At 64.8% G+C, this 55,195-nt stretch carries 51 protein-coding genes, 2 tRNA genes and 2 pseudogenes; 23 read left to right on the forward strand and 32 right to left on the reverse strand.

Features of this window, described 5'->3' with window-relative positions; translation table 11 throughout:
• A partial coding sequence (locus HDR50_RS11460) for a transposase (protein ID WP_291358408.1) occupies positions 1–150 on the reverse strand: 150 nt, incomplete at its 3' end.
• A 192-nt stretch (positions 151–342) separates the two neighbouring features.
• Positions 343–1,422 (reverse strand): annotated as a pseudogene (locus HDR50_RS11465) (phage terminase large subunit family protein).
• Positions 1,423–1,647: 225 nt separating this feature from the next.
• Here HDR50_RS11465 and HDR50_RS11470 point away from each other — a divergent pair.
• Positions 1,648–1,926: pseudogene (locus tag HDR50_RS11470) on the forward strand (transposase); the annotation flags it as partial.
• A 76-nt stretch (positions 1,927–2,002) separates the two neighbouring features.
• Here the strand turns inward: HDR50_RS11470 and nifS are convergent.
• From nifS to HDR50_RS11500, 6 genes are all read right to left on the reverse strand, one after another.
• Entirely contained in the window at positions 2,003–3,157 is a 1,155-nt protein-coding gene (gene nifS, locus HDR50_RS11475) for a cysteine desulfurase NifS (RefSeq protein ID WP_291358334.1), read from the reverse strand.
• 3 nt (positions 3,158–3,160) lie between these two features.
• Positions 3,161–3,997: a Fe-S cluster assembly protein NifU gene (gene nifU / locus HDR50_RS11480; protein WP_165077479.1), complete on the reverse strand. Its 837-nt coding sequence runs from the start codon at positions 3,995–3,997 to the stop codon at positions 3,161–3,163.
• A complete protein-coding gene (locus HDR50_RS11485; protein ID WP_291358336.1) occupies positions 3,981–4,469 on the reverse strand; it encodes an Rrf2 family transcriptional regulator in 489 nt (162 codons plus the stop codon). The genes nifU and HDR50_RS11485 overlap by 17 nt, the downstream gene beginning before the upstream one ends.
• A gap of 34 nt (positions 4,470–4,503) precedes the next feature.
• On the reverse strand, positions 4,504–5,442 hold the full coding sequence (gene metA / locus HDR50_RS11490) for a homoserine O-succinyltransferase (protein WP_291358337.1): 939 nt from the start codon (positions 5,440–5,442) through the stop codon (positions 4,504–4,506).
• A gap of 124 nt (positions 5,443–5,566) precedes the next feature.
• A complete protein-coding gene (locus HDR50_RS11495; RefSeq protein ID WP_291358338.1) occupies positions 5,567–6,283 on the reverse strand; it encodes a ferredoxin in 717 nt (238 codons plus the stop codon).
• A gap of 7 nt (positions 6,284–6,290) precedes the next feature.
• Positions 6,291–6,965, reverse strand: coding sequence for an HAD family hydrolase (locus HDR50_RS11500; protein WP_291358340.1), 675 nt, complete (start codon positions 6,963–6,965; stop codon positions 6,291–6,293).
• A 179-nt stretch (positions 6,966–7,144) separates the two neighbouring features.
• Here HDR50_RS11500 and HDR50_RS11505 point away from each other — a divergent pair, with 179 nt between their 5' ends.
• The 9 genes from HDR50_RS11505 to HDR50_RS11545 all read left to right on the forward strand — a co-directional run bounded on the left by HDR50_RS11505 (position 7,145) and on the right by HDR50_RS11545 (position 14,943).
• A complete protein-coding gene (locus HDR50_RS11505; protein WP_291358342.1) occupies positions 7,145–8,503 on the forward strand; it encodes a DUF4147 domain-containing protein in 1,359 nt (452 codons plus the stop codon).
• A 57-nt stretch (positions 8,504–8,560) separates the two neighbouring features.
• Entirely contained in the window at positions 8,561–9,073 is a 513-nt protein-coding gene (locus tag HDR50_RS11510) for a hypothetical protein (RefSeq protein ID WP_291358343.1), read from the forward strand.
• Positions 9,070–9,375, forward strand: coding sequence for a GIY-YIG nuclease family protein (locus tag HDR50_RS11515; protein ID WP_291358345.1), 306 nt, complete (start codon positions 9,070–9,072; stop codon positions 9,373–9,375). Before HDR50_RS11510 ends, HDR50_RS11515 begins: the two co-directional genes overlap by 4 nt.
• On the forward strand, positions 9,369–10,022 hold the full coding sequence (locus HDR50_RS11520; RefSeq protein ID WP_291358347.1) for a LysE family translocator: 654 nt from the start codon (positions 9,369–9,371) through the stop codon (positions 10,020–10,022). The genes HDR50_RS11515 and HDR50_RS11520 overlap by 7 nt, the downstream gene beginning before the upstream one ends.
• Positions 10,023–10,079: 57 nt before the next feature.
• Positions 10,080–10,616, forward strand: coding sequence for a DUF177 domain-containing protein (locus tag HDR50_RS11525; RefSeq protein WP_291358348.1), 537 nt, complete (start codon positions 10,080–10,082; stop codon positions 10,614–10,616).
• 38 nt (positions 10,617–10,654) lie between these two features.
• The gene (gene mtnA / locus HDR50_RS11530; RefSeq protein ID WP_291358349.1) at positions 10,655–11,722 is read left to right on the forward strand and encodes an S-methyl-5-thioribose-1-phosphate isomerase; all 1,068 of its coding nucleotides are present in this window, start codon (positions 10,655–10,657) and stop codon (positions 11,720–11,722) included.
• Positions 11,719–13,764, forward strand: a complete 2,046-nt coding sequence (locus HDR50_RS11535) for a TIGR04326 family surface carbohydrate biosynthesis protein (protein ID WP_291358351.1) — start codon at positions 11,719–11,721, stop codon at positions 13,762–13,764. Before mtnA ends, HDR50_RS11535 begins: the two co-directional genes overlap by 4 nt.
• An 84-nt stretch (positions 13,765–13,848) precedes the next feature.
• A complete protein-coding gene (locus HDR50_RS11540; RefSeq protein WP_291358353.1) occupies positions 13,849–14,331 on the forward strand; it encodes a chemotaxis protein CheW in 483 nt (160 codons plus the stop codon).
• A gap of 207 nt (positions 14,332–14,538) precedes the next feature.
• Positions 14,539–14,943 (forward strand): cupin domain-containing protein, encoded by a 405-nt coding sequence (locus tag HDR50_RS11545; RefSeq protein WP_291358354.1) that lies wholly within the window; start codon positions 14,539–14,541, stop codon positions 14,941–14,943.
• Between the two features lie 142 nt (positions 14,944–15,085).
• On the opposite strand, the gene HDR50_RS11550 is transcribed toward HDR50_RS11545, so the two are convergent.
• Complete coding sequence (locus HDR50_RS11550) at positions 15,086–17,149, reverse strand: elongation factor G (protein ID WP_291358355.1); 2,064 nt, start codon at positions 17,147–17,149, stop codon at positions 15,086–15,088.
• Positions 17,150–17,381: 232 nt separating this feature from the next.
• On the opposite strand from HDR50_RS11550, the gene HDR50_RS11555 reads away from it, so the two are divergent.
• Genes HDR50_RS11555 through HDR50_RS11575 form a run of 5 tightly spaced genes read left to right on the forward strand, consistent with a single transcriptional unit; the run spans position 17,382 to position 23,231 of the window.
• Positions 17,382–18,524, forward strand: coding sequence for a nitronate monooxygenase (locus HDR50_RS11555; protein WP_291358357.1), 1,143 nt, complete (start codon positions 17,382–17,384; stop codon positions 18,522–18,524).
• Positions 18,525–18,533: 9 nt separating this feature from the next.
• Positions 18,534–18,896 carry an STAS domain-containing protein gene (locus HDR50_RS11560; RefSeq protein ID WP_291358358.1) on the forward strand — a complete coding sequence of 121 codons (363 nt, stop codon included), beginning with the start codon at positions 18,534–18,536 and terminating at the stop codon, positions 18,894–18,896.
• Between the two features lie 59 nt (positions 18,897–18,955).
• Positions 18,956–20,089: a FapA family protein gene (locus HDR50_RS11565; protein WP_291358360.1), complete on the forward strand. Its 1,134-nt coding sequence runs from the start codon at positions 18,956–18,958 to the stop codon at positions 20,087–20,089.
• Complete coding sequence (locus tag HDR50_RS11570) at positions 20,086–21,849, forward strand: glycosyltransferase (protein ID WP_291358361.1); 1,764 nt, start codon at positions 20,086–20,088, stop codon at positions 21,847–21,849. The genes HDR50_RS11565 and HDR50_RS11570 overlap by 4 nt, the downstream gene beginning before the upstream one ends.
• Positions 21,846–23,231 carry a glycosyltransferase family 9 protein gene (locus tag HDR50_RS11575; RefSeq protein ID WP_291358362.1) on the forward strand — a complete coding sequence of 462 codons (1,386 nt, stop codon included), beginning with the start codon at positions 21,846–21,848 and terminating at the stop codon, positions 23,229–23,231. The genes HDR50_RS11570 and HDR50_RS11575 overlap by 4 nt, the downstream gene beginning before the upstream one ends.
• Positions 23,232–23,248: 17 nt before the next feature.
• On the opposite strand, the gene HDR50_RS11580 is transcribed toward HDR50_RS11575, so the two are convergent.
• The 16 genes from HDR50_RS11580 to HDR50_RS11655 form a co-directional block, all read right to left on the reverse strand.
• Positions 23,249–24,079, reverse strand: coding sequence for a hypothetical protein (locus tag HDR50_RS11580; RefSeq protein WP_291358363.1), 831 nt, complete (start codon positions 24,077–24,079; stop codon positions 23,249–23,251).
• Positions 24,080–24,145: 66 nt separating this feature from the next.
• Positions 24,146–25,441 (reverse strand): transcription termination factor Rho, encoded by a 1,296-nt coding sequence (gene rho / locus HDR50_RS11585; RefSeq protein WP_291358365.1) that lies wholly within the window; start codon positions 25,439–25,441, stop codon positions 24,146–24,148.
• Positions 25,442–25,752: 311 nt separating this feature from the next.
• Positions 25,753–26,277, reverse strand: coding sequence for a CarD family transcriptional regulator (locus HDR50_RS11590; protein WP_291358367.1), 525 nt, complete (start codon positions 26,275–26,277; stop codon positions 25,753–25,755).
• A 246-nt stretch (positions 26,278–26,523) separates the two neighbouring features.
• Entirely contained in the window at positions 26,524–27,132 is a 609-nt protein-coding gene (gene pth, locus HDR50_RS11595; RefSeq protein WP_291358369.1) for an aminoacyl-tRNA hydrolase, read from the reverse strand.
• Positions 27,133–27,173: 41 nt separating this feature from the next.
• Positions 27,174–28,046, reverse strand: coding sequence for an alpha/beta fold hydrolase (locus HDR50_RS11600; RefSeq protein WP_291358371.1), 873 nt, complete (start codon positions 28,044–28,046; stop codon positions 27,174–27,176).
• Positions 28,047–28,169: 123 nt separating this feature from the next.
• Complete coding sequence (locus HDR50_RS11605; protein ID WP_291358373.1) at positions 28,170–28,781, reverse strand: 50S ribosomal protein L25/general stress protein Ctc; 612 nt, start codon at positions 28,779–28,781, stop codon at positions 28,170–28,172.
• 66 nt (positions 28,782–28,847) lie between these two features.
• Positions 28,848–29,795, reverse strand: a complete 948-nt coding sequence (locus HDR50_RS11610; RefSeq protein ID WP_291358375.1) for a ribose-phosphate pyrophosphokinase — start codon at positions 29,793–29,795, stop codon at positions 28,848–28,850.
• 60 nt (positions 29,796–29,855) lie between these two features.
• Positions 29,856–29,930, reverse strand: a tRNA-Gln gene (locus HDR50_RS11615).
• Positions 29,921–30,811: a 4-(cytidine 5'-diphospho)-2-C-methyl-D-erythritol kinase gene (gene ispE, locus HDR50_RS11620; RefSeq protein WP_291358376.1), complete on the reverse strand. Its 891-nt coding sequence runs from the start codon at positions 30,809–30,811 to the stop codon at positions 29,921–29,923. The genes HDR50_RS11615 and ispE overlap by 10 nt, the downstream gene beginning before the upstream one ends.
• Positions 30,808–31,341: an ATP-dependent protease subunit HslV gene (gene hslV / locus HDR50_RS11625; RefSeq protein ID WP_165078000.1), complete on the reverse strand. Its 534-nt coding sequence runs from the start codon at positions 31,339–31,341 to the stop codon at positions 30,808–30,810. The genes ispE and hslV overlap by 4 nt, the downstream gene beginning before the upstream one ends.
• A 2-nt stretch (positions 31,342–31,343) precedes the next feature.
• Positions 31,344–32,765, reverse strand: a complete 1,422-nt coding sequence (locus HDR50_RS11630) for a M48 family metallopeptidase (protein WP_291358378.1) — start codon at positions 32,763–32,765, stop codon at positions 31,344–31,346.
• A gap of 48 nt (positions 32,766–32,813) precedes the next feature.
• The gene (cysS, locus tag HDR50_RS11635; protein ID WP_291358380.1) at positions 32,814–34,265 is read right to left on the reverse strand and encodes a cysteine--tRNA ligase; all 1,452 of its coding nucleotides are present in this window, start codon (positions 34,263–34,265) and stop codon (positions 32,814–32,816) included.
• A 41-nt stretch (positions 34,266–34,306) separates the two neighbouring features.
• The gene (gene rpiB, locus HDR50_RS11640) at positions 34,307–34,741 is read right to left on the reverse strand and encodes a ribose 5-phosphate isomerase B (protein WP_291358382.1); all 435 of its coding nucleotides are present in this window, start codon (positions 34,739–34,741) and stop codon (positions 34,307–34,309) included.
• A gap of 40 nt (positions 34,742–34,781) precedes the next feature.
• Positions 34,782–35,570, reverse strand: a complete 789-nt coding sequence (locus HDR50_RS11645; protein WP_291358383.1) for a hypothetical protein — start codon at positions 35,568–35,570, stop codon at positions 34,782–34,784.
• Complete coding sequence (locus HDR50_RS11650; RefSeq protein ID WP_291358384.1) at positions 35,567–37,396, reverse strand: tetratricopeptide repeat protein; 1,830 nt, start codon at positions 37,394–37,396, stop codon at positions 35,567–35,569. The genes HDR50_RS11645 and HDR50_RS11650 overlap by 4 nt, the downstream gene beginning before the upstream one ends.
• A 243-nt stretch (positions 37,397–37,639) precedes the next feature.
• Entirely contained in the window at positions 37,640–38,827 is a 1,188-nt protein-coding gene (locus HDR50_RS11655) for an RNA polymerase factor sigma-32 (protein WP_291358385.1), read from the reverse strand.
• A gap of 132 nt (positions 38,828–38,959) precedes the next feature.
• Here HDR50_RS11655 and HDR50_RS11660 point away from each other — a divergent pair, with 132 nt between their 5' ends.
• From HDR50_RS11660 to HDR50_RS11675, 4 genes are read left to right on the forward strand one after another with little or no spacing between them, the layout of a single operon-like run.
• The gene (locus HDR50_RS11660) at positions 38,960–41,437 is read left to right on the forward strand and encodes a homocysteine S-methyltransferase family protein (protein ID WP_291358386.1); all 2,478 of its coding nucleotides are present in this window, start codon (positions 38,960–38,962) and stop codon (positions 41,435–41,437) included.
• Between the two features lie 10 nt (positions 41,438–41,447).
• Positions 41,448–41,918: a TlpA disulfide reductase family protein gene (locus HDR50_RS11665; protein ID WP_291358387.1), complete on the forward strand. Its 471-nt coding sequence runs from the start codon at positions 41,448–41,450 to the stop codon at positions 41,916–41,918.
• Positions 41,905–42,486: a hypoxanthine phosphoribosyltransferase gene (gene hpt / locus HDR50_RS11670; protein WP_291358388.1), complete on the forward strand. Its 582-nt coding sequence runs from the start codon at positions 41,905–41,907 to the stop codon at positions 42,484–42,486. The genes HDR50_RS11665 and hpt overlap by 14 nt, the downstream gene beginning before the upstream one ends.
• 39 nt (positions 42,487–42,525) lie before the next feature.
• Positions 42,526–43,248 (forward strand): zinc-ribbon and DUF3426 domain-containing protein, encoded by a 723-nt coding sequence (locus HDR50_RS11675; protein WP_291358390.1) that lies wholly within the window; start codon positions 42,526–42,528, stop codon positions 43,246–43,248.
• Positions 43,249–43,368: 120 nt separating this feature from the next.
• On the opposite strand, the gene HDR50_RS11680 is transcribed toward HDR50_RS11675, so the two are convergent.
• Together HDR50_RS11680 and HDR50_RS11685 are read right to left on the reverse strand one after the other, a co-directional pair.
• On the reverse strand, positions 43,369–44,055 hold the full coding sequence (locus HDR50_RS11680) for a DUF533 domain-containing protein (protein WP_291358392.1): 687 nt from the start codon (positions 44,053–44,055) through the stop codon (positions 43,369–43,371).
• A 144-nt stretch (positions 44,056–44,199) separates the two neighbouring features.
• Complete coding sequence (locus HDR50_RS11685; RefSeq protein WP_291358394.1) at positions 44,200–45,507, reverse strand: chloride channel protein; 1,308 nt, start codon at positions 45,505–45,507, stop codon at positions 44,200–44,202.
• Positions 45,508–45,716: 209 nt separating this feature from the next.
• Here HDR50_RS11685 and HDR50_RS11690 point away from each other — a divergent pair, with 209 nt between their 5' ends.
• Positions 45,717–46,481, forward strand: coding sequence for a DUF4851 domain-containing protein (locus tag HDR50_RS11690; RefSeq protein ID WP_291358396.1), 765 nt, complete (start codon positions 45,717–45,719; stop codon positions 46,479–46,481).
• Positions 46,482–47,340: 859 nt separating this feature from the next.
• On the opposite strand, the gene HDR50_RS11695 is transcribed toward HDR50_RS11690, so the two are convergent.
• The 4 genes from HDR50_RS11695 to rpoN are packed head-to-tail and all read right to left on the reverse strand — an operon-like array spanning position 47,341 to position 50,878.
• On the reverse strand, positions 47,341–47,808 hold the full coding sequence (locus HDR50_RS11695; RefSeq protein ID WP_291358398.1) for a PTS sugar transporter subunit IIA: 468 nt from the start codon (positions 47,806–47,808) through the stop codon (positions 47,341–47,343).
• 32 nt (positions 47,809–47,840) lie between these two features.
• Positions 47,841–48,791, reverse strand: coding sequence for an RNase adapter RapZ (rapZ, locus tag HDR50_RS11700; protein WP_291358400.1), 951 nt, complete (start codon positions 48,789–48,791; stop codon positions 47,841–47,843).
• Between the two features lie 58 nt (positions 48,792–48,849).
• Positions 48,850–49,407 (reverse strand): ribosome-associated translation inhibitor RaiA, encoded by a 558-nt coding sequence (gene raiA, locus HDR50_RS11705; protein ID WP_291358401.1) that lies wholly within the window; start codon positions 49,405–49,407, stop codon positions 48,850–48,852.
• Between the two features lie 46 nt (positions 49,408–49,453).
• A complete protein-coding gene (gene rpoN / locus HDR50_RS11710; RefSeq protein ID WP_291358403.1) occupies positions 49,454–50,878 on the reverse strand; it encodes an RNA polymerase factor sigma-54 in 1,425 nt (474 codons plus the stop codon).
• A gap of 274 nt (positions 50,879–51,152) precedes the next feature.
• Here rpoN and HDR50_RS11715 point away from each other — a divergent pair.
• Positions 51,153–51,239 (forward strand) — tRNA-Leu (locus tag HDR50_RS11715).
• 224 nt (positions 51,240–51,463) lie between these two features.
• Positions 51,464–52,690, forward strand: coding sequence for a site-specific integrase (locus HDR50_RS11720; protein WP_291358405.1), 1,227 nt, complete (start codon positions 51,464–51,466; stop codon positions 52,688–52,690).
• Between the two features lie 281 nt (positions 52,691–52,971).
• Here the strand turns inward: HDR50_RS11720 and HDR50_RS11725 are convergent, their stop codons facing one another.
• Positions 52,972–53,415, reverse strand: coding sequence for a hypothetical protein (locus HDR50_RS11725; RefSeq protein WP_291358406.1), 444 nt, complete (start codon positions 53,413–53,415; stop codon positions 52,972–52,974).
• A gap of 302 nt (positions 53,416–53,717) precedes the next feature.
• Between HDR50_RS11725 and HDR50_RS11730 the strand changes: the two genes are divergently transcribed.
• Positions 53,718–55,195 (forward strand): relaxase/mobilization nuclease domain-containing protein (locus HDR50_RS11730; RefSeq protein WP_291358407.1); only part of this gene is annotated, 1,478 nt, incomplete at its 3' end.

A 55,195-nucleotide genomic window follows, 5' to 3' on the forward strand; every position in this document is an offset into this window, starting at 1 on the left:
ACCTGTTCGCAGGATCCAAAAAACCGCATTGAGAAACTTTCGATTATCACGGGCAGTAACTCCTCGCGTTCCTTCTCGGCCTGGAAGGTGCGGTTCCAAAAGCTCCCAAACCTTGTCAGGTATATCGTGGCGACGATGTGCAGTTTCCATGTCTACCTCCTTTTGGAAAAGGATAGCAGAAAGCTACATAAATTAAAAGAGAAATGACGACACTATCTAGTCTGTCCGGTAACAAGCCCTTATAGGGCTAGAACAAACCACCCGCTATGCGGGTGGTTTTGATTTCCGTCCAGTGTAATCCCATTACAAACGCCGTTTCGATATATCCCGTTTCTTCCCGGTTTATCCCGCCGTTTTCTCCTCAGTTATTACGCCACGGTTCACCAGGTTGTGCGAGAGCTGGTACTCCAGTGCCTTGGAAGCGATCTCGGAAAGGGAGACAAAAGGGGGAATCCACGCCGGGACATGAAAACCCACCCTGATAGGGCGATGTTGCTCAAGGTGATCCTGAAGCGTGAGGCCGCTTGACTCCTCGCGCCAGAGGCCGGAGCGCACGCCCAGATCGCGGTCGGCATCTATCCAGTGAGCGTGGCAGTGCTGGCATTCGTAAAAACCCAGGGAGCGGGAGCGTATCTTCACGGGGTCCGTCTTTTCCGGCCAGCGGATGTGGTCAAAGTCCATGAGCAGCCCGCAGCCGAAATGGGGACACACCACATGGTAACGGAACCGCGCCTCGCTGGTCTTGAACGCGCAGTCGATGGGGCCGTCCACCACGGTTGGGGTGGAGAGCTTCCAAATGATGGCCCGGCTGCCCCAAGTGATCACGCACTTTTCGGCCAGAGCCTCGGCCGCGGCCTCGCGCTAGGTGCCCTGATACTTGTCCAGCTCGTCCAGCATCAGGTAGCGGATGGGCTTGTTGCCCAGGCGCGCGGCAGAGCCGGACCAGGCCATGTAGATGGTGAGGTGGCTCATCTTGATGCGCAGGCTGCCCATGCCATCGGACGTGCCGGTGAGGTATTCGCGCAGGCGCGGGCTCGAGCGCAGCATGGGGATGATGCGATCCCGCGCGTTTTCGCGCGCGGTGGCCTCATCTGGATAGACGTAGAGCACCGGGCCCGGTGGGCGGTCGATGGTGTAGCCGACGCAGTTGTGGACCGCCTCAGTGGCCCCGGATTGCGGGCACTTGATGATGCTCTCCACGCGCATGGACGGGTAAAAGGCCGCGTCCGTGATGCCCACGGAATAGGGCGTGACCAGGTTGCGCCACGGGCCCTTGCGCAAGGACTCATGGACCACGCGATGCCTGAGCACGGCCCGCTGCGAGAAGCGACCGTCATGCTCGCGGCGCAGGCGGTCGCGCTTGAGGTCCTTGTGGAGCCGGGATTGCGAGATTTTCCGTCCCTGCAACTGATATATGCCCATTCATCCATGACGCCTGCCAATACCCGATCCTTGCCCATAGCTGCCTTCGCCGCTCCCGGCATTTGCGTTGCAGGGGCAACGGCGGCAAGATTGGTAGCCGATGGGTCATACTTGACCCGTCGCTTGGCTTCTTCCCTGGCACGCAGCAGCAGAGGCACATCTGTGCCGTTGCTGCGTTCCAGTATAGTGTCCAGATTCTGTTCGATATCCGTCCTGGGATTCCTTATCCACATGTTGCCGGAAATCTCACCCAAAATGAGTGTTTCCAGTTACATGGGGTATCTCAACGGCAAGAGTAGCCTGATGATTTATGAACAATTCGGCGACCTGAAATTTAAATACAGCAATCGAGAATTTTGGTGCCGGGGCTTCTTCTATGTGGATACGAGAGGAAAAAATACAAAGAAAATTCAGGAGTACACCAAGGGACAGATAGCTCACGATAAGCTCGGGGACGAGCTCGGCATCCCGTACCTTGGTAGCCCGTTTACGGGCGGCGAGTAACAAAAACGCAGATGTCAGATCGCACATGAAGCCCCCCGGCTATGCCGGGGGGCAGCACCAGAACTATCACGGCCGTCTAGCCCTTGAAGGGCGAAATGGCCCGCAGGGTCTCGATGACGCCGGGGAACTTGTCGAGTACATAGTCGATCTGTTCCGCCGTGTTGTAGCGGGAGAGGGAGAGGCGGATGGAGCCGTGCGCGTAGTTGAAGGGCACGCCCATGGCCCGCAGCACATGCGAGGGCTCGAGGCTGCCGGACGTGCAGGCAGAGCCGGAGCTCGCCGCGATGCCCAGGCGGTCGAGCATGAGCAGGATGGCCTCGCCCTCCACATTCTTGAACGAGATGTTGCTCGTATTGGGCAGCCGGTGCTCGATGTCGCCGTTGACCCGGCTTTCCGGGATGCGTTCAAGCAGGCCATATTCCAGCTTGTCGCGCAGGCGCGCCACATCCACGCGCTCCGCCTGCATGAATTCCGCGCAGAGCTGCGCGGCCACGCCCAGGCCCACGATATAGGGCACGTTTTCCGTGCCAGCGCGCCGCCCGCGCTCCTGGTGGCCGCCGCGCAGAAGCGGCCGGAAGCGCACGCCTTTGCGAACATAGAGCGCGCCGATGCCCTTGGGCGCGTTGATCTTGTGGCCCGAGAGCGAGAGCATGTCCACCGGCAGGTGATGGAGGTCGATGGGGATCTTGCCCACGGCCTGCACCGCGTCCGTATGGAACAGGATGCCGCGGTCACGGGCGATCTCGGCGAGCTGCTGTATGGGGTAGATGTTGCCGACCTCGTTGTTGGCGAACATAATGGACACGATGGCCGTGTCGTCGCCGAGGGTGGCGGCGTATTCCTCAAGGTCGAGGCGCCCCTTGTTGTCCACGCCGAGCATGGTCACGCGGTAGCCCTGGGTCTCCCAGTAGCGGCAGACGCTGAGCACCGCTGGGTGCTCCACCCTGGTGGTAACGATGTGGCGCCGCTCGGGCCGGCTCTGCAGCGCCGACCAGATGGCCGCATTGTCGCCTTCGGAGCCGGAGGCCGTGAAGATTATCTCGTCCGGGTCGGCCCCCAGCAGGGCGGCAAGCTGCTCGCGCGCGGTATCCACGGCCTCGGCCACCTGGCCGCCGAAGCTGTGCATGCTCGAGGGATTGCCGTAGAGGTCGCCCAGATAGGGCAGCATGGCCTCCAGCACCTGCGGGGCCACGGCCGTGGTGGCATTGTTGTCCAGATAGACGACTTCCATGGATTAGGCCTCCTCCACCACGATGTCGGGTTCCACATGCTCGCGCAGCAGGCGCTGCACCAGATTGGCGATGGTCACGTTGCTCGAGCGGCACTGCGAGCAGCGCCCCTGCAGGGATACGACCACGCGCTTGCCGTCCACATCGATGAGCTCGATGTCGCCGCCGTCGGCGGCGAGCTGGGGCCGGATCTCCTCGTCGATGACCTTGAGCACCTGCTGCATGCGCTGCACATTGGTGAGCTTCGGCCGCGGCTTGAGCTCCTGCACGGGCTTCTGCTTGAGCTCGGCCGCGAGGATCTCGGCGATCTCGTCCAGGCACTCGCCGCAGGCGCCGCCGGCCTTGGTGTAGGCCGTGACTTCCTCGACGGTCTTGAGATTGTTTTCGCGGATGGCGCGGATGATCTGGGCGTCCGTCACGCCGAAGCACTTACAGACGAGCTTGCCCTCCTCATGGGCATGCGGCACGGCGGGCTCGCCCTTCCACTGGCGGATGGCGGCTTCCAGCGCCTCCTGCCCCATGACGGAGCAGTGCATCTTCTGCTTCGGCAGGCCGCCCAGCGCGTTGGCGATATCCTTGTTGGTGAGCTTCAGGGCCTCGTCGACGGTCATGCCCTTGATCATGTCCGTCAGGACAGAGCTCGAGGCGATGGCGCTGGCGCAGCCGAAAGTCTCGAAGCCCGCGTCCTCGATGACGCCCTTGTCGTTGATCTTGAGGTAGAGCTTGAGAGCATCGCCGCAGGCAAGGCTGCCCACTTCGCCGATGGCGTTGGCATCGGCGAGCGGACCCGCGTTGTGCGGGTGCAGGAAGTGGTCATGGACGGCTTCAGTGTAATTCCACATAGGTTCCTCCTGAAAGGGCGCGGCCCTTGGCCGCTTCTTCAGATGCGGCGCCGGCGCCCGGGGTAGTTTTGCACTGTTCGCTCATTTCCTGCAAGGTACAGGAGCGCAAAAATTCGCGCATGTGCCGATCCAGGGCCTGCCAGAAGGCCCTGGTGGAGCACTGGCCCTCGTGAGTGCAGGGCTTGTTGGTGGTGAGACAGCGCACGGGCGCGATCTCGCCTTCGAGATGCAGGAAAACGTCTTCCATATTGATGTCCGCCGCGGGCTTGGCGAGGGCATAGCCGCCGCCTGTGCCGCGCACGGCCTTGAGGATGCCCAGCGGCTTGAGCGCCCGGACGATCTGCTCCAGATACCCGGACGAGATGCGCTCCTCCCGGGCCACCTGGCCGAGCTGGAGCAGGCTGCCCGGCGGCTGGGCGGCGAGGCGCAAAAGGAAGCGCAGGCCGTAGCGTGTTCTGGTGGAAAAGCGCATGAAAGGGGGCGTCTCCTTTGGCGGCTGCCCGGCTTCAGGCCGCGGGGCCGCCCTGCGGGGCCAGCGTGCTCAGGCTGAAGGGCGTTTCCTGATAAACGTAATAGTTGAGCCAGTTGCTGTAAAAGAGGTGCGCGTGCGCCCGCCAGGTCATGTAGGGCATCACGTCCGGGTCGTCACCGGGATAATAGTGGCGCGGGATGGCAGGGGCGTCCCCCTTGGCGAGGTCGCGCCGGTATTCGGCGTCGAGCGTGCCGCGGTCATACTCGAGGTGGCCGGTCATGAAGACCTGGCGCTGGTCGCGGCTCTCCGCCACGGCGAGGCCCGCCTCGCCGGATTCCGCCAGGACGCGCAGTTCGGGGTGCTTGAGCACATCCTCGGTGCGCACTTCCGTGTGGCGGGAGTGCGGGGCGAGAAATTCGTCGTCAAAGCCTCGGAACAGGCGGCATTCGGGCTTGAGCACCTCATGGCAGAAGATGCCCGAGACCTTTTCGGGCAGCACATACTTGGGCACCCCGTAAAAATGGTGCAGCGCCGCCTGCGCGGCCCAGCAGAGATAGAGAGTGGAATACACGCGCTCGCGGGCGAAGCTCATGATCTCCACAAGCTCGTCCCAGTAGTCAACCTCCTCAAAGGGCAGGTGCTCCACCGGCGCGCCGGTGATGATCATGCCGTCGAAACTCCTGTGGCGGATCTCGGCGAAAGTCTTGTAAAAGCGCTCCAGATGCTGCACGGGCGTGTTGCGCGATTCGTGCGCCGCCGTCCGCAAAAGGGTGATGTTGACCTGGATGGGAGAATTGCCCAACAGCCGCAGAAGCTGCGTCTCCGTGGCGATCTTGGTGGGCATGAGGTTGACGATGGCGATCTCCAGCGGACGGATGTCCTGCTGGTTCGCGCGCTCGTCCGTCATGACGAAGATATTTTCGCTCGCAAGCGCCGCGCGGGCGGGAAGGTCTGCGGGGATCTTGATGGGCATCGCATTCTCCCGGAAAGTGCCGGGGCTGCGCCTGCCGGCCTCAGAAAACATAGCACTTTGCTAGGATTTGTCAATGCGGACGCCCCCGTGTCAGGGGCGTCCGGCGAGGAAGCGCGGCGAAAGCTCAGGGCAGCTCGACCGTATACACCTTGAGCGGCACCTTGCTGCCCGTGACCGCGATGGCCTGTTCCGTGAGGCGGTCGAGCCCGCAGCAGGGCACGCTCATGCGCAGCACGGTGATGGCGGAAGGCGCGCCCTCCTTGAGGATGCCCTCGAGCCGCTGGAGGAGGAAGTTGTGGTCCTCGAGCTTGGGGCAGGCGAGCAGGGGGATGTGACCAATGAGCCAATGGGCGTGCAGTTCCGGCAGGGAGAGGGCGGCGCAGTCGGCCGTGAGCAGGACGCGCGCCCCGCGCAGGAAGGACGCCGACGGCGGCACGAGGGCCAGCTTGACCGGCCATGCGGGAAGATGCGCGATGACCGAACCCGCCTCGGGCGAGTGTACCGGGGCGGCCTGTGCGCCCCCCAGCGGCGCCAGGGGCTTGAGGGTGCGCGCCGCGCTCCCGGGGCAGGAGCCGCCCGGGGCACAGCTCTTGCCGGCCCCTTCCCGCTTTTCCTTGGCGGAGAGGGCGGCGGCCTCGTCAAAGGGCGCGGCCTCGCGCGTGGTCAGGGTGAGGGCGCCCTGAGGACAGTTGAGGCAGGCCCCGAGGCCGTCGCAATAGACATCGCTGATGAGGCGCGCCTTGCCGTCCACGATGGCGAGGGCGCCCTCGGCGCAGTCAAGGATGCACTTGCCGCAGCCGTTACACTTTTCTTCGTCGATCTCAATGATGGGCCGAAGCATGATTACCTCACTTTTCCGCAAGGGGAGAACAAAGAAGTTCGGGAAGCTCCGCGGGCTGTGCTGCCAGCAGGCGGGCCCCTGCCCGCACGAGCTCGTCCGGCCCGCGAAAGCCCCATGCCGCGCCCACGGGCAGCATGCCGGTATTTCGCGCCGTGTGCATGTCCACGTCGCTGTCGCCCACATAGGCGCAGCGCGCGGGCTCAAGGCCAAGCCCGGCGAGCATGGCGCGCGCCGCCTGCGGTTCCGGCTTGAGGGGGCAGTCGGCCCGGGCGCCGCGGATGAGCGCAAAGGGGATATCCGGGAAAAAGTGGCGGATGATTTCCACCGTCCAGGCATCGGGCTTGTTGGAGAGCACGGCGAGCGTGAGGCCGCGGTCTGCCAGCGCGGCGAGGGCCTCGCTCATGCCCGCATAGGGCACAGTATGGTCGAAAAGATGCGCCGCATACTGGGCGCGGGCCTCGGCGACGAAGGCATCGAGCTCCTGCGCGGAGATGCCGGCATATACCTCTTGCGGCAGGGCGCGCTCCACGGTGCGCGTGAAGCCGTTACCCACCATGGTGGCGTACGCGGGCAGGGGATGCTCGGGAAAGCCGTGGGCCGCGAGCATCCTGTTGCAGGCGCTCCCGATATCATCAAGGGTGTTCAAGAGCGTTCCGTCAAGGTCAAAAAAGGCGGCGTCCATGCGGGCTCCTATGAATGTGGCGGGGAGGTGGCTCGGGGGAGGATAGTCCATGGCGGCGGAAAATCCAAGTCTCGCCCGGCACCTTGCAAGGCAGGCCGGCGCCCACGGTTGAAGTTCCATGACAAGCGGGGCCGTCTCTGGTATGCGGAAGGGAGCACGACTCAGGCAAAGGAGCGCCCATGGCAGACACACAGAAGAAGCAGCGGGAGCAACTTACGGAAATTTTTGCGGCGGCCCTGGCCGCGGTGGCCCCGGACGCGGCAGTGAGGCGGCATGTGCGCCTCGCCGACGGCGGCAAGAGTCTCGAGGCCGCGGGCCGCAGCTGGGATCTCACCCATGGCCGCGTGCGCGTGGTGGGCGCCGGCAAGGGCGCGGCCCCCATGGCGCAGGCGCTGGAAAAGCTCCTGGGGGCGCACATCGCCGAGGGCTTCGTGGTCGTCAAGTACGGCCACCATCTGCCGCTCGCGCATATCACCATCGACCAGGCGGCCCACCCGGTGCCCGATGCGGCGGGGGTCTCGGCCGCGGCGCATATCCTTGACATCGCGCGCGACTGCACTCTCGGGGATCTGCTCATCTGCTTGCTCACCGGCGGCGCCAGCGCGCTCACCCCGGCGCCGGCCCCGGGCTTGAGCCTTGCTGACCTGCAGGAGACTACCTCCCTGCTGCTCCAGTGTGGCGCGACCATCCAGGAGGTCAATGCCGTGCGCAAGCACCTCTCCCTCCTCGGGGGCGGGCAGCTCGCCGCGGCCGCCAACGGTGCGGATGTGCTCGCCATCATCGTTTCCGATGTGGTGGGCGATGCGCTGGATGTCATCGCTTCGGGCCCCACATCGCCTGACCCGAGCACTTTTGCCGAATGCCTGGAAATACTGGAGCGCTTCCAGATCCTTTCCAGGGTGCCGCAGCGGGCGCGCGAGCGCCTGGAGGCCGGGGCTGCCGGCAGCATCCCCGAAACGCCCAAACCGGGAGACCCGCTGTTCGAGCATGTCTGCAACGTGCTCGCCGCCACCAACCGCCAGGCGCTGGAAGCGGCCGCCGCCAAGGCGGAGGCCCTCGGGCTTGAGGCACGCATCCTGACAGACAGCCTCACCGGCGAGGCGCGCGAGGTCGCCGCCGGGCTCGTGGCGGAGGCCCGGCGCGCGGCGGCAAGCCTCAAGCCCGGCGACCGCGGCGTGTGCCTGCTGGCCGGCGGCGAGACCACGGTGACGCTCACGGGCGCTGGCCTTGGCGGCCGCAATCAGGAAATGGCCCTTGCCGCCGCTCTTGAGCTGGAGGGCAGCCACGGTATCAGCGGCATATTTGCGGGCACGGACGGCACGGACGGCCCCACGGACGCCGCTGGCGGCTTTGCCGACGGCGAAAGTGTGGCCCGCATGGGCGGCCGCGAGGCGGCGCTCGCCTTTTTGCAGAAGAATGACAGCAACGCGGCGCTCCTTGCGGGCGGCGACCTTCTGATCACCGGGCCCACGCGCACCAATGTGATGGATCTCGCCGCGCTGCTCGTGGAGGCGCCCTGCGCCGGAGCTTCGGCATGAGGGCGGCGCCCCACTGCGGCGCGGTAGGCCCTGGCACTACAAGCGCGGAGGAAAGGCATGACGCCATATCCTGACGATGACCGCACAAGCGGCAGTCTGCCACCGGGCAGGCGCCCGGATGAAGGCCGCGTCTTCGACGCCGAGGTGGTCGGCCCCGATGAAGGGGAAGGCACGGGCGCCCGCACGCAGTCAGGCGCGGGCCAGGGGGGCGCCGGCGGCGATGCCTGGGGACAGGGCTCCGCAGCCGGGCCGCGCTTCTACCGCATGGGCGGCACGTTCGGCAATGGCGCGGGTTTTGGCCGCGTCTGGACGGCCACGGGCGCGGACGGGGGTGGCTGCCTCGCGCCTTGCGTCACCTTTGCCCTCTTTTTTGTCTGCGTCTCGCAGTTCGGCCTGCTGGCGGGCATCGGCTTCGTGGTGTTCCATCTTGCCGGGAGCATCGCGGGCAGCATCCGCTCCATGCGCAGGCTTGTGGAGGGGCGTCCGGCCAATCCCTGGGCGTGGCGGCTCGGCAACTGGTTCGTTTCGTTCATGCTCACGGCGTGGCTGGCGGGCGGGTTCAACGGATGAAGGCTTCCGCAACGCTTAAAGGCTCGCTCTGGTATGTCTACCTGCTGGAGTGCCGCGACGGCACGCTCTATTGCGGCATCACCTGTGACCTTGAGCGCCGCGTGGCGCAGCACAACGGGCTCCTGGCGGGCGGAGCGCGCTATACCCGCGGGCGGCGGCCGGTGCGCCTGACCGCGAGCCTCGTCTGCGCGGACAAGCCCACGGCGCTCAGGCTGGAACGGGCCGTCAAGGCACGGCCGCGCGCGAAAAAACGCCTTTTTTTCTGCGTTGAAAGCGCCTCCGTGGAGCGTGCGCCATGCTGAGCCCCGAGGTGGCGGGCGCCTTTTTTGCCGCGGCGCTGGTGCTTTCCATCGCGCCCGGGCCCGATAATATCTTCGTGCTCACGCAGTCGGCGCTCTACGGCGCGGCGGCGGGCATGGTCACGACCTTGGGCCTCGCCACGGGCCTTTGCTTCCACACCACGGCCGTCGCGCTGGGCGTGGCCGTCATCTTCCGCAGTTCCCCCACCGCGTTCTGGGTGCTCAAGATCCTGGGTGCCTGCTACCTGCTCTATCTCGCGTGGCTCGCCTTCCGCTCCGGCGCGGTCCTCGCGCGCGTGCCCGAGGGCGGAGACGATGCGGGCGGCGCCGCTGCGTCCTTTCCCGGCTATGGCGCGCTCTATCGGCGCGGCATCCTCATGAATGTGACCAACCCCAAGGTCTGCCTCTTCTTTCTGGCTTTTTTGCCCCAATTCTGCGAACCTGAGCGCGGCAGCATCCCGCTCCAGGTGGTACTGCTCGGGGCGCTCTTTATCCTGGCGACGCTACTGATCTTTTTTTCCGTGGCGCTGCTCGGTGGGCGGCTCGCGCGGCGTTTCAACGCCTCGCGCCGCGGGCAGATACTCATCAACCGGCTGGCCGGCCTTGTCTTCCTGGGGCTCGCCGTGGCCCTGCTCGTCACCGGCCAGTGAACGACATTACAGAAAACCAGGAGGAGGGCGCGCAAGCGTCCTTACAGTGAGGGAACCATGCGCAAATATCTTGTTTCCATCAATGACCTGCCGCCGGACGGCAAGGAATTCACCCTTGAGGACCAGGAGATATGGCTCGCGCCGCTCAAAGAATTCCATATGGACTGCCGCATCGAAAAGCCGCTTGTGGCGCGGCTTACCGTGATGCCCGCCGAGGACGGCTGCCTGGTGCGCGGCAGCCTCACCGGGGAGGTCGTGGTGCCGTGCAATCGTTGCGCCGAGGACGCCGCGGTCGCCATCGACACCCGCTTCGACGAATTTGAGGACATCCCCCCGGAGGAAAACACCGCAGGCGCCGCCCCTGACGACGCGAGCCATGTGGTCTATGACCGGCATGCGCCCATGCTCGACCTCGCGGCCGTCTGCTGGGAGCAGTTCATGCTTTCGCTGCCCGTGGCGCCGCTCTGCAAAGAGGAATGCAAGGGACTCTGCCCGGTGTGTGGCGCCAACCTCAACGAGGGGGAATGCGGCTGTGAGCGCGAGCACGATGACCCCCGCATGGCCCCCCTGCGCGACCTGGCACGCCGGCAATAACGGCGGCCGCGGAAAACGCGGACTTCGAGGGAAAGCCAGTGAACAGCCATATCCGTTTTGATGCGCGAGAGGGGGCGCTCCACCTGCTCGACCAGCGCAAACTGCCGGAAGTGGAGGCGGATGTCGTCTGCGTGACGCCGGATGACGTTATCGCCGCCCTCAAGACCATGGTGGTGCGCGGCGCGCCGGCCATCGGCGTGACCGCGGCCTTCGGCTGTGCTTTGGCCGCACGGGGTGCCGCTTCCGAAGACGCGGAGGCCGGGCGCCGGCGCCTTGAAGTGGATCTCGACCGCATCGCGGAGGCGCGGCCCACGGCCGTCAACCTGCGTTGGGCGGTGGAACGCATGCGCCGCGCCTGGCGCGAGGCGGAAAGTGGAGGTCCGTTGCCTTTGACGGAAGTGGCCGCGCTCTTCGAGCGCGAGGCGCTGGCCCTCCAGTGGGAGGACGAGGCCCTGTGCCGGCGTCTCGGGCGTCACGGCGCGGCGCTCCTGCATGACGGCGACACGGTATTGACCCACTGCAATGCCGGGGCTCTCGCCACGGCCGGCTACGGCACGGCGCTCGGCGTCATCCGCGCGGCGGTGGAAGGGGGCAAGCATATCAGCGTCATCGCGGACGAAACGCGGCCCTTTCTGCAGGGAGCGCGGCTCACCGCGTGGGAGCTTGCGCGCGACGGCATCCCCGTGACGGTGGCCTGCGACAATGCCTGCGCCCATCTCATGAGCCGGGGGATGGTGCAGGCCGTGGTGGTGGGCGCGGACCGCATCGCGGCCAACGGCGACACGGCCAACAAGATCGGCACCTTGGGCGTCGCCATCCTGGCGGGGCATTTTCAGGTGCCCTTCTATGTGGCGGCGCCGCTTTCGACCATCGACGCCGCCACGCCGGACGGTGCCCATATCCCTATCGAGGAGCGCCCGGCGGAGGAAGTCACCCACATGGGCGCCCGGCGCATCACGCCCCAAGGCGTGCCGGTGTACAATTTTGCCTTTGATGTCACCCCGGCCGCGCTCATCAGCGGCATCATCACCGAGGCTGGCGTGCTCCGCGCGCCTTACGGCGAGGCCATTGCCAAGGCCTTGGGCGCAAGCGGGGAGCGCCAGTGAAGCGCCTTGTGGTCCAGACGGGGCGAAGCTCAGGGCCAGCCGCCCCCGCGCAGGACGCGGACACCCTTGTCGCCCTTTGGGATGACTGGGAAAGCGGGCCCGGCGTCGTCTCCATCCCCGAGCGGCTGCATGGCGAACTGCTCGCCATCCGGGCCGAACACATGGCCTGGGCCTATGACATGGGGCGTCTGCCTGTAAAAATGGGGAATGACCCGGCGCGCGAGCTTCAGGACTGGCTGCGCTGCGGCGAGGAACCCTCCATGTGGTGGTGCTCCCTGCTCTATGAGCGCCATCCCAAGATGACGCCCCAGCTCTACACCATCTACAAGCTGCGCTCCCTGGAGCGGCTTATGGATGCGGAAGGCTGCGTCGCGCTGCACCTTGTGGGCGGGGATGCCGCCTTGCGCGACACCCTGGCCGATCTTTGCGCGGCCACGGGGCGGCAGTTTTCCGCCGCCGGAGGGGCTACGCCGGAACGTGAGCCGCCCTCGCTTGCGCGGCGCTTGTATGGCCTTTTGCCTGCGCCGTTGCGGGCGCTGGCGCGCTATGCCCACTGGTGGTGGAGGGTGCGCCGCCACCTCAACTTTGCCGGTGCGCAGCCAGCGCGGAAGCCCGGGGCAGGGGAGCGGCCAGATGCCACCATCGTGACCTATTTCCCCAATGTGGACTTGCAGGCGGCCGGCAGGGGGCATTTCCGCTCCCGCTACTGGGAGGGACTGCACGATGCGCTCAATGCCTGCGCCCGGCGCGAATATCCCCACGGCGGCCATTTCGTGCGCTGGCTGTTCATCCGCTTCCCTTCGCCGGAGCTCAGTTTCGCCCAGTGCCTCAAGCTGCGCGACCTGTTCCGCAAGACCGGCAAGGACGGCCTCTCGTTTCACTACCTTGAGGAATTCCTCACCACAGGCGACCTTTTGGCCGCCCTCGGGCGCTGGCGCCGCCTTTCCCGGGCAAGCCGGCGCATTGAGCCGCAGGCGGTGGCCGCCTGCCATTTTGCGGGCTCAAAGCTCAATTTCTGGCGCTATGCCAAAGATGACTGGGCCGAATCCTTCCGCGGCTGGCGCGCGCTTGAGCGCTGCCTGCAACAACGGGCCTTCCTGCGCTATGCCGCATGGTGCGGGCCGCAGCGCTGGACGCTGTTCCCGCTGGAGAATTGCCCTTGGGAACGCATGCTGACCACGGCCATGCGCCTTATGGGCGCGGCGCGGGCCCCAGCGCCCGAGGCCGCAGCCGGGCTTGCGCAGCCTGTGGCGCCCGGCCCGGTCATCGGGGCGCAGCATTCCAGCATCCGGCCAACGGATTTCCGCTATTTCGATGATCCGCGCACGTTCAGCACGCCGGATTGCGCCCTGTTCCAGCCCGAGGCCATCGAAGGCAACGGCCGCTCGGCCTGTCGCCAGTGGCTCGAGGCGGGCATGCCCCCCGCGCGCCTCGGCGAGGTGGAAGCGCTCCGCTACCTCTATCTGGCGGAGCACAAGCGGAGCGCCCCCCCGAAGGAAGACGCCCTGCCGCCGCAAGCGGGCGAGCCCGTGGACGGGCGCCCGGGGCGGTATTTGCTCCTGCTCACGAGCTTTTTCAGGGACGAGACCGAGGCTCATCTGCGTCTGTTCGCGCGCTGTTATCAGCAGGGCCTGCTCGACGGCTGGAACATCACCGTCAAGCCGCATCCCTATCTCCCGGTGGAGGACATGCTGCGCGGGCTGCTGGGCGCAGATGCCGAAAAGGTGCGCATCGGCAGCGCGCCGCTGGCGCTGGCGCTCGCCCCGGGCGTCACGGTGTGGACTTCCAATTCCACCACGGCAGCACTCGAAGCCTCGCTCAAGGGGCTTGCCCTCATGGTCATGATGCCGCGGGACGATTTTGACCTCTGCCCGCTCCAGGATGTGCCGGGCCTCGCGCGCACGGCCACGCCCGAGGACGTGCGCCGCCATCTGGCCGCGCCCGCCGCAGCCGAGCTCCCCGGGGAATATCTGGACCTCGATACGGAGCTTCCCCGCTGGCGCAAGCTCCTCGGCCTCGGGGGGCCGCACGCCGCAGAGTGAGCGCCGGGTACTAAGTTTTTTCGGAGAGTGCCGATAAGTGAGGCACAAGGGGGCGGCGCATGCGCCGCGCAAGGAGGATATGCCATGACTCAGGTTGCCACGTCCCCGGGCCATGACCCGCACGACGACGACCTCATCCAGCTCGTCACCTTCCGCATCGGCGAGGAGGAGTTCGGGGTGGATATCCTCGCCGTGCAGGAGATCATCCGCTTGATGCAGATCACCATGGTGCCCCGCGCGCCGGAATTCATCGAGGGCGTCATCAACCTGCGCGGCAAGGTCATTCCCGTCATCAACATGCGCACGCGCTTCAACAAGCCCGCGCACAAGCCCGACAGCAACACCCGTATCGTGGTCATGGAGCTGGAGCAGAAGATCGTGGGCTTTCTCGTGGATGGCGTTTCCGAGGTGCTGCGCATCCCCGAAAGCACGGTGGAGGACCCGCCGCCGGTGGTGGCGGGCATCGGCTCCGAATATATCCGCGGCATCGGCAAGCTGGACAACCGGTTGCTCATCCTGCTGGATCTGGATCACCTGCTCGGCAGCATTGATTTCGTTCCTGCGTAAAGACCCGTGCGGGCGACCGCGGTGCCGTGAGCAGGGACTTTGGGGGAGAAAGGAAGGGGGACGCCCGGAAGCGGGCGTCGGCACGGGCGGCGGACGCGCGGGGGCGTTGTCTGCCGCCCTGCATCTTTAATGTGGTGCTTGAACAATAGGGTCGTCGCTGGCGTGGCCGCCATGGCGCCTGAAACCGGAAACAGCAAGGACAGCCAGATGTCAGAACCAGTCATGGGCCCCTTCAAGCGGGGGGAAGTCAATCCGTACGGGCAATTTTTTCAGGGGCAAAGTTACCTGAACATGCTGACGCAGGACGGCCTCCCCATCGGCAATGTCACCTTTGAGCCCGGTTGCCGCAATAACTGGCACATCCACCACGCGGCTGAGAAGGGCGGCCAGATCCTGCTCTGCACCTGGGGCCGTGGCTGGTATCAGGAATGGGGCAAGCCTGCGCAGGAAATGCGCGCCGGCGATGTGGTGGTCATCCCGGCCAATATCAAGCACTGGCACGGCGCGGCAAAAGACAGCTGGTTCGTACATCTCGCCGTGGAAGTGCCGGGCAGGGACGCCTCCACCGAATGGCTCGAGCCCGTGGACGAGAAGGAATACGCCAACTTGTAGGAACAAGGTTTTTTGGGGGGCCGTGGGCGGGAATGGCCTAGCCGCAGTGCGCAGGTCAGACCCGGGCCTCGGCCACGGCGCATCACAGCAACAAAAAAGGACGCCCGAAGGCGTCCTTTTCGCATCTTTGGCGCGTTTGTGCCTATTCCGCGGCGCGCGCGGCCTCGTGCTCGGCGATGACCTTTTCGGCCACGGGCTGCGGCGCTTCTTCATAATGGTCGAATTCCATGGTGAAGAAGCCCTGGCCGCCGGTCATGGAGCGCAGATCCGGCGCATAGCGCAGCACTTCGCTCATGGGCACATGGGCCTTGATCTCCGTGAGGCCGCCCTGTGAGTCGGAGCCCAGCACCTTGCCGCGCCTCGAGGAGAGGTCGCCGATGACATCGCCCATGCTTTCGTCGGGGATGGACACGGTGAGCAGCACGATGGGCTCGAGCAGCACGGGCTTGAGCGTTTCCATGGCCTTCTTGAATGCCAGGGAGCCCGCCACCTTGAAGGCCATTTCGGACGAGTCGACGGTGTGGTAGCTGCCGTCATAAACCTTGACGCGGAAGTCCACCACCTGGCAGCCGGCCAAAAAGCCCCGGCCCGCGGCCTCCTGGATGCCCTTGTCGATGGCCGGGATATACTGGCGCGGGATGACGCCGCCCACGATGGCGTCTTCAAACACATAGCCCGAGCCGCGCGGCAGACCCTCCATCTCGATCCAGCAGTCGCCGAACTGGCCGCGGCCGCCCGATTGCTTCTTGTGCCGCCCCTGCACCTGGCACTTGCCGCGCACGGTCTCGCGGTAGGGCACCTTGGGCGTTTTCAGCACGATGTCGGTCTTGAAGCGGCGCTTGGCCTTTTCCACGGAGAGCTCGATGTGCAGCTGCCCCATGCCGGAGAGGAGGATGTCGCCTGTCTCCTCGTCACGCCCGAGCTTGAGGGTGATGTCTTCGTCGAGCAGGCGCTGCATGGCCGCATAGACTTTATCCTCCTCGCCCTTTTCCTTGGGGGCGAGGGCATAGGTGATGAGCTGCGGCGGCAGCTCCGGCACGGCCAGCGCGAAGGGCGCCTTTTCATCCGAGAGCGTGTCGCCGGTGCGGGTATTCTTGAGCTTGGCCACGGCCACCAGCGCGCCCGGGCCCACGGGCTCCTTGCAGGGCGTCTGGTTCTTGCCCACGAGATAGAGCAGGTTGCCGAGGCGTTCGGTCTCGTCGCTGCGCATGTTCTTCAGTGTGGCGTCGCCATCGATGGTGCCGGAGAGGATGCGCAAGAGGGAGAGCTGCCCAGCGAAAGGATCGGCCAGGGTCTTGAAGACGAAGCAGGCCACCGGGCCATCGGGGTCGGCCGCGCGCTCAGAACCGTCCACGCCCACGAAGGGCGGACGGTCGAGCGGGGAGGGCATGAGCGCCTCCACCGCGTCAAGGATGCTCTTGCCGCCCTTGTTTTCCAGCGCCGAGCAGGTGAGCACGGGCACGAGCTCGCAGTTGCGCACTCCGGTGCGCAGGCCTGCCTGGAGGTCTTCCAGCGAGAGACTGCCTTCCTCAAGGTATTTTTCCATGAGGACTTCATCGCTCTCGGCGATGTTCTCCACCGTCACGTCACGCAAGAGCGCCATGTCGTCGGCGAGCGACGCCGGCATCTCCATCTCGGTGAGCTTGCCGTCCGGGCCGAAGCGCCACGCCTTGCCGGAGAGCACGTCGGCAACGCCGGCATACACGTCGCCCTCCATGATGGGCAGCTGGAGCGCCACGGGCTTGATGCCGAGCGCGGCCAGGCCGTCGAAGGCCATGTGGAAGTCCGCGCGGTCGCGGTCGAGCTTGTTGATGACGGCGATGGCCGGCAGGTTCTCGGCGCGCACGAGGCTCCAGAATTTCTTGGTCAGCGGGCGCACGCCGTCCACGGCGTCCAGCACGAAGAGCACGCTGTCCACGCCCTTGAGCAGATACTCCATGTCGCCCGTGAAGTTGCCGTCGCCGGGCACGTCAACGAAGAAATGGCGGTCCTTGTTCCAGAGGAAGGTGGCGACGGCGGGCTGGATGGAGCCGCGGCGGCGTACCTCTTCGGGTTCGTAGTCAAGGCTCGTGGTGCCGTCCTCGATGGCCCCCATGCGCGTGATGGCGCCGGCATTGAAAAGGAGCATTTCGGCCAGGGATGTCTTGCCGCAACCGCCGGTGCCGACGAGCGCGTATGTGCGTTGGGTTTCCAAAGGGCTTGGCATGGTCTTCTCCCTTAAAAAATACGGTATGCAGAAAATGGGGGCCGTCTACCTGCTTCCTGATGACCATACAGGCATGCCGTGAAAAAGAAAAGGGGCGCACCCACGAGAAATGCCCGTTCGGGGGCGTAATTGCCTTGCGTCCCGGGCGGCATGGCCCTATATTGGAGCAATCCCTTTGTCGTTTCACGCCGGAATGAGGCCCGGCGGCCAGCAGTTCCGGGAGGATTCAGATATGGCATTCCCTGTTTTGCAGCTAGGCGACCTCGTGGCCAGGATTCCTGTGGTTCAGGGCGGCATGGGCGTTGGCATCTCCCTTTCCGGGCTTGCCTCCGCCGTTGCCAACCAGGGGGGCATCGGCGTCATCGCCGGCGCCATGATCGGCATGCGCGAGCCGGATGTGGCGAGAAACCCCATCGAGGCCAATGTGCGCGCGCTTCGCAACGAGATCCGCAAGGCGCGCGAGCTCTCGAACGGCATCATCGGCGTCAACATCATGGTGGCCCTCACCACCTTCAGCCAGATGGTGCGCGAGGCCATCGAGAGCAAGGTGGACGTTATCTTTTCCGGCGCCGGGCTCCCGCTCGACATGCCCCGCCACCTGCGCGAGCTCTGCGAGGTAAAGAAAAAGGAATTCAAGACCAAGCTCGTGCCCATCGTTTCCTCCGGGCGCGCGGCCACGGTCATCGCCAAGAAGTGGCTCTCCCGTTTCGGCTACCTTCCGGACGCCTTCGTGGTGGAGGGGCCCAAGGCCGGCGGCCATCTCGGCTTCAAGCGGGAGGATCTTGCAGACCCGGGCCACGCGCTCGAGGTGCTCGTGCCGGAAGTGGTGGACGCCGTCAAGCCCCTGGAAGACGCGCACGGCCGTGCGGTGCCGGTCATCGCGGCCGGAGGCGTCTATACCGGCGCGGACATCAGGAAATTTCTCGATCTGGGCGCGGCCGGCGTGCAGATGGGCACGCGCTTCGTGGCGACGCACGAATGCGACGCCGACGACCGCTTCAAGCAAAGCTATCTTGACGCGCGCGAAGAGGATGTGACCATCATCAGCAGCCCTGTCGGCATGCCGGGGCGCGCGCTGAACAACGGCTTTATCGAGGCGGCGCGCGAGGGCCTGAAAAAACCCTTCAAGTGCATCTTCCACTGCGTGAGCACCTGCCAGCAGGAAAAAACGCCCTATTGCATCGCGCAGGCCCTCATCAGCGCCATGCGCGGCAACCTTGACCGAGGCTTCGCCTTTTGTGGCGAAAACGTCTCCCGCGTGGATTCCATCGTTTCCGTGCGCGAGCTCATGGATTCGCTTGAGCGCGAGTACGACGAGGCGGGGGCCGCGCCCAAGGGGACGGCCGGCCCCGAAGCAGCGCCCAAGACCGACTGAGGGGGCCAGATGTACGCGCTGGAAGTACTGAACCACGGCACGACGCTCACGGTGCGCCTCACCGGCGACGTGCTCATGGAGGATGTGGCCGCCTTCAACAAGGTCATGCGGGAGCACAGCAAGACCCCGGGCATCAGCCAGCTCGTGCTCGACCTTGGCGCGGCCGGCCGCATGGAAGTGGCGGGCCTCGGGGTGCTCGTGAGCCTGAATACCTCCATGCAGCGCTACGGGCGGCGCCTGGTGCTCCTGGGGCCTGCCCCGCATGTGACGGCGCTGTTGCAGAAGGCCGAGATCGAGGGCTTTTTCCCCACCTGCGAAAGCGAGGAAGAGCTCAGGAACTTCATTCCCGAAGCCTGCGCCCCGGCGGTGTGATGGCCGCCTTCCCCGGGCGCCACGAAGCATGACTCCACGCCCCTGTATGGACGGTACCTGTGCGTTACTACTTAAAGCATTACTTCAACCCTGATTTTGACCACCTGAGCGCCAAGCCCGGCGGCGGCGTGGGCACGGACGACAGCGCCGATCTCTACAGCCTCGGCTATGTGCAGAACGTCATCGCCGGGCAGATCCTGGCCGAGATCGTCCCGCTCGACGAGCTCGATGAGAAGCCGGACCCGCGCTTCATCCTCTCCGGGCCGGACTTTCCCGCCGGCGCCAATACCCGGGTGGACCCGGCCTATCCCCGTTATCTCCTGGCCGCGTCCAAGGGCTATGTTTTTTACAATGAAGGCCAGATCACGGTCAAAAGCCTGCTCAATGTGCGCAAGGATGTGAGCTTCCACACGGGCAACATCTTCTTTGTGGGCGACATGGCCGTGCACGGTTCGGTGCGCTCCGGCTTTTCGGTGCAGGCCAACAACCTGCGCATCATGGGCATGGTGGAGGGGGGCGTGGTGCGTGCCCGGCGCGACCTCATGGTTGAGGGCGGCGCCCGGGGCGGCTCCGGCCAGCATTGCCTGCTCGATGCCGGCGGCAAGCTCCTCGTGCCCTTCCTCGAAAAGGTGGAGGCGCGCGCCCGCGGCAACATGCTCATCGACAAGTACTGCCTCTACAGTACGGTCTACGCCGGGGCCAACATGGTCGTCCGCGGCCAGCTGTACGGCAGCACGGTGAACGCCTATGGCAGCGTCCACGTGGGCACACAGCTCGGCAACCGCGCAGGCGTGCCCACCAAGGTCTATCTCGGCTATGACCCGCTCAATATCCGCCATCTGGAAAAGATCGACCAGATGATCGCCACGCTGTCCCAGACCATCACCCACCTGAAGGCCGTGGCCGGGCACCTCCCGCCGGACGCCAGCGAGGCCTCGCGCAAGCTCGCGCGCCTCACCGCCCAGCGCGAGGTCATCATGCGCCGCCGCACGGAGCTGTGGTCGCACCTTTCACAGGACGAGAACAATCTGCAAAACTGCCGCCTCATGGTGGCGGGCATCGTCCATCCCGGGGTGGAGATCTCCATCGGCAGGGCCTTCATGATGGTGGAGCGGCCGTATGAAAACGTGCTCTTCCGGCTCTGCTACAATGACATCGTGGTGGAGCCGCTGCCCGCAAAGGCTGCCCAGTGAAGGCGGATGACGGCGCGGAGCGGCGCTATGAAGCCGTAGCGGCGCCCGGGTGCGCGGGAAGGCCCGCCGACATCGTCGCCCATGAAAAGGGACGCAGCGTAGCCATGCTCGGGCCGGGCGGCCCGCGGCGGGAGCTCGCGCCCGTGGAGACCTTCCTCAAAGAACTGGCCGGCAAAGGCGGGGAGAACGTGCTCCCCGTCCTTCTGGGCGCCGGCCTCGGGCATGCGCTCGGGCGCCTGCTTGAGGCCTGGAGCGGCCCGCTCGCCGTGGTGGACAAGGAAGCGGAGCTCGAAGCGCTCACGGGCACCCTGGCGGCGCTCCCCGAGGGCAGCAGGGAGCGCCTTCTCGTGGTGGACGAAGGTGAGCCAGCGGCGGCGCTCGCCGAGCTCACCCGCTGGCAGCTCGCCCATGGCGGCAAGCCGCTTGTGCCGGTGCCGCTGGCCTTTTACCAGCGTCTCGACAAGGCCTATTACGGCACCGTGCGCGACAGCCTCAACGCCAGCGCCCGTTTTGATTTCTGGAGCCGCGCCGTGCAGCCGCGCTTTCGCGGCGCCAAGCCCCGCGTCCTTCTGCTGACGAGCAAGTATTTCCTCATGGGCGAGCTTGAGGGCGCCTGCCGCAAGCTTGGCATCGACTATCACCTCGTGTCGGTGGGTGAGGGCGAGGTGGCGCAGGACGCCTTCGTGCGCCAGCTGCTCGAGGCCGTGCTTTCCTTCAGGCCGGACTGCTGCCTCACGCTCAACCATATGGGCGTGGACGTGGAAGGCGTGCTCATGGATCTGCTGGCGAAGCTCCAGCTCCCGCTCGCCTCGTGGTTCGTGGACAATCCACACCTCATCATCCATCTCTATACGCGCTGTGTGAGCCCGTGGACGACCCTGTTCACGTGGGACGCGGACAATGTGCCGAGCCTCGAGGCCGCGGGCTTCGAGCATGTGCGCTACCTGCCCCTGGGGACGGACCCGGAGCGCTTCGCGCCCACGCGCAAGGCCGTGCCCGAAGCGTGGAAGGCCGATGTGTCCTTCGTGGGCAATTCCATGCTCTACAAGGTGGGAGGGCGCCTCAAGCAGGGCCACTTCCCGCGGGAGTTGCTGCTCCCCTTCCGTGAGGTGTCGCAAGCCTTTGCGCACAGCGAATTTCGCAGCGTGGCGGATTTTCTCTGCCAGCGCTTCCCCAAGGTATATGACGGTTACCTGCTCCTGCCAGGCAATGAGGCGCGGCTTGCCTATGAGACCGCCATCACCTGGCAGGCGACGCGCCTCTATCGCAATGATTGCGTCCGCCGCCTCATGCCCTTCCGGCCGCTCATCGTTGGCGACGGCGGCTGGAAAATAGAGTTCAGGGATGCCGTGCCCCAGCCACGCTACCTGGGCGAACTCAGCTATTATACGCAGCTCCCGGCCTTTTACGGGCATTCGGCCATCAATTTCAACAGCACGAGCAAGCAGATGAAGGGCGCGGTCAACCAGCGCGTCTTCGATGTGCCCGCGGCCGGCGCCTTCGTGCTCACCGACTGGCGCCCGCAGATGGAGCAGCTGTTCACCCCGGAGGAGATGGCCTGCTACCGCGAACCGGACGAAATCCCCGAGCTGGTGCGCCGCTATCTGGATCACCCGGACGAGCGCCAGCGGCTCGTCACGGCTGGGCGCCGCCGGGTGCTCGCCTGCCACACCTGGGCGCACCGCCTGGAGACCCTGCTCGCCGAAATGCGCGCCATATACGGCACTCCTGCGGCTGGGGCTCCCAAGGCGGCGGGATGAGCGCCGACCCGGTCCTCGTCCTCCAGCTCAGGCGCCTGGGGGATCTGATCCTCACCTTCCCCCTGCTGCTGGAGCTCGGGCGCCGCTACCAGGGCCACCCGCTCTGGGTGGCGGCTGACCCGCGCTTTTTTCAGGAGCTCATGCCGCTCGCGCCGCAGGCCGTCTTTTTCCCGCCGGAGCACCTACCGGCCATGGCCGAGCGCCGCTATGCCGCTGCCATCAACCTTGACAGCCGGGCGGACGCCGCGGCCTGCATGGCGAAGCTCACCGCCCCCCTCAAGCTCGGCCCCGTGGCCGAGGGCGGCGCCTTGCGCGTCAAGGGCTTCTGGCAACTGTATCGCACGGCGCTCACGCGCAACAACCGCCACAATGCCTTTCACTGGGCCGACCTGAACCGGCTGGATGTGTTGCCGCCGGGCTCCCCGTGGCCATCACCGGCAGCGCGCCCGGAGCGTGTCAGGGAAGGACGGGTGGGCCTCGTGCTCGGCGCGAGCGAACCCGCCAAGCGCCCGGATGCCCGTTTCTGGGCGCGCCTCGCGGGGCGCCTTGTGCGCTCGGGCCTCGTGCCGGTCTTTCTCGGGGGGCCGGCCGAGCGCGAACTGGGGGAGGAGGTGGGGCGGCTTGCCCGGCTGCCGCAGGCCAACCTTTGCGGTCGCCTTTCCCTGCGCGAGGTGGCGGCGGTCATGAGCGGTCTTGACCTTTGCATCACCCCGGATACCGGCCCCATGCACCTTGCGGACTGGATGGGCGTCTCTGTGCTCAACCTCTCCATGGGGCCCGTGCACGCCCGGGAGACAGGGCCGGTCTCGCCGGGGCAGTGGGTGCTCCGCGCTGCCATGAGCTGCGTGGGCTGCTGGAGCTGCCAGCGGCACCGCCTCGCCTGCAAGGCGGCGTTCAGCGCCGAGGCCGTGGCGCGCGCCGTCCACGCCGTGCTGGACCATCCGAAAGACATCCGGGGCGATGCGGAGTGGCCGGGCTTGCAGTTGCTGCGCACAGGCCGGGACGAACTCGGGCTGCACACCGTCGACCCGGTGGGGCCTGCCCCCTCGGTCGGCCGCTTGCTGGAAGACTTCTGGCAGGGAGCTTTTCTTGCGTTTTCGGCGCCGGGATTCGAGCCTCTGCTTGAGCGCCGCGCCAAAGCGCTCCTCGAGGCGCAGCCGGTGCTCGCCGGGCGGCTGCGGGCAGCCGTTGACCGGCTGCTTACGGGATGGGCCAGGCAGGGGGGCGCGCCGCTGCCTGAGGATTTCTGGCTCACGCAGCCGCCCATGCTGCGCATCTTCGCCGGGCACGCGCAGATGGCGCTCCAAAATGAGGACTATTCCCGGGGCGCCTGGCGATCCGCGCTGGAGCGCGCGGAACAGCTGCACACGGCGCTGGCCTGAGCCGGGCCTGGGCCAACCTAGTCCCGCTTGTCCCTTCTGGCGGAACTCTCCCGCAAATCGGGCGCACGCCGGATCTCAGGATGTGGTTCTGCGGAGTGGATGGGATCACGCAGGGGCCGTTCTGGCGCCTCGTCCCTATCCTCTTCTTTTCCCGCCTGCCATAGCGTTGTGTCACTTCCATCAAGGTTCGATAGAAGTGCCGCTGGCAGTTTTTTGCCCATAAGGGCGGAGAATTCGTCGCTGTCGCAGGCATCGGGGATGGCGGGAGCCTCACCCTGACGGGCGAGGCTCTGCCAGAGCTTGAGCGCGGCGATAGTCGCCCCGGCCTCCCCCGTGGGCGTGGGGAGCGTCATCCCTTGGCGCCAGCCCCGGTCGGAAATGCGCGAGGGCAGAGCGGGGATCTCCCGGCCGGCCGGGCCCTTGGCCAGCGGGTGGATGGAGACGTGCCTGCCGTCAGGGCTGGCCGTCCATTCCAGAGTCTCCAGCGGAAAGGCCCTGAAGGCCCGGCCGCCAAGCCGGCGCCGGCACAGGATGGCCGTGCCGTTCTCGCCGTCCAGCAGCAACAGCGGAGCCGCCCCGCGGCGCACGGCGGCGAGGAGCCCCACTCCGGCGAAAATGCAGGCGCCGCCCCCCGCCAGCGCCGGTGGCAGGGCTTTCTGGGTGCCCACGAGCAGCAGGAGCAGCCCGAAGGCCACGAAGGCCGCGCCCAAAAAGCGGCCAAGACTCTGGCTGCGGCCGCCCGGCGCCATGGCAAGGATGAAGAGCCTTGGCCCCTCGCACAATGCGGGCCACGGCAACGCGAGTTGCGGGGGCGTGACGTGGGGCCGGGGAGAATCGGGAGACGACATCCTGACTGGGAGGCACGGCACGGGAAGAGGCCCCCGCGCCGTGCCGGAACCGTACAACGCCGGGGGCTATTTGCCCATGGCGTTGAGGAAGTCCTTGTTGGAGGGGGTGCCGCGCATCTTGTCGAGGAGGAATTCCATGCTGTCGAGCGGCGCCATGGGCGCAAGGATCTTGCGCAGCAGCCAGACGCGGTTGAGCACGTCGTCGGGGAGAAGCAGGTCTTCCTTGCGGGTGCCCGTGCGGTTGATGTCGATGGCCGGGAAGACGCGCTTTTCGGAGAGGTGGCGGTCGAGATAGATCTCCATGTTGCCCGTGCCCTTGAACTCCTCGAAAATGACTTCGTCCATACGCGAGCCGGTGTCGATGAGCGCGGTGGCGATAATGGTGAGGCTGCCGCCCTCCTCGATATTGCGGGCCGCGCCAAAGAAGCGCTTGGGCCGCTGCAGGGCGTTGGCGTCCAGGCCGCCGGAGAGCACCCGCCCGGAAGAGGGCGTCACCGCATTGTAGGCCCGGCCCAGGCGCGTGATGGAATCCAGCAGGATGACCACGTCCCGCTTGCGCTCCACAAGGCGCTTGGCCTTTTCGAGCACCATCTCGCAGACCTGCACATGGCGCTGCGGCGGTTCGTCGAAGGTGGAACTGATGACCTCCGCCTTCTTGACCGTGCGCTCCATGTCCGTCACCTCCTCGGGGCGCTCGTCGATGAGCAGCACGATGAGGTACACGTCAGGATTGTTGGCGATGATGGCGTTGGCGAGCGACTGGAGCAGGATGGTCTTGCCCGTGCGCGGGGGCGCCACGATAAGGCCGCGCTGCCCGCAGCCGATGGGCGCCATGAGGTCGATGACGCGGTTGGAGAGATTCTTCTCGCCATTTTCCATGACGAGCTGGTGGTCGGGATAGATGGGGGTGAGGTTGTCGAAAAGAACGAGATTCTTGGCGTTTTCCGGCGGCTCGAAGCCAATCTCCGTCACCTTGAGCAGGGCGAAATAGCGCTCCCCCTCCTTGGGGGGGCGTATCTGGCCCGAAACCACGTCGCCCTTGCGCAGCGAAAAGCGGCGGATCTGGGAGGGGGACACATAGATGTCGTCGGGCCCTGGCATGAAGCTGTACAGCGGGGAACGGAGAAAGCCGAAACCGTCCGGCAGGATCTCAAGCACGCCGTCGCCGTAAATGGCGCCGTTTTGCGAGGCGCAGGTGGACAGGAGGGCGAAGATGAGCTCCTGCTTGCGCATGGAACTGGCATTTTCGATCTCGTACTGTTCGGCAAGCTCCATGAGCTCTTGCATGCTGCGGGTTTTGAGGTCGGTGAGGCTCAGGCCATTGTCAGTGATCAGGGTGGGTGTGGTTTTTTTCTTGCGCATAAAGGTAGTGAGGTTTCAAACAACGGTGAGGGCAGCGGAGTGCCAAGCCGAACAGAACCGAAGGGCCGGAAGGATGGGATGGATGCAAGGCGTGCGGCAGCAACACTAGGGCATTCCCACCCGAATGGCAAGGAAAAAAGCGGATATTTCGCAAAATGTTGAACGAAGCCGCGCTCTTCCGCAGGTGGGCGCGCTGGCTCTTTGGCTGCGGGCTAACAGGCAGGGCGCCCCGGCAAGACGAGGCCCAAGAGATAGCCGGCCCAACGCGGGCAAGCCATAGGGGTCGGAAGCAGGCGGAAGCGTCCCCGCGTTCAGGCGCTCTGGCAGTGGGTTTCGGCAGCCGGCTGGGCCGCGGCGTAGAGGGCCGTCAGCTCGTCACGCAGTTCCTCCGCCGAGAGTCCGAGGACTTCGGCGAGCTCGCCGCCCACGAGGCTCATGGCCTGTTCGAGCAGGCGCCGCTCCCCGAAAGAGAGTTCCTTGGTGCGGCCGATGAGCAAAAGCTCCCGCAGCACATCGGCCACGACGGCGAGCTCCGGGCTTTTCAGGCGTTCCGAATATTCGCGGAAGCGGCGGTTCCAGTTCTGGCCGGTGAAGACGGTGCGCTCGCGGTCACTGCGCAGCATGTCGAGGATGCGGCTCGCCTCCTTGCGCGTGATGAGCGGCCGAAGGCCCACATTGACGGCATTGTGCACCGGCACCATGAGGGTAATGTTGTTGGCCCGGATGCGCACGATATAGAATTCGCAGGCAACGCCGCCGATGTCCTTGTGGTCGATGCGCTCTATCCTGCCCACGCCCTGGGCCGGATACACCACGAGCTTGTCCGGTGAGAACATATGCCATCCCTGCGCTGTGCGGCGCAACTGCGCAGATTATGAAGAGTCGGTTCATTCGCTGCGGACGGCATTCCGGCTGCGCCCGGGTGGCCGATTCCCGTAGGGGGGAGGCAGGGACAAGAACACGGTTGCGCAAAGGCGCCAAAATACGACTGTGTTAAAATCATATCGGATTTACGGATGAGTGTCCAGCAGGGGAGGCGTATTTTCCTTTTTCTCAGCGCCCCGGGTGCCCTTGCAGCCTGCTCAGGCAGCCGGGGCGCCGGCGCTGCGCGCCAGCCGGGCGGCCTTGGCCGTATCCCCTGAAGCGGCGGCAAGAAAGACCGCAAGCGCGGCCGGCATGGCGTCTTCCATGCGTCTGGCGTCTTCCGCATCCGGGCGCCCGAGAACCCAGTTGATGACATCGCCCTTGTGCGGGGGCCGGCCGATGCCGATGCGCAGGCGGCCGAAATCCGGGGTGCCCAACTGCTCGCAGATGGAGGCGAGCCCATTATGCCCGGCATTGCCGCCCCCGAACTTGTAGCGCAGTTCGCCCGGGGGGATGTCAAGCTCGTCATGCGCCACCACGAGCCTCGCTGGCGCTATCTTGTGCCAGGCGAGGAGCGGCTGGACGCAATGGCCGCTCGCGTTCATCATGGTCAGCGGCTTGGCCGCGAGCCAGAGCCCGGGGAGGCCCTTCATGCGCAGGCGCCAGAGATCGCACTGGAAGCGGCCGCCGTTGAGGGCTTCCACCTGCCCGGCCCCGCGCGCGTGCCCGAGCACGAAGTCCACAAAGGCGAAGCCCAGGTTGTGCCGCGTGCCCGCAAAGCGGTTGCCGGGATTGCCAAGGCCCACCAGGGCGCCAGTATATTCCATGGAAGTCTCCCTCTGAGAACGATTTTTGGCCGCGGCCGCTGTCAGGCCCCCGCCGCATCAAGGCGTAGCGGCATGCCGAGGCCCGCGCAGACGGCGGCCGCATCCCGGGCGATGAAGGCGGCCTGGCGCGGCGCCATGGGCGCCATATGCCCCCCGGAGGGGAGCCAGACGAGGCTTTTTTCCGGCGCCCTGATCTCGCGGAACACAGCACGCGCAAGCTCTGGTGTGAACAGGGCGTCGTCTTTCGCATTGTAGAGCCGGAACGGGCAATGGAGCAGCGGGGAAACGCGGGTAGTGAACAGGCTCGCCAGAAAACCCAGGGGGTAGCTCAGGCGGCTGCCGCGCCTCGCCATGCTGATCTCTCCATGACCCGCCAGGACCCGGCGCACGGAGAGATAGCAGTTCACGGTCACGGGCAGCCATGGGAGGACGCGCCCGAGGCGCGCGATGCCACTCTCGATCCGGTCGCGCTCCCCGGCGAAGCGTGCAAAGCGGGTGAGTGTGATGGCCTCCGTCATTTGCGGCAATATGGTGCAGATGGCGAAGGCCGCCGTGAGCGTGCGCGACCTTCCGGCATGTGCCGTGGCAAGGATGCCTCCCTGGCTGTGCCCGCACACGGCCACGGGACCTGCGCCGGCAGCGTGCAGCCAGCGCTCGGCATGAAGGCCGTCTTCCAGGAGCGAGGCAAAGGTGAAGCCGCCTTTGTGCGGATTGACGCCATGCCCTTCGAGATGCAGGCCGGCCACGGCAAGGCCAGCGTCATGCAGGGCGCGCATGAGCGGCCGGTATTGGCTGGGCGAGAGCATGGTGCCCGGATAAAAGAGCACGCTCCCTGCGCCGGCATTGGCCCAGAGCTCAAGGGTAAAGCGGCGCCCCTCGTGTTCAAGGCGCTGGAAGTGCGGGGCGGGGGGCATGGCGTCCGGGGAGCAGGGTCTGATATGAAGAGGCCGACCCGCGATGGGCCGGCCTCAGGATGCTGACACGTTCCGCGCGGCGGCAGGGGCAAGGGCCGGGCGCCGCCTCTTTCCGGGAAAGCGCTATTCGGCGGCCGCCTCGCCCTCGCCCTCTTCGCCCGCGTCGTCCTTGCTCTTGGCAAGCACGCTGACGATGGCGAAATTGCGGTCATGCACGGCGGAGACATTTTCGGGCAGCTTGAGGTCGGCCACGGAAATGGTGTCGCCGATATTCATGTCCGTCACGTCCACCACGACCTTCTGCGGCATGTCCATGGGCTTGCTCGCCAGGCGCACGTTCTCGCGGTAGGTCTCGAGGATGCCGCCGAGCTTGGTGCCCTTGGCAACGCCCACAAATTCCAGCGGCACATCGACCTTGACTTCCTTGTCAAGATCCACGCCGTAATAGTCGATATGGAGAAAGCAGTTCTTGTAGGGATGGCGCTGCACCTGCCAGATGAGCACGGGATGCACTTCCTTGGTGCCGTTGTCGTCGATTTCCAGATTGAACACCGTGGTATGCCCCACGGCTTCATAGAGCTTTTCCAGCGGCAGGGTGGGCGCCTGGACCATAACGTTCTCGCCCGTGGCGGTGTAGAAGACCCCCGGCACCAGATCCTTGGAGCGAAGACGGCCGTTGGGGCCCTTGCCGCGGCCATCACGCTTCTGGACATTCAATGTTTTTTCGATGCTCATCTCGCTCTCCTTGCTGACCGCCGAAACGTGCGGAAATTGTTCTTCCCTGATGATGTCCCCGGCCCGCTACACAAAGAGCACGCTCACCGAGGAACCCGTATGGATATTGTGGATAGTCTTGCCAAGAAGCGCGGCCACGGAAGCCACCTTAAGCTTGGGGCAGCGCTCCAGCTTGTCGCCGAGGGGGATGGTGTCGGTCACGATGACCTGAGAAAGGGCGTCGGTCGCATTGATGCGGTCGATGGCCGGCCCGGAAAGCACCGGGTGCGTCGCGCAGGCCACGATACGCGTGGCGCCGTAGTTGAGCAGCACCTCCGCGCCCGCGCAGAGCGTGCCCGCGGTGTCGATCATGTCGTCCACCACGATGGCGACCTTACCCTCCACGTCGCCGATGACGTGCATGGCCTGGGCCTGGTTGGGCTTGTCGCGGCGCTTGTCCACGATGGCGAGGGGCGCGTTGAGCCGCTTGGCGTAGGCCCTGGCGCGCTCCACACCGCCCGCATCCGGCGAAACGATGACGATATTGTCGGTATGCAGGTCGCGCAGGCTGTCCATCATGACGGGCACGGCGAAAAGATTATCCACCGGGCAGTTGAAGAAGCCCTGGATCTGGCCGGCGTGCAGGTCGATGGTGACGACCCGGTCGGCCCCGGCCACGCTGATGAAATCGGCCACCATCTTGGCGCTGATGGGCGCGCGCGGGCTGACCTTCCTGTCCTGCCGGGCATAGGCGTAGTAGGGGATGACCGCGGTGATGCGCCCGGCGCTCGCGCGTTTGAGGGCGTCCATCATGAGGCAGAGCTGCATGAAGTTGCGGTTCACGTCCGGCGGGCAGGTGGGCTGGACGACAAAAACGTCGTCCTCGCGCACATTGTCGCCAATCTCGACGCGCAGCTCGCCGTCACTGAAGGTCGTGGCAAGGGTGGGGGTGAGCTGGCAGCCCAAGTGGTCGCAGATGGACCTTGCGAGCTCAGGATTGGCAGAACCCGTGACGATTTTCAGGTCGCTGAACATGGAGCCGCCTTGGCAAATCCGTTCAAGAACCGACAGCTGTCATCCGGCGCTGCCGCTGATTGGCTGGGATGGAAGGGCTCGAACCTTCGGATGACGGAGCCAAAACCCGTTGCCTTACCACTTGGCTACATCCCAGCAGTTCCCAGCGCCTGGCAATAGACGCGCGGGTATGGGCCGCGCAGCCGGGCCGCGGCTGACCGGGCGGTGGCCTCGGCCGCAAAAAGCCCGAACACGCTTGAGCCGCTGCCGGTCATGCCGGCCTTGAGCGCCCCGAGCCGCCCGAACTCCGCCTTGAGTCCGGCAAGCTGCGGATGCCGGGGAAAGACGGCGCCCTCAAGGTCATTTTCGAGGTCAAGGCGCGCCGCTCCAATAAGACGATTTCCATTATCCGCGCCCGCGGTGTTTGTCAAGTTGTTTTGGCAGGGAGCGGGTGGAGGGGGAGTGTTGCCCCCTCGCAGTTCATCGAGCCTCGCGAAGGCTTCGGCCGTGGATACATGGATGCCGGGGCAGACGAGCACGAGGAAGAGGGGCGGGGCGGACACGGCGACGGGCTCCACCACTTCGCCGATGCCGGTGACGCGGCTCGGGCGCGACTGGAGAAAGAAAGGCACGTCCGCGCCCACGGCCAGAGCCGCCCGCGTGAGCTCCGCAGGCGAAAGCGGCTCGGCAAGGAGGGAATTGAGCCAGAGGAGGAGCGCCGCGGCATCGCTGCTGCCTCCCCCGAGGCCGGCGCCGCTGGGGATGCGCTTCACGAGCTCCACATCAAATCCCGGCGCGCCCCCGGCGAGTGCGGCAAAGGCGGCATGCGCCTTGGTGAGCGTGTTGCGCGCCGGGTCGATGCCGGGCACGGCGCAGCGCACCGTGATGCCGGAGCCGGGTCTCAAGCGGATGCGGAGCTCGTCGCGGGGATAGCGCAACGGCCAGAACAGCGAGTCCAGCTCATGGTAACCGTCGGGCCTGCGCCCGAGGACGCGCAGGCCGAGATTCACCTTGCAGCCTGCGCGAAGGCGGATCACAGGGTTTCCAGGGTCAGGCGGTCATTGGTGTAGACGCAAATCTGCGCGGCGATGGCCATGGCCTCGCGCGCGACGCCGGCCGCATCGAGCTGGCTGTGCCGGAGCAGCGCTCGCGCGGCGGCGAGCGCATAGGGGCCGCCGCTGCCGATGGCCGCCACGTCGTCGTCCGGCTCGATGACATCGCCCGTGCCCGACACCAGCAGCAAATGCTCGGCATCGGCCAGGAGCAGCATGGCTTCGAGCTTGCGCAGATACTTGTCCTTGCGCCATTCCTTGGTCATTTCCACGGCAGCGCGCAAGAGATTGCCCCGCATTTCCTTGAGCTTGGCCTCGAAGAGCTCAAACAGGGTGAAGGCGTCGGCCGTGGCGCCGGCAAAACCGGCCAGCACGCGCCCGTCGTTGAGCCGGCGCACCTTGTGGGCCGTGTGCTTCATGATCATGTTCTGGCCGAGCGTCACCTGCCCGTCGCCGGCCATGGCGACCTGGCCGTTCTTCTTCACGGCGAGAATGGTGGTGGCATGCGTTTCCATCATCAGCTCTTTTCCCAGATTTCCTTCCGTTCCTTATAGGCGGCCTCAAGCCGCTGGAAGGCGCGCCTGTCCGACGCCTTGGCGGCGAGGGCCTTGGCCTGGTTGAAATAGCGCTCCGTGAGCTTGCGGTTGTTGGCGTAGAGCGCGCTGTAGGTCATGTGGATATAGGCGTCCGCGGTCTTGCCGGCGTTACCGAGGGAGCGGGCATAGGCCTGGTGCACTTCCGGGTCCTGGGGCACATGGCGCAGGACATCCGTATAATACTTGCCGGCTTGGGCCTGGCGCCCGGTCTCGTCCAGCATGCGCGCATAAAAAAAGGAGACCATGAAGTCCTTGGGGTCGCGGCGCATGGCTTCGCGCAGCAGGGTCTCGGCGCGATCCATGCTGCCCTTGCGGTAGTGGAAGGCCCCGGCCTCGCGGAGCACGAGCGGGTCATGCGGGGCCGCGGCAAGCGCTTCGTCAAAGGCGGCCATGGCTTCGTTGACGCGGTTCTGGCGTGCGAGCACGATGCCCCGGCCCATGCGCGAGAGGCCGGCCTTGCCCGAAAAGCGCTGAAGCGCTGCCTGCTCGTCGCCATAGCGCGCCCAGAGCAGCGTCTTGACGCGCTGAAAGCGGCTGTTGTCGGCGGTGCGGTTGCGCACGGAGGCGGGCAGGGTCTCGATGCGTGCCTGGAGGCTGTTCACGCGGTCGCCGATGGCCGGGTGCGTGGAAAGATAGGTGGGGATATTGACCCCGCTCATCCAGTTCTTGTGGCGCAGCACCTTGAAGCCGCCCACCATGCCGGCCGGAGGATAGCCCGCGGCCACGAGATATTGCAGGCCGAGATTGTCGGCCTCGCTTTCGTCAAGGCGGCTGTAATTGAGCATGGCCGATTGGCTCGCCCCGGCGGCGCTCACGGCCGCGGCGCCACCGGCCGGGCCGCCCAGGGCCACGCCGGCGATGGCCACCAGCAGCGAACCCAGCGTGAGATACTGGGCGCGCTCCAGCCGGGAGGCCACATGGCGCTGCGTCACGTGGGCGAGCTCGTGGGCGAGCACGCCGGCGAGCTCTTCCTCGCGCTCCAGGTTCATGATCATGCCCGTGAACACAAAGACGTAGCCGCCCGGCACGGCAAAGGCGTTGAGCGCGTTGTGGAGCACCACGGAAGAAGTGAAGTCGAAGGGCTGCGGCGGGATGGCCTTGACGAGGCGCTTGAGCAGATCCGCCACATAGAGGCTCACTTCCGGGTCTTCCACGATGGGCAGATGCGAGCGCACCATCACGTCAAACTTGTGGCCCATCTCCTTTTCGTCCTTGAGCGAGACACCGCCGAAAAAGAAGGCCCGGGCCTGCGGCGGGAAGGCCAACGGAAGCAGGAGGACGACGATGGCGAGAAGCGCCGTTACGCGGCGGAAAGGGTGAGGCTTGCTATGATTCAAGGACATGGATTCCATGGGCAGGGGTTTTCAGGAAGTTTCGGGGCCACGACGGGGTCATTCCAAGTCCCATTCCTGGCCCTGCGGGGTGTCGCGCACGCTCACCCCGAGGGCGGCGAGCTCGTCGCGCAGGGCGTCCGAACCGGCGAAATCCCTGGCGGCGCGGGCTTCCGCGCGTTTGGCGAGCAGCTCTTCCACATGGGCGAGGTCGAGCTTGCGGCGCCGGGCGCGCACAGCACGAAGGTCATTGAGGAAGGCCTCCGGGTCCTCACCGAAGAGGCCGAAGCGCGTGTGCCACTGGCGCGCGCGGGAGAGGAAGTCTTCCAGTATGTCGCCGGCAGCGCGGGAGGCGCGCAGGGCCTTGTCCTCCAAGAGGCGGTTGACGATGCGCACCTGCGAGAAGATATGCCCCAAGGCCTGGGCGGTGTTGAGGTCATCGTCCATGGCCGCGGAAACGGCGGCGTCAAGGCCGTCCCACTCTTCGCGCAGGCCTGCGGGGAGGGGCGTGTTCTTCCACGAGGTGCGCAGGAGCGCCCGCGCGGCGTCGCGCAGGGCCGTATACACGCGCTGCTGGCCCCTTTCCGCATCGTCCATGCCTTCGGGGCTGAAATCGATGGGGCTACGGTACTGCTTGCCGAGCAGGAAGAAGCGCAGGGTCTCGGGCAGGTAGTCGCGCAGGATGTCGCGGATGGTGGTGAAGTTGCCGAGCGATTTCGACATCTTCTCCTGGTTGATCTGCACAAAGCCGTTATGAACCCAGAAGCGGGCGAGCTCGCAGTTGCACACGGCCTCGGTCTGGGCGATCTCGTTTTCGTGATGCGGAAAGATGAGGTCCTGGCCGCCGCCATGGATGTCCAGCGGCAGAAAGGGCTGGCTCATGGCCGAGCACTCGATGTGCCAGCCCGGGCGCCCGGGCCCCCACGGGCTCTCCCACGAGGGTTCGCCGGGCTTGGCCGCCTTCCAGAGGGCGAAGTCGAGCGGGTCTTCCTTTTCCTCGCCGGGCGCCACGCGCGCGCCGGCCATGAGCTCGTCGAGGCTGCGGCGCGAGAGCTTGCCATAGGGCGCGTAGGAGCGCACGCGGAAATACACGTCCCCGGAGGGGGTGGCGTAGGCCTTGCCCTTTTCAATGAGCTGTTCGCAGAGGGCAATGATTTGGGGGACAGTGTCAGTGGCGCGGGGCTCAAGGTCAGCCCGAAGCACGCCCAGGCGGTCCATGTCTTCGTGAAAAGCCGCCATATAGGTGGCGGCAATCTCGCGCCAGTCGCGGCCCTCGGCCTCGGCGCGGCGGATGATCTTGTCGTCCACGTCCGTGAAGTTGCGGACGAAGAGCACCTCGAGCCCGAGATAGCGCAACTGGCGCACGAGGATGTCAAAAACGACGGCCGAACGGGCATGCCCGATGTGGCAATAGTCATACGCGGTGATGCCGCAGACATAGACATGGGCCTTGCCGGGCCGCACGGGAACGAACTCTTCCTTGCGCCGGCCAAGGGTGTTGTAGAGCTGCATGACAGTCCTTCCGGCCGCGCGGGCGGCCTCGCTGTGGGGGATCAGGAGCGGGGCGTGATCTGGTCGATGCGCCGCTGGTGGCGGCCGCCTTCAAAGGCCGTTTCGAGGAATGCCGCCACGATGGCAAGCGCCAGTTCCTCGCCGGTGATGCGCGCGCCGAGGCAGAGCACATTGGCGTCATTGTGGCGCCGGCTCAGGCGCGCATGGAGCTCGGTAGTGCAGAGCGCCGCGCGGATGCCGTCATGCCGGTTGGCGGCGATGGACATGCCGATGCCGCTGCCGCAGACGAGGATGCCCTGGCCCCCCTCGGCGAGGAGCGCCGAACAGAGCTTGTGGGCGAAAACGGGATAATCGCAGCTTTCGCAGGAATCGGTGCCGTGATCCTGAACGGTGAAGCCGAGGCGCGGCAATTCGCGGGCGATGAGCTCCTTGAGCGCGTGACCGGCATGATCCGAGGCCAGATGAACGACGGGCATGCAGACTCCTTTGCGTATGGCCCGAACCGCCGCCTGCGGCTCAGGATTTGGGCGCGCGGTACTGGGAGAGCGGGAGCAGGGGCGCACCTTCAGGCAAGGTAAGTCGCATTTGCTCCTGGGTAAAGGGGCTGGCGAGATTTTCCCGCTCCTTGACCAGCAGGATGGCCCGCTTGCCGCTGGCGTGGTTCAGGGTGAGGCGGCGGGGCAGCGGCGGCGTGGCATCGTCGTAGGCGATCTCCATGCGCCAGCCGTTGGGCGCGTTCTCGCGCCAGGCGACGGGCAGGCCGGCGGCATCGAGGCTGAGGCGCCCGCCGGGCTTGTCTCCAAGCGTAAATTGGGCCACGCCGTCCGAAAGCAGCTCCGCATCGGTGTATGCGTCGCCGAAGGCTGCCGCATAGTGCCCGGTGAGCAGGGCCGTCAGCCGCGCAAGGCCGAAGGGCACGGGCACCCCCACCTTGAGCAGGGGGCTCGTGGCGCCCTGATGGAAATAGGCCTTGTTTTCCAGGGGGGCGTAGACGAGGAAGTGATCGCCGTCTTCCAGTATCTTGGCGACCACCGTGCCCACCCCGGCCATGACATCGAGCCTGAGCTCCCGTGCGCCGTTACCCCACAAAAGGGCCGTGACGCGCCGGGTGTTGCCCTCCTCGCCGAAGCGCAGGCTGAGTTGCAGCCGATAGGGCGCTTCCTCGCCCAGGCCGGCGGTGCTGTAAGCCTGCCAGCGTTCCGCCAGCGTCTTGCCGTCCTCACCTTGCGGCACACCGGGGGACGGAGCCTTGCTCGCGCAGGCGCAGAGCAGAAGAGCCAAGCAGAGGAGGGCGAGCTGTTTCACGGGCGCCCCATGCGTTGCCGCAATGCCTCGGCATTGGCGGGTTTGAGGTCAAGCGCCTTCTGGTAGGCGCGCCGCGCCTCGCCAGTATGGCCGAGATGGCGGGCGATGTCGCCATAATGCTCCCAGATGGTGGCGTCCACCGGCCCTTCGAGGCTCACGGCCCGCCGGATCTTGGTCAGCGCTTCTTCCGCCTTGCCGGCGCGGAAGAGGGCCCATGCCAAAGAGTCGATGATATAGGACTGGTCGGGCGCCAGCGTGTCCGCCCTGGTGAGCAGCTCAAGCGCGCGGTCGAGGTCGCGGTTTTCCTCGGCGAGGCTGTAGCCCACATAGTTGAGCGCCTGGTAATTGTCCGGCTGCTTTTTCAGGATATCTTCCATGACGGCCATGGCTTCCTGCTTCTTGCCGTTTTCATCAAGAAGGGAGCCGAGCAGGAAGGCGAGGTCGGTATTGTCAGGCCACTCGGCCGCGGCCGCACGGGCTGCGGCAAGCGCGGCGTCCGTCTGCTTCAGCCGGGCGAGCAGGCGGATCTCAAGGTCGCGCAGCTCTGTCGAGCGCGGAAAATCCTTGTGGCTTTCGCGCGCAAGCTCAAGGGCCGCATCCGGCTTGCCCGCCTCGGCGAGGAGCTGGATGCGGAGCTGCCGGGCGCGCACGGCGATGGGGCTGCCGGCCGGGATCTTGTCCAGCCAGGAAAGGGCCATGTTGAGGTCGCGGCGCTGCTCAAAGGCGAGGTCGGCCAGCAGCAGATAGACATCGTCCGGCGCGCCCTCCCGCGCGGTGAGCTGCTTGAGCAGCCGCTCGGCCTGGAGATAGTGGCGCGCGTCCATGAGCATGCTCACGGCCGTGAGCTTGAAGGGCACGGTGTCCGGCCCCTGATTGATATACTGGAGGGCTTTTTCCGGCTGCTTGAGCCGGAGGGACAGGTTCACGAGCCGCAAGGACACATCCTGCGGCGAAAACTGGAACTTGGCCAGCTTTTCATAGGTGGCGCGGGCCTCGCGCAGCTCGCCCTCCTGCTCCAGCAGGAAGGCCAGCTCGGCGAGCGCTTCCACAAAGTCGGGCATGCCGCGCACCGAGCGGCGGAGCAGGGGGATGGCCTCGGCCTTGCGCTCCATGCCCGCCAGCGCCTTGGCGTGGTAATAATCGACGAGGGGGGTGCGCTCCTTGGCCGGGATGTCGGTCAGCAGCTTTTCGGCCTCGTCGAACTGGTGCTCTTTCACGAGCAGGAGCGCCAGCTCCAGGCGCGCGTCCAGCGTGTCCGGGTGGCGGGCGAGATAGGCGCGCATGAGCCCGGCGCCGCGGCCGGCCATTCCGTGCTCGCCCAGGGCTTCGGCAAGAAGAAGGTTGAGCGAAAGATCCTCGGGCTGCGCCTTGAGGGCTTCTTCCAGATAGGTGACGGCATTGGGCGACTTGCGGCTCATGAGCCACACGCCGCCGTCAAGCCAGATCTGCGTGGGCCACACCTGGTCAGGGGCAGGCTGCGCGGCCGGGACTGGTGCGGACGGGGAGGCTTCGCTCTCTGGCGCCCCTGCGGTCTTTGCGTCTTCGTCTGTCGCGCTCACCTCAAGCCCGGGCACCGGCTTTCCTGTGGAGGCCTCGGCGGCGACCAGCGCCGCCTCCAGCAGGGCGGCCTCGTCCTCGTCCAGGATGGCGCGCACGGCGCGAAGATAGGCATAAAGGCCGACAGCTTCGGGGGAAAGATCCTTCTCCACCGGGCGCACATGGATGGCGGGCACCACCCTGAGGCGCGGAGTCTCTTTCAGGATGTTCGCGGCCGCCTGCACCGTGGCCTCGATGGACCTGTTCCCGGCCTCAGCGGGGGAAGACACCTGTTTCGCAGGGCTCTTTTGCGGCTCCTCGCCATTGCCGCCGCAGGCGCACAACATAAGCGCGCAAAGCACAAGCGCGCAACAGCGCGCACCGCGCGACAGCGCAAGGCCGTAGCGCGCGCTGCCCTTTGCCGCACCCGGGGGCGGCACATCAAGGGGCCGGAGACCTATCCGTGGCAGTTTCATGAAGCTGGCGCGCCTTCCCGGCTGGCTTGTTCCTGGTGCCGCACGGCCCGCGCGCGGTCAGGACTGGATCCAGTCCTCAGAAAAATCCTTGACGTCGAGCGTGATGTGCTGGCGGATCTTTTCCAGCAGGCGCGCCTCGAGCTGGCGCACGCGCTCGCGAGTGATATTATAGCGTTCGCCGATTTCGCGCAAGGTCACGGGTTCGTCGGTGAGCAGGCGGTGGCGCAGGATATAGTGTTCCTTGTCGTTGAGCTTGGGCAGGATGGTCTTGAGCTGGGCGCGGACGAGCTCCGCCACCTCCACGGAGGCCAGGCGTTCCTCGGCGCCCTGGTCGAGCGCGGGGAGAAAGTCCATGCGCGTGGCGCCGCCCGTCTCGTCGCCGACCTGCACATTGAGCGAAAGGTCGGTGGAGGCGAGGCGCTGGTCCATCTCGTTTATCTGCTCCACGCTCACGCCAAGGCGTTCCGAGAGCATGGCGGCGTCGGGGTCAAAGCCCTGTGCGATGAGCTTCTGCCGCTCCCGGTTGAGGTTGTAAAAGAGCTTGCGCTGCACCTGGGTGGTGCCGATCTTGACCATCCTCCAGTTGTCCATGATGAACTTGAGGATGTAGGCCTTGATCCAGAAGGAGGCGTAATAGGAAAACTTGATGCCCTTGTCCGGGTCGAACTTGTTGACCGCCCGCATGAGGCCCACATTGCCTTCCTGCACGAGGTCGAGGACGTTCTGCATCCAGCGGCGCTGAAAGTCCATGGCGATGCGCACCACCAGCCGCAGGTGGGAGGAGACGAGCCTGAAGGCCGCGTCCGGGTCATTGGCGTCGCGCACCCTGAGGGCGAGGTCGTGCTCCTCTTCGGGCTTGAGCAGGGGGAAGCGGCTGACCTCGCGCAGGTAAAGCTGGAGGCTGTCCCGCGTCGCAGCCGGGGAGGGCAGATGCGGCGCCCGGCGCAGGGGAAGGCGCCCATGGGCGCCGTCGCCGCTGTCTTCGGGGAGGGCCTCCGGGCCATTCGCGTCCAGCGGGTCGTCATCGAGCGCAAGCCCATCATCGGCGTCGGCATCCAGGTCGAGGATGTCGTCGCCGTCTTCCGGGGCCTCGTCTTCGGGGAGCTCGTCTTCAGGGGCGCCGTCGGCGATGGCTCCTCCCGCATCTGCGGGCAGGACCTCGGGGATGACGGTGCCCTCGGCGGGGCTGCCCTTCGCGGGCCCGGTGGCGCCGTTGCCGGCGGAGCGTTCTTGCGTCTTGGTCATAGGATTTCGTCACCGTCTGGAAGATACGGCAGCGAATCATATAATTTTGATTTGTCCTTTTCAATGTTTTTCAGTACTAAAAACGCAGGGGCGTGCTGCCCGGCTTTCGTGCGTTCACTGCAAGGATGTGACATGACCGTCTTTCCCTTTCTTCAGGCTCTGGGCCAGGGGCGCCCGCTTTTGCTCGACGGAGCCATGGGCACCATGCTCCAGGCGGCCGGCATGCCCGCGGGTGTGAGCCCCGACCAATATTGCCTGGAAAACCCGGACATCCTGAAGGGCATCCACCGCGCCTATCTTGAGGCCGGCTCCAACATCATCACCACCTGCACCTTCGGCGCCAACCCCTTCAAGCTGGCGCCCGGGCTGGATGTTTTCGATGTGTGCCGGCGCCTCACCGGCATCGCGCGCGAGGCCGCGCAAAGCGCCCCGGAGGGGCGCCCGGTCTTCGTGGCCGGCAATGTGGGGCCGAGCGGTCTTTTTGCGCGCCCCCTGGGCCCCCTTGAGCCGCGGGAACTGGTGGAAGGTTTCGCCAGGCAGATTCGCGGGCTCGCCGCCGGCGGCGCCGACCTCATCTTCATCGAGACGCAGTTCGACCTCGCCGAGGCGCGCGCCGCCGTGGCCGCTGCGCGCGAGGTCTGCGATCTGCCGGTCATGGTCTCCATGACCTTCGAGCACGGGGTGAGCCTCACGGGCTCAAGCCCCGAGATCTTCGCCGAGACCATGCAGAACCTCGGCGCGGACGTGGTGGGCACCAATTGCAGCCTCGGGCCCGACGAGATGCTGCCCGTCGTGCGCGAGCTCCTTTCCGTGTGCGCCTGCCCGGTCATGGCCGAGCCCAACGCGGGCCTCCCCGAACTTCGGGACGGCCAGACGGTCTTCCCCATGGGGCCCGAAGCCTTCGCGCAAAAAACGGCCGCCTTCGCGGCCATGGGTGCCCAGGTGCTCGGCGGCTGTTGCGGCACCACACCGGCCCATATCACGGCGCTGGCGCGCGCGGTCGCTTCCGTCAGCCCGCAGCCGCGGACCCTGCCGCGGCAGGACGGCATCGTGCTCACCAGCCGCTCGGCACTCGTGCGCATGGCCGCGGACGCGCCGCTGGCGCTCATCGGCGAGCGTATCAACCCCACGGGCAAACCCGTGCTCGCCGCCGAGCTTCAGGGGGGGCGCTTCGACGTGGCCCTGCGCCTTGCGGACGAGCAGGTGGCCGCGGGCGCGACGGTGCTTGATGTCAATGTGGGCGCCCCGCTGGTGGACGAGGCCGTCTGCCTGCCCGAGCTCGCCCAGCGCCTCATTGCCCGGCACCAGACACCGCTCTCGCTCGATTCTTCTCATACCGCGGCCATTGCGGCGGCCCTCCCCTATGCGCCCGGCTCGTGCCTCATCAATTCCATCAGCGGCGAGGCCGGCCGCATGGAGGCCCTGGGGCCGCTCTGCCGCCAGTTTGGCGCGCCCTTCATCCTTTTGCCCCTGCAGGGCAAAAAGCTCCCGGTGCGCGCGTCCGAGCGCATCCGCATCGCCGAAGACCTGCTGGAGCGCGCTTCGGCGCGCGGCATCCCGCGGCGGCTCGTGCTGGTGGACATCCTGGCCCTGGCCATTTCCTCCACGCCAGAAGGCGTCAACGAATGCCTGGAATTCGCCCGCTGGTGCCGCGCGCAAAAGCTCCCCACCACCATCGGCCTTTCCAATGTCTCATTCGGGCTGCCGGCGCGGCCGCTGCTCAACTCCACCTTCCTGAGCATGGCCGTGGGCGCGGGGCTGACCTCCTGTATCGCCAACCCCACGGCCCCGCTCATGCGCGAGACCACGGCCGCCATTGCTGCATTGCGCGGGCACGATGCCCACGCGGAGTCCTTCATCGCCGGCTTTGGCAACTGGAAGCCGGGCGAGGGGAGCGCGGCGCCCGCGGCCGGCGCCCCCGGTCTCGCGGCAGCCGCGGCGAGCCTGTATGACGCCGTGCTGCATGGCGACAAGGAGGGCGCCCCGGCCCTGCTGGAAAAGGAACTCGCCGCCGGCGCCGACCCGCTCGAGATCGTGGACGGCATCCTCATCCCGGCCATCACCGAAGTGGGCGAGCGCTATGAGCGGCGCGAGTATTTCCTGCCGCAGCTCATCCGCGCGGCAGAAACCATGCAACTGGCCTTCGGGCGCCTCAAGCCTCTGCTGGAAGAGCGCCGCGGCCCGGAAAAGCGGCCCGTCATCGTGCTTGCCACCGTGGAGGGCGATATCCACGACATCGGCAAGAATATCGTGGCGCTCCTGCTCGGCAACCACGGCTTTGAGGTGGTGGACGCGGGCAAGGATGTGCCCGCTGCGGAAATTCTGGCTTGCGCGATGCGCCACAAGGCGCGTATCATCGGGCTTTCCGCGCTGATGACCACCACCATGGTGCGCATGGAAGACACTATCCGCCTAATCCGGGAGCGCGGGCTGCCCATCCGGGTCATGGTGGGTGGCGCCGCCGTGACCAGGGCCTTTGCCGAGGCCATCGGGGCCGATGCCTATTGTGAAGACGCCGTGAGCGGCGTGCGCGCCGCCCAGGGCTTTCTCCGGGAGGATGCGGCCGGCGCCGCCTGCCCGGATGCGGGTCAACAAGGAATGGAATCTTGAGGACACTGCCATGAAACGGATCTCTCTTGCACTTCTCATCTCGCTCCTGCTTCCCTGCGCCGCGCTGGCGGCAGCCGACACCACCATCCCCACCATGGACCAGGCCGGCCTCACGGCCACGCTCCAGAAAAACAAGGGCAAGGTGGTCATCCTGAACTTCTTTGCCACTTGGTGCCCGCCCTGCCGGGTGGAGATCCCGGAGCTCGTCAAGGTGCGTGAGGCCTATCCCGAGTCCGAGCTCCTGCTGGTGGGCCTCTCGGTGGATGAGACGAGCGCGCCGGTGGTGCCCTTCATCAAGAAGGCCGGCGTCAACTATCCCGTCTATATGGCCGCGCAGGACGTGACCGACGCATACCGCGTGACCAGCGTGCCCCACAATGCCTTTTTCGCCAGGGACGGGCACCTGGTCATTTCCGAACCCGGCATGGCCGAGGCCCATGTCATCCGGGAGCTGGTGGATGAGCTGCTTGGCAAGAAATAGCCAGAGCGCGCCGGCCCCCGAAGCGCAAGCGGCGTCCGGCGGCAGGCTTGTCACGGTTTTCAGCGCGGAGGACATCGCCGGCCGTGTCCGCGGCATGGCGGCGGAAATCGACGCCTGCTACGGCGACGAGCCTCTGGTGGCTGTCTGCGTCCTCAAAGGCGCCTGCATCTTTTTCAGCGATCTCGTGCGCGCCCTGCGCAACAGCAAGCTGGAGCTCGAGTTCATCCGCATCGCCAGTTACGGTATGGGCACGGCCAGTTCCGGGCAGGTGGTATTCAGCAAGGACGTGGAGAACGACATCCGCGGCAAGCATGTGCTGCTCGTGGAAGACATCGTGGACAGCGGGCGCAGCATGCGCTTCGTGCTGGACACCTTTGCGGCGCGCGGGCCGCGCAGCCTGCGCGTTGCCGCCCTTGTCAACAAGACCGGGCGCCGGGAGAAGGAAGTGTCCGTGGATTTTATCGGCTTTTCCCTCGATTCCGGCTTTCTTGTGGGCTATGGGCTGGACTATGCCGAACGCTACCGGGCGCTGCCCGGTATTTACGAGCTGGAGCCGGCCAAGGGCTAGAGGCCTCCTGGCCGTCAACGTGCTTTCTGGAGTCATGGCATGGAAGTGAAATGTCCGCAGTGCGCGAGCCGGTTCAACCTGCCCGATGCCGCCGCCAAGCCGGGCGCCAAGTTGCGTTGCGCCGTCTGCAAGACCGTGTTTTCGCTGCCCGGGCAGCCGGAGCCCGCGGCAGCCTCGCCAGCCCCGCAGGCGCCGCGCAAGGAAGCCCCGAGGGAGCCCCTGCCCGAGTTCAGCCGCAAGCGTGGCGGCCGGGGCAAGCTCTGGCTGGTCCTCGTGCTCATCCTGCTGCTCGCTGGCGGCGGGGCCGGCGCCTGGTTCTACTTTTTCCACCAGAAGGAGACGCCGCCGAGCGAGGCGGACATCGCCAAGAAGGTGGAGCTGCTCACCATGCGCAACGTGCGCCAGTACAATGTGCTCAATGAAAAGGTGGGCAAGGTCTTCGTCATTGAGGGGCGGGTGGTCAACGAATTCCCCGAGCCCAAGGAGCTCATCGCCCTCGAGGGCGCCATCTACGACAAGGACAAGAAGCCGCTGGCCGTCAAGAAACAGCTGGCGGGCACACAGCTTTCGCTCTTCCAGCTCCAGGTGTTGAGCGAGAAGGAGATGGAAGCCTTCCTCAACAACAAGGTCGAGATCCTGACCAACAATACCAATGTCCCGCCCGGCGGGGAAGTACCTTTCATGATCCTGTTCTATGACCCGCCGGATGATGTGGCGGAATTCGGCGTCAAGATCGTGGATGTGAAGGACGCCGGCAAGTAGAAGGCTTTTCCGGCCGCGCAATGCCGGATGTTTTGGAGACCAAAGGAGCCCGACGGCAGTACCGTCAGGCTCCTTTACATATGCGGTCACGCTGCGAGCGCGCCGCCGTGACAGCTTTTGTCAGCAGCTCTGCTGGATTGCTGTCAGAAGTGCCGCGCGGGCCTGTGCGGCCTCGGCCTCCAGCTCGCCCTTGCGGCCGGCGCCGATGCCGAGGCTCTGCGCCAGGGCGTCCAGATAGCCGCGCTCCATGAAGTGGTCGATGTCGATGACCGAGCAGGAGAGCCGGTACACATCCTCGGCCTGTTCGGGCGTGCGCGTCTGCGCGGCGATCTTCGCGGGGTCGATGGTCTCGCTCTGGATGCGCTCAAGGACGACGCCCGCATCCTGATTGCCCAGCATGGTCTGGAGCACCTTCTGCATCCGCTGGCGCTCGGTGGCGTCGATGTTGCCGTCGGCGCGCGCCGCATAGACCATGGCGCGCATGACGAGTTCGGCCGTGGGGTCGGCGGCGTCCACACCGGCGCCCCGGCTCCGTTCCTCCGCCTGGGCGTCCGCCTGCTGGCCGGCCGCCCATTTGCGGTAGAAGTTCCACGCAACGGCGCCGGCGCCGGCGAGCGCCACATTCTTGAGCAGGTCGCCGGAGGCGAAGTTGCCGAGCACGGCGCCCAGGGCGCCCGCGCCGAGCAGGCCGCCGAGCCCGCCCGGGGTGCTGTTCCCGAGGTCGCGGGCCGCGGATTTCGCCTGGCCGGTCAGGATCTCCAGGGCGGAGCCGAAGGAATCTGTATTGAGAACGTCAAAAATCGACATGGTTTTCTCCTGTGCAAAGGGTTTCTGTGGCCCGGCGCGATTCGCGCGGGGAAGTCGCCGCGCCCCTGCGTGGCCGGCTCCCTGCCTTATCCTAAACAAGAAGGCGCGGGCCGGCAAGAAGGGGCCGAAAAGCCGGCCCCGTCACTAGACGGGCCGCGCCCGAATGCCGCGCGCGAGCAGCACGGCCACGCAGGAGGACACGAGCAGCCCGGGCGTGGCGGTATAGGCGCCCGTCATCTCCAGCACGAGCACGATGCTCGTCAGGGGCGCGTGCTCCGCTGCTGCAAAAGCGCTCGCCATGCCCATGGTGATAAAGGCCCCCATGCCCCCCCCGCCGGCGATGCCTGCTGCCGCAAAGCCCATGGCGCAAAGGCCCCCGGCCACGCCGCCCAGGGCGAGGATGGGCACCATGACGCCCGCGGGCACGCCCGACCCGTAGCAGAAGGCCGTAAACAGGAGCTTGGCGCACAAAAAGGCGAGCAGGATGGAAGCCACGGTGCCGGCTTCCATGGCGGTGAAGATGGAAAGCCCCTCGCCGGTGGCCTGCGGATAGATGAACAGCATGACGGCCGCGCCCAGGAAGGGGAGCAGAGGCCTCAGCATGACGGGGAAGCGGCGCCCGCGCGCGTAGAGCGCCAGCGAGCGGCGGAGCATGCCGGCATAAATGACGCCCACAAAGCCGGCGCCCAGCCCCACGAGGATGCTGTTCCAGAGATAGCGGAGCTCGGGGAGGGCGCTCCCCTTGAGGGGCAGCATGAGGCCGAGCCCGAAAACACAGGTGGCGGAAAGATAGACGCCCAGGGCCGCGCCGAGCATGAGGATGAGCAGGCTGCGCGTGATGCGCTCTTTCAGCACCTCGATGACATAAAAAATGCCGGCAAAGGGCGCGCTGAAGGCCCCGGCGAGGCCCGCTGCGCAGCCGCACAGGACGAGCATGCGCCGTTTGGCCGCGTGGGTGGCCGCATCTCCTCCGCCGTCCAGGCACGCCAGGCCGAGCGCCGTGGAGGCGCCCATCTGGATGCAGGGTCCTTCACGCCCCACGGATAGACCGCAGGCCATGACGAGCCAGGTGCCGAGGAACTTGGGCACAAGGATGCGCGCCCAGACATGCTTTTGCGGGCCGGCCAGGGCCTGCGTCACCCAGGCGCCCGCCCCGGAGCGGATGGCCGGGTCGCGCATGAAATAGCCGGTGATGAGGGCGGCGATGACAGCGGGGATGAGCCAGAGCAGGCACTGGAGCGGGTCGCCCGCATGAGCGCGGAACCAGCTTCCCACGGCGTTGAAGGCCATGCTGGTCGTGATGCGGAAGACCGAAATGACGCTGCCCGAGAGGAGCCCCACGACGAGCCCCCACAGGGCAAGCCGCATATCCCCGCCGACGCTGCTGTCCCCGCCTGGGGCCGGAAAGTACAGCACGCCGCCAATGCGCTGAAAAATGGATGCGTCTTTCATGAGCCGCTCCTGCCAGGGAGGTTCCCGCGGGTGCAGTGCTTCAAGCCGCCGCGCCCCGCTGCACCAGCATAGCGTCTTCACGCGCATTTTCCAATGCTCTTTGACGCGCCGGGCCGGATTTGCATGGCGTTCTTCCTTGGCATATGTTCGGTGAGGCGGCTGGCGATGCGCAGGCCGTCTTCATGGCGAAGAACACAGGGAGAATGAACATGAAAAACGCTGCTCCGCGCCGCTTCACACCATCTGCCTTCTTGCTGGCCCTTGTCCTTATGGGCGGCCTTCTGGGCTGCGAAGGTGTCCTGCAAAGGGGCATGCTCGGCTCGGCCTATGTGTCCACCGCCCGGCCGGACATCGCCATCGAGGCAAAAAATATGCCTCTGATGACCGCTGGCCGCGGCTCCGCGAGCCTCATCTGGAGCGACATGCTCGGCGGCCTGCCCATCCAGATGTGGCTTGCCGTGTATGGCGAGGGGGGGCTCGCGCCCATGGCCATCGCGGCCCAGGCGGCGGTGCCCCAGGGCTGGTACTGGGACAGCATCACTCGCCATTTCCAAAGCGTGGATGAAGCCGTGGAGGTGTTCGGCGGCGTGGGCTACCAGGCGTGCACCTATATCGTTGACCCGGCGCGAGACCCCTTCAGCGGCCTCATGACCACCGTCAAGCCCGACGGCAGCCCGCAGCTCTGGATGGCCCGGTATTTTGCCGCGCGCTTCAACTTTAACGATGACAAGATCATCATGGAATACCGCGAGCCGCTGCCGGATGGCGTGGAATCGCTTTCGGCGCTGCCCCTGGGTTACGGCGACCTGCTCGCCGGCTTCGAGCAGCGCGCCCGGGAAGCCTTTGTGGTCAGCGTGGCGCCGCAAAATCTCGCCGGGCTCAATACCGGCTACATCCAGGGCATCCTCTGGCAGTACATGGGCCAGAATTTCCTCGGCACGGCCTCCAAGTATGACATCTATAACCTCAACTAAACCCGACTGGGCTCGCATCGGACTTTTGGCCCGGTGCTGCCAAACTACAGAAAAAGGGGGCTGCAAAGCTCCCTTTTTGTTGTAGGAAGAAATCCTCCCGCCAGGGGGAGGTTCAAAAAACTTATAGCTTTAAGTGTGTAATGAAAACTCCTTTTGATTTGTCACTCTGGAAAAGCGGTCTGGCAACTGCACTCTGCAAACAAATCAAAAGGAGGTCACAACGTGTGGCGCAAAGAATTGAGTGCACACCAAATGGAATTGTAAATATCACATCGTCTTCGCCACTAATATCGCCGACACAGGCTATATCGGTGCCGTTTGGACCAAGAACTGGCGTCCTCCTACAGGATAATGAGGTTATCATTTTCTGACTGTGTATATACTCAGTCCCTGATCAGCGGCCACAGCGGCAACAGATTTTGTCACCAGCTTGCGCACCAATTCTTCTCGGCCTCGTCCTGTAAGTTTGGCATTCTTGGGGTGATTCCCTCTTTCCTTCCAGATTGTAGTTGTGTGCCGCTTTCGGCCCTGTCGGATTGAAAGAGGTCGAACAACCGATTGAAACATTCCAGCGCGGCAGGCATCTTCTCGGCGCATGCCAGCAGGTTGGCCTGAGGTACAGACGGCCCCGAAAAGGGGAAGGCGCCACTCTTTGCATATATCACGCGAGGAGAAACCGTCAGCCGAACCTGTGCGCGACATCGAAAAAGTGCTACTTGTCGCAGGCGCGCCGGGGATGTTCGCGAGGTTTACAAAGTTGCTTGGCTGCGCGAAAGTGCCGGGCGCTCGCGTACAGCCGGGGATGCTCATCGAGCATCACCCTGTCAAAACTTCAAGCTATACTTGTAAACGCCCCCGCTCAGGCCTTGTCCTCGGACGCGCCCGGGCTCTCCGTCTTTTCCCGGTTCTTGTTGCGCAGCATGTCGCCCGCCACAACGATGCCCCGCATGCCCGCGTCGCCCGCCTGGCGCGCCAGCTCTGCCAGCGGCGTGTCTCGCGAGGTGCAGACCTTGAGCAGCATGGGCATGTTGACGCCCGTCACCACCTCGACCTGATGGTTGCCGAGCAGCGAGAGCGCGAGATTGGCAGGCGTGCCACCGAACATGTCGGTAAGGATGATGACCCCGGCCCCCTTGTCCAGCCTTTGCGCGGCGTCTTCGAGGCGGCGCACCGTCTCGGAAACTTCATGTGCCGCATCAACACTGATGGAGCTGCAATCGCTCACGGGCCCGAGGATGAATTCCGCCGTGCGCAAAATCGCCGAACCATAATCCCCGTGTGAAACGATGATGATCCCCACCTGTGGGGAAGTGTCTTGCTCTGGCATGTCAAGCCTCGAATGGCGTCGGCCTTTTGCTCTCAGCCGAGTTCAAGATGTCGGTGCTCAAGGGATACAGGATAGCCCGCCTGGCGCACGCCCTGCGCCAGGTGCTCGGCCATGGCGACGGACCGGTGGCGCCCGCCCGTGCAGCCGAGCGCGATGGTCACGCGGTAGCGTCCCTCGCTCTCCATGAGCGGCAGGAGAAAGAGCAGCAGGTCAAGGAGCTTGGCCCCGTATTCCCGGGCTTCGGGCGACGCGAAAACATAGTCGGCCACGGGCTTGTCCCGGCCGCTCAGGGGGCGCAGGTCTTCCACAAAATAGGGATTGGGCAGGAAGCGGAGATCGAAGACCATGTCCGCCTCATGCGGGATGCCGTACTTGAAGCCAAAGGACATGATATTCACGCGCAGGGTGCGCCCCGAGCCGCTCTCACTGCTCCAGCGCTTCTGGATGGCGCGCCTCAGGTCGTGGATGGAAAAGCGCGAGGTGTCGAGAACCAGATCCGCCATGCCACGCAGAGGCTCCAGGCGCTCGCGTTCCGCATGGAGCGCAGCTTCGAGGCCCATGCCCTCCCGCTCCAGCGGGTGCGGCCGGCGCGTGGCCGCATAGCGGCGCATGAGCGTCTTGTCGTCCGCCTCAAGAAAGAGCAGTTGCGGGCGGATGCCCATGCGCGAAAGCTCGCCCAATGCGGTATGGAGCTCTTCGGGAAAATTGCCCTGGCGGATGTCCATGCCGAGGGCGATACCCTTGAAATGCCGCATGGAGTCGCGCTGCATCATGGCCGCCATTTCTGTGGCCAGGCTTGCCGGCAGGCCGTCCACGGCCAGATACCGCAGGTCTTCAAAAACGCGCAGGGCGGTACTTTTGCCGGCGCCGGAAAGGCCCGTCACGATGCTGACCCGGGGGCTCTCCCCGCAGGGCACCGAGGCGCCCGCCGCGGGCGACGGCTGTACGGCCGTGGCCGCATTTTCAGGAACGGAACGGGGCATCGCAGTCCTCCCCGTTGTGCCGGCCCGCGGGCGAACTGCGGGCCGGCAGGCACTGTGGCTAAAGGATGGGGTCGATCAGCGCGTACCCGCTCGTCCGGCGCCGGTAGATGACGTTGACGCGCCCATTTTCCGCATTGAGGAACACGAGGAACTCGCCCCCGATGGAGTCGAGCTGCATGAGCGCCTCGTCCAGATGCAGCGGCTTGGGCGCAAAGCGGTCGGTGCCGACCACGGCCGCGTCGTCCGCTGCCTCGGCCACGTCGGTGGCCTCGCTGTCGAGGTTGTAGGTGAACACGTCGATCTCGGCGTTGCGTGCCTTGCGGCGCTGCTCCTTGACGCGCGAGACCTTGCGCTTGATCTGCGATTCAACCTTGTCCGTCACGAGGTCGATGGCGGCGTACATGTCCGGGGCCTGCTCAGTGGCGTTGATATGCAGCCCTTCGCCGCTGACATTCACCTCGCAGCGGTGCCGGAACTTGTCCACCGTGAGGATGACATTGACCTCCAGCCCGGCCGCCTTGCCGAAAAAGCGGCCCAGTTTTTCCATGCGGCGGCGCGCATATTTCTTGAGGTGGTCGGACGCCTCGAAATTCTTGAACGCGAATGAGATATTCATGGTTCCTCCTTGGGATGCTTCGGATGGCTGGCCGCGCGGGCCGGTTTCAGAAATGTTCCTTGCGCCTCGAGGACGAGGGGATGTCCAGCGCGGTGCGGTATTTGGCAACGGTGCGCCTTGCGATGTTCACCTTCAGGCGCTCCTTGAGCATTTCGCCTATGCGTTCGTCGCTGAGGGGATTCTTGGGGTCTTCCTCGGAAATGAACTTCTTGATGAGCGCCTTGACGCTCTCGGAGCCCACCTGGCTGCCGTCGTCCAGTTCAAGGCCACTATTAAAGAAAAACTTTAACTCAAAGATGCCGTGCGGCGTGGCTACATACTTGTTGGTGGTGATGCGGCTCACTGTGGATTCGTGCATGCCGATGTCGTCCGCAATATCCTTGAGGATGAGCGGCGCGAGCTTGGTGACGCCGTCTTCAAAGAAGGGCCGCTGGTGGCGGACGATGCTCTCCATGACCTTGTACAGGGTGCGCTGCCGCTGGTAGAGGCTCTTGATGAGCCACGAGGCGGAGCGGACTTTTTCCGCGCAATATTCCTTTTCCTTTTCCGAGGCGCCTTCCATGTCCATCTGCGCGAGAGAAGAGAGCTGGAGCTGAGGCAGGCCGTCCTCGTTGAGCAGGATGACGAAGTCATCGCCCATCTTGTAGACGAACACATCCGGGCTCACATAGGTGGGCTCGCCGCCGCCGAAACCGGCGCCGGGCAACGGATCAAGGCTCTGGATGATGTCCAAGTACTCGCGCAGTTCCTCCATGTCAAGGTGGAATTTCTTCAAAAGCGGCTTGTAGCGCTTGGCCTCGAGGTCTTCCAAGTGCGATTCCACGAGCTCGCGGAGGATGGGGTCGCGGTCATAGCCGAGATTTTTCAGCTGGATGAGCAAGCACTCGCTGGCGTCACGCGCGGCCACGCCCACGGGGTCGAACTGCTGGATGCGCTCCACCACCGGGCGCACGGCAGCCGGGTCGCAGTGGGCGAGTTCCGCAATCTCCTCATCCGTGGCCGCCAGATACCCAGAGGAAGAAAGATTGCCGATGATGACCTCGCCGATAGCCTTCTGCTCGTCCGTCAGCGGGGAGAGCCGCAACTGCCAGAGCAGGTGCCCCTCAAGGGTGGGCTTGGCGGCATAGCGGGCCTCAAGGGGTGAAATCTCCTCCGCGGCCTCGAATTCGCGGGACTGAGAATCCCGCGGCGTGCTCGCGAATTCGCCCATGTAATCTTCCCAGGAAGCGTCCTTGGCGAGCTCCCGGTCATAGGCTTCTTCCTCGATGCCCTCGCGCTGCTCGGCCGGCGCCTGGTCGCTTGGGTCCTCGCCCGAAAATTCTTCGAGGAAGGGATTTTCCAGCATCTCCTGCTGGACGGTCTCCAGAAGCTCCACGCGCGAAAGCTGGAGCAGCTTGATGGCCTGCTGCAACTGGGGCGTCATAACCAGTTGCTGCGCGAGCTTCATTTGTTGGCGGAGTTCCAGAGCCATTGTAAGTTATGTCCGTCCTTGCCGTGAGTTGCCGGTGGGACAAATGGGACCAAAGCCGCAGCCGGGCGCGGTTTCGGCGCCGCGTTTCAATAAGTGTGCCACACATAAAAAAAGAACGCAACCAATGGGCGCCAGTGGGAGGGGAGGGGCCTCATCTTGGTGTCCCGCCACTACCTACTGTCCCAGCGGTTGCCCTTACCTCTTAAATCTGGATTGACCCATACGGAAAAAATACTTGCCAAGACGGACGAAATCCGCTATGTTTCCGACTCGTGCCGAAGTGGTGGAATTGGTAGACACGCTAGGTTCAGGGTCTAGTTCCCGTTCGGGAGTGGGAGTTCGAGTCTCCCCTTCGGCACCACCAAAGAGTCCAAAAAAGTCCCGCAAGGTCTAAAAAGCCTTGCGGGACTTAGCTTTTTGGGAAATGGGTTGTCCAACAGGGTGTGGTGAAAACCAGGGACAAATCGCAAAAAAGACGGTATTAGGAACGGTACGAGCCGAAAAGGAGGAAAGGCGCCCAGAAAAATACCGTCAACCCGAAACCCCTTGCCAGCAAAGGATTTGAGCCATGCCACTGAACGACACATGCTCAGGAATTTGAAGTCCGACGGTACTCCGGCCAAGCTCGCCGACTCTGAAGGGTTGTACCTCTATCTCTCCGCTTCCGGGGGAAAACTCTGGCGGATGGACTACCGTTATGGTGGGAAGCGAAAGACGCTCAGTTTCGGCGCGTACCCCGCAATTTCCCTGAGAGAAGCCCGGCGCAAGCGTGACAAGGCCAAGGAACTGCTCGCCAATGACATCGACCCCGGCGCGCAGAAGAAAGCCGCCAAGGAAGAAGCGGCGGCTGCCGCGCGGGAGCAGGCGCTTACGTTCGCCGTTGTGGCCCAGGAATGGTTCGCCACAAAACAGGACTCCTACGCGGCCACCAATATCAAGAAAAAACAGTGGCTCATTTCCCTTCTCAATGAGCGCATCGGCGAAATGCCCATCACGAAGCTCACCCCCGGAGATATTCTTGGAGCGATACGACCGGTGGAAGCGGCGGGCCATTCGGTAACGGCGCACAAGCTGGCCGAAACCGCAGGGCAGGTCTGCCGCTTCGCCAGAACGTGCGGCTATATCGTTTACAACCCGGCGGACGGCCTCAAGGAAGTCCTCAAGCCAATCAGGACAAAACACTACGCCACCATGACAGACCCCGCCGCTGTGGGGTACCTCCTGCGCTGCATAGACGAATATCAGGGTGGGGTCGTTGTGGGTTATGCGCTTAAGATACTGCCCTATCTGGCGTTACGGAGCGCCGAACTTCGCGGCGGAAGATGGTCGGAAATTGATCTGGACAAGGCGCTCTGGATTGTGCCCGCAGCCAGACGGGAAAATGCCAAGGACGGCGGCGGTATGAAGATGCGAATCGCCCATGCCGTGCCGTTGCCCACCCAGGCCGTCAAACTTTTCCGCGAGCTGCACCTGCTCACAGGTACCGGCGAACTCTGTTTTCCGGGACGCCATTCAGCCACGCAATGTATTTCGGATATGGCGCTTTTGAACGGTATCCGCAGGATGGGTTTCAGCAAGGAGGAAATGACCATCCACGGTTTCCGCGCCATGTTCTCCACCATCCTGAACGAGAAAAAGCTGGAATGGGGCTTTGACGGCGACATCATCGAAGCCCAGCTTGCCCACAAGGAGCAAAATACCGTTCGGGATGCCTACAACCATGCGTCCTATCTCGATAAGCGCCGAGAAATGCTTCAAAGGTGGGCCGACTATCTTGACGAACTGCGGAGCCAGAGCGTGAATAAAAACTGAGATACTTCTGAAAACAAAACTCCTCGTTTTTTGGAGGCAGGGCGCTGTGGCTATGGCTGCATTGCCCTGCCTTTTTCTTTGGCCAAATCGTATGAACCGCCAGATGGGAACTGGCCCAAATGAAGGCTTCTGAGCCTTATATTCGTTTGAACTTGAGGTATTACATTAAAAAATAGAATCCCCTTTTTCCGGTTCAGGCAATGGCCAATCAAGGCCAAGGATTTTTTGCCTTTTCCCACGCCGTCCGTATTGCCTCCGATGGAGGAACATGGGGCGTTAATTTACAACTCTCCTATGGGGGTGTCTGAGACTATCGTGAAAGTCCCATAACGAAGCGGCTCAGGTTTCGGCGTGGGCTTTGCCTCATTCTCCGATGAAGGAGTGGTGTCTTTTGCCACCTCGGCGTGTACTGTTTTCTGGGGCGTGCTGTTTCTCTCATCACCGCCCCCCTTTTTCCCGGCCCCCAAATCCCTGTTTTCCTCATCCTCCTCCGCGGGTTCCTGATAGCGGGCAATCAGGCGTTCGGGGATGATGATACCGACCTTTTTCAAGAGGTCGCATAGCTCTTTTGGAGTGTAACCTTTCCTGAACGCCCGCTTGAGATCCTTTTCAAGAAATGCCGCCGCTTCCTCACGGGAGCAGCGAGTATCCTTCACCGGCAGTTCTTTTAAAATCTTTTGGGCCGTCCTCAGTTGCTCCGGTCTGATTTTTCCGACTTTCCCCACGGCTGTGCCTCCTTTGGCAAAGATTGAGGACAGCATAACGAAAATTTTGCCACCCCTACAAAAAAGCCACTGCACGTCGGGGGTTCTTTGTGGCAAGATGACACCAGTGCTACGCCCTGGTGTCATCTTGCAAAAGGGGCACGCCCCTCTTGACTCCCCAATGGCGCTCGGCGCTACGCTTCTCGCACCTGAAAGCCAGAAAGACATGAAAGGCAAAAAGACATCGGGGTCGGCTAGAAAGCTGGGCTGTCACCAGGGCGAGACGTGGCCCTTGAGGGTTTGAAAAACAGGCCAGGTGTCCCATGGTAGTCAAGAAAATTAAGTACACGAAAAACGCCAAGCCCAAGGAATGGCAGATCGGTGACCTGGTGGACTATATCCGCAATCCCTCAGTGAAAAATCGCGGTGAAAAGATTGAACATGCGGGAGGCCGTAATTTCATAACCGACACCCATACGGCGCAAAAACTTGAGATGATTGCCCTGGCAAGAGAGACCGTCAGGAGCAAGATGCCAGTTAATCACTGGGTATTTTCCTGGCCCGAAGGCGAGCAGCCCACGCACGCTCAAGTTGATGAATTGGTGGATATTTTCTTGGAAAAAATGGGGTTGAAAGACCATCAGGCCATCTATGGCCTGCATTGTGACACGAGAAATTATCATGTGCATATCGCCGTAAATCGTGTGCATCCTGAGACCTTAAAAGTGGTTCGCACCAACAACGGTTTTGACATCAGGGAAGCTCACAAAATCAAGGCGTTCATCGAGAAGAAGCAGGGATGGTCGGAGCTGGCGAACGCCCCATTTGTGTACACGGAAGATGGCGAGCTGGCAGAAAGAAAGCTCCTCGATTCCGCCGTGAAACCGACCCCGAAAGCACAAAATTTTGAGCGGGCGACCGGTGAGAAATCCGCACAGAGGATCGCCCAGGAACGCGGCCACGAACTCATCAAGAACGCAGAGTCATGGGCCGAACTACACGCCGGTCTGAAGCAGGCAGGGCTGCGCTTTGAAAAGAAGGGTTCAGGCGCGACAATTTGGGTCGGGGAGCAAGCGGTGAAGGCATCTTCGGTTGATCGCGCGTTCAGCATGGGAAAACTTTGTAAACGTTTGGGCGAGTTTGTGGGAGGAGATTACGAGGACATAGCACCAAGCCCTGCGCCTGAGCCGCTCTATCCGGCCCTGCGGCCCGCATGGGAGATGTACCGAGGCGCTGTATGTGCCGAAAGGGCAGCCAAGAAAGAGCTTGAGGAAAAAGTCAGGGATGAAGTGAACCGCCTCAAGGAGCTACAGGCCAGAGAACGCGGGGAGAAGCTAGCCAAAATTGCTAAATATGGGGTGCCATTTTTAAATATTGGCCGCCACTGCCTGAAACTCGAACATGGCGAGCAGTTGAAAGATCTGCGGGCCAGCTTGAGAGCGGCGTTGCCGTCCCGAAGGATAAAACGCTTTTCTGACTGGCTGAAAACCCAATGCAGACCGTCTAATCCGCTTTATGCCGTTACGCATGAAGAGAATGGTAAGCCCAGACACACCCCCACCCCCCTGTCCACCGAAGCCGCGTCATTGCCACAGGCCAAACTGTTCATGGAGTATGAGAAAACCGTCAATGCGGAGCGCTACCGGGTAACAGCCATTAAAATGGACACAAACGGCGAGAAGAAGGTGATGATCCTGGACAAGCAGAACGGGGAGAGCCGGGGCTTCACTCCAGAAGAATTGCTCAACCGGATGCCGGAAATCGTGAACTTGGCAAGACGCGGCGAAAATATCTACTACAC

The organism is Desulfovibrio sp. (assembly GCF_014803725.1).
Taxonomy (GTDB): Bacteria; Desulfobacterota; Desulfovibrionia; order Desulfovibrionales; family Desulfovibrionaceae; genus Desulfovibrio.

Excerpts from the sequence above, each read along its gene's own strand:
- nifS (WP_291358334.1), bottom strand. The coding sequence starts at position 3,157 with ATGGAAGTCGTCTATCTGGACAACAATGCCACCACGGCCGTGGCCCCG.
- nifU (WP_165077479.1), bottom strand. The coding sequence starts at position 3,997 with ATGTGGAATTACACTGAAGCCGTCCATGACCACTTCCTGCACCCGCAC.
- HDR50_RS11485 (WP_291358336.1), bottom strand. The coding sequence starts at position 4,469 with ATGCGCTTTTCCACCAGAACACGCTACGGCCTGCGCTTCCTTTTGCGC.
- metA (WP_291358337.1), bottom strand. The coding sequence starts at position 5,442 with ATGCCCATCAAGATCCCCGCAGACCTTCCCGCCCGCGCGGCGCTTGCG.
- HDR50_RS11495 (WP_291358338.1), bottom strand. The coding sequence starts at position 6,283 with ATGCTTCGGCCCATCATTGAGATCGACGAAGAAAAGTGTAACGGCTGC.
- HDR50_RS11500 (WP_291358340.1), bottom strand. The coding sequence starts at position 6,965 with ATGGACGCCGCCTTTTTTGACCTTGACGGAACGCTCTTGAACACCCTT.
- HDR50_RS11505 (WP_291358342.1), top strand. The coding sequence starts at position 7,145 with ATGGCAGACACACAGAAGAAGCAGCGGGAGCAACTTACGGAAATTTTT.
- HDR50_RS11510 (WP_291358343.1), top strand. The coding sequence starts at position 8,561 with ATGACGCCATATCCTGACGATGACCGCACAAGCGGCAGTCTGCCACCG.
- HDR50_RS11515 (WP_291358345.1), top strand. The coding sequence starts at position 9,070 with ATGAAGGCTTCCGCAACGCTTAAAGGCTCGCTCTGGTATGTCTACCTG.
- HDR50_RS11520 (WP_291358347.1), top strand. The coding sequence starts at position 9,369 with ATGCTGAGCCCCGAGGTGGCGGGCGCCTTTTTTGCCGCGGCGCTGGTG.
- HDR50_RS11525 (WP_291358348.1), top strand. The coding sequence starts at position 10,080 with ATGCGCAAATATCTTGTTTCCATCAATGACCTGCCGCCGGACGGCAAG.
- HDR50_RS11540 (WP_291358353.1), top strand. The coding sequence starts at position 13,849 with ATGACTCAGGTTGCCACGTCCCCGGGCCATGACCCGCACGACGACGAC.
- HDR50_RS11545 (WP_291358354.1), top strand. The coding sequence starts at position 14,539 with ATGTCAGAACCAGTCATGGGCCCCTTCAAGCGGGGGGAAGTCAATCCG.
- HDR50_RS11550 (WP_291358355.1), bottom strand. The coding sequence starts at position 17,149 with ATGCCAAGCCCTTTGGAAACCCAACGCACATACGCGCTCGTCGGCACC.
- HDR50_RS11555 (WP_291358357.1), top strand. The coding sequence starts at position 17,382 with ATGGCATTCCCTGTTTTGCAGCTAGGCGACCTCGTGGCCAGGATTCCT.
- HDR50_RS11560 (WP_291358358.1), top strand. The coding sequence starts at position 18,534 with ATGTACGCGCTGGAAGTACTGAACCACGGCACGACGCTCACGGTGCGC.
- HDR50_RS11575 (WP_291358362.1), top strand. The coding sequence starts at position 21,846 with ATGAGCGCCGACCCGGTCCTCGTCCTCCAGCTCAGGCGCCTGGGGGAT.
- HDR50_RS11580 (WP_291358363.1), bottom strand. The coding sequence starts at position 24,079 with ATGTCGTCTCCCGATTCTCCCCGGCCCCACGTCACGCCCCCGCAACTC.
- rho (WP_291358365.1), bottom strand. The coding sequence starts at position 25,441 with ATGCGCAAGAAAAAAACCACACCCACCCTGATCACTGACAATGGCCTG.
- HDR50_RS11590 (WP_291358367.1), bottom strand. The coding sequence starts at position 26,277 with ATGTTCTCACCGGACAAGCTCGTGGTGTATCCGGCCCAGGGCGTGGGC.
- pth (WP_291358369.1), bottom strand. The coding sequence starts at position 27,132 with ATGGAATATACTGGCGCCCTGGTGGGCCTTGGCAATCCCGGCAACCGC.
- HDR50_RS11600 (WP_291358371.1), bottom strand. The coding sequence starts at position 28,046 with ATGCCCCCCGCCCCGCACTTCCAGCGCCTTGAACACGAGGGGCGCCGC.
- HDR50_RS11605 (WP_291358373.1), bottom strand. The coding sequence starts at position 28,781 with ATGAGCATCGAAAAAACATTGAATGTCCAGAAGCGTGATGGCCGCGGC.
- HDR50_RS11610 (WP_291358375.1), bottom strand. The coding sequence starts at position 29,795 with ATGTTCAGCGACCTGAAAATCGTCACGGGTTCTGCCAATCCTGAGCTC.
- hslV (WP_165078000.1), bottom strand. The coding sequence starts at position 31,341 with ATGGAAACGCATGCCACCACCATTCTCGCCGTGAAGAAGAACGGCCAG.
- HDR50_RS11630 (WP_291358378.1), bottom strand. The coding sequence starts at position 32,765 with ATGTCCTTGAATCATAGCAAGCCTCACCCTTTCCGCCGCGTAACGGCG.
- cysS (WP_291358380.1), bottom strand. The coding sequence starts at position 34,265 with ATGCAGCTCTACAACACCCTTGGCCGGCGCAAGGAAGAGTTCGTTCCC.
- rpiB (WP_291358382.1), bottom strand. The coding sequence starts at position 34,741 with ATGCCCGTCGTTCATCTGGCCTCGGATCATGCCGGTCACGCGCTCAAG.
- HDR50_RS11655 (WP_291358385.1), bottom strand. The coding sequence starts at position 38,827 with ATGACCAAGACGCAAGAACGCTCCGCCGGCAACGGCGCCACCGGGCCC.
- HDR50_RS11660 (WP_291358386.1), top strand. The coding sequence starts at position 38,960 with ATGACCGTCTTTCCCTTTCTTCAGGCTCTGGGCCAGGGGCGCCCGCTT.
- HDR50_RS11665 (WP_291358387.1), top strand. The coding sequence starts at position 41,448 with ATGAAACGGATCTCTCTTGCACTTCTCATCTCGCTCCTGCTTCCCTGC.
- HDR50_RS11675 (WP_291358390.1), top strand. The coding sequence starts at position 42,526 with ATGGAAGTGAAATGTCCGCAGTGCGCGAGCCGGTTCAACCTGCCCGAT.
- HDR50_RS11680 (WP_291358392.1), bottom strand. The coding sequence starts at position 44,055 with ATGTCGATTTTTGACGTTCTCAATACAGATTCCTTCGGCTCCGCCCTG.
- HDR50_RS11685 (WP_291358394.1), bottom strand. The coding sequence starts at position 45,507 with ATGAAAGACGCATCCATTTTTCAGCGCATTGGCGGCGTGCTGTACTTT.
- HDR50_RS11690 (WP_291358396.1), top strand. The coding sequence starts at position 45,717 with ATGAAAAACGCTGCTCCGCGCCGCTTCACACCATCTGCCTTCTTGCTG.
- HDR50_RS11695 (WP_291358398.1), bottom strand. The coding sequence starts at position 47,808 with ATGCCAGAGCAAGACACTTCCCCACAGGTGGGGATCATCATCGTTTCA.
- rapZ (WP_291358400.1), bottom strand. The coding sequence starts at position 48,791 with ATGCCCCGTTCCGTTCCTGAAAATGCGGCCACGGCCGTACAGCCGTCG.
- raiA (WP_291358401.1), bottom strand. The coding sequence starts at position 49,407 with ATGAATATCTCATTCGCGTTCAAGAATTTCGAGGCGTCCGACCACCTC.
- rpoN (WP_291358403.1), bottom strand. The coding sequence starts at position 50,878 with ATGGCTCTGGAACTCCGCCAACAAATGAAGCTCGCGCAGCAACTGGTT.
- HDR50_RS11720 (WP_291358405.1), top strand. The coding sequence starts at position 51,464 with ATGCTCAGGAATTTGAAGTCCGACGGTACTCCGGCCAAGCTCGCCGAC.